This is a genomic window from Paenibacillus sp. A14 (assembly GCF_036864815.1).
Taxonomy (GTDB): domain Bacteria; phylum Bacillota; class Bacilli; order Paenibacillales; family Paenibacillaceae; genus Fontibacillus; species Fontibacillus sanfengchensis.
Map to the genome: position 1 here is coordinate 688454 of NZ_JBAGJD010000001.1, position 55548 is coordinate 744001.

63 protein-coding genes, 4 tRNA genes and 1 pseudogene (2 of these 68 only partly in view) are annotated in these 55548 nt (G+C 51.5%); 24 read left to right on the top strand and 44 right to left on the bottom strand.

Annotated elements, in window-relative coordinates; genetic code table 11:
* The 5 genes from V4U88_RS03355 to V4U88_RS03375 all read right to left on the bottom strand — a co-directional run.
* Positions 1–272, bottom strand: partial view of a CoA-binding protein gene (locus tag V4U88_RS03355; RefSeq protein WP_334071807.1) — the 5' portion only. Its footprint begins 154 nt before the window's first position; 272 of the gene's 426 nt are visible here — the first part of the coding sequence; its start codon is at positions 270–272; the stop codon falls past the left edge of the window.
* Positions 273–295: 23 nt separating this feature from the next.
* Positions 296–1588 carry a 3-phosphoshikimate 1-carboxyvinyltransferase gene (gene aroA / locus V4U88_RS03360; RefSeq protein ID WP_334071808.1) on the bottom strand — a complete coding sequence of 431 codons (1293 nt, stop codon included), beginning with the start codon at positions 1586–1588 and terminating at the stop codon, positions 296–298.
* A gap of 30 nt (positions 1589–1618) precedes the next feature.
* Complete coding sequence (locus V4U88_RS03365) at positions 1619–2131, bottom strand: shikimate kinase (protein WP_334071809.1); 513 nt, start codon at positions 2129–2131, stop codon at positions 1619–1621.
* Positions 2132–2329: 198 nt separating this feature from the next.
* Positions 2330–3739, bottom strand: coding sequence for an NADP-dependent phosphogluconate dehydrogenase (gene gndA, locus V4U88_RS03370; protein ID WP_334071810.1), 1410 nt, complete (start codon positions 3737–3739; stop codon positions 2330–2332).
* Between the two features lie 160 nt (positions 3740–3899).
* Complete coding sequence (locus V4U88_RS03375; RefSeq protein ID WP_334071811.1) at positions 3900–4496, bottom strand: hypothetical protein; 597 nt, start codon at positions 4494–4496, stop codon at positions 3900–3902.
* 289 nt (positions 4497–4785) lie between these two features.
* On the opposite strand from V4U88_RS03375, the gene V4U88_RS03380 reads away from it, so the two are divergent.
* Positions 4786–5409, top strand: coding sequence for a YktB family protein (locus V4U88_RS03380; RefSeq protein WP_334071812.1), 624 nt, complete (start codon positions 4786–4788; stop codon positions 5407–5409).
* 27 nt (positions 5410–5436) lie between these two features.
* Here V4U88_RS03380 and V4U88_RS03385 read toward each other — a convergent pair whose 3' ends face one another.
* Positions 5437–6705 carry an MFS transporter gene (locus tag V4U88_RS03385; protein ID WP_334071813.1) on the bottom strand — a complete coding sequence of 423 codons (1269 nt, stop codon included), beginning with the start codon at positions 6703–6705 and terminating at the stop codon, positions 5437–5439.
* A 183-nt stretch (positions 6706–6888) separates the two neighbouring features.
* Here V4U88_RS03385 and V4U88_RS03390 point away from each other — a divergent pair, with 183 nt between their 5' ends.
* Positions 6889–8364, top strand: a complete 1476-nt coding sequence (locus tag V4U88_RS03390) for an aminotransferase class I/II-fold pyridoxal phosphate-dependent enzyme (RefSeq protein WP_334071814.1) — start codon at positions 6889–6891, stop codon at positions 8362–8364.
* Between the two features lie 76 nt (positions 8365–8440).
* On the opposite strand, the gene V4U88_RS03395 is transcribed toward V4U88_RS03390, so the two are convergent.
* Positions 8441–8764 (bottom strand): DUF1292 domain-containing protein, encoded by a 324-nt coding sequence (locus tag V4U88_RS03395; protein ID WP_334071815.1) that lies wholly within the window; start codon positions 8762–8764, stop codon positions 8441–8443.
* A gap of 115 nt (positions 8765–8879) precedes the next feature.
* A complete protein-coding gene (locus tag V4U88_RS03400) occupies positions 8880–9437 on the bottom strand; it encodes a copper amine oxidase (RefSeq protein WP_334071816.1) in 558 nt (185 codons plus the stop codon).
* 170 nt (positions 9438–9607) lie between these two features.
* On the opposite strand from V4U88_RS03400, the gene V4U88_RS03405 reads away from it, so the two are divergent.
* The gene (locus V4U88_RS03405; protein WP_334071817.1) at positions 9608–10342 is read left to right on the top strand and encodes an MBL fold metallo-hydrolase; all 735 of its coding nucleotides are present in this window, start codon (positions 9608–9610) and stop codon (positions 10340–10342) included.
* A gap of 75 nt (positions 10343–10417) precedes the next feature.
* Here V4U88_RS03405 and V4U88_RS03410 read toward each other — a convergent pair whose 3' ends face one another.
* The 3 genes from V4U88_RS03410 to V4U88_RS03420 all read right to left on the bottom strand — a co-directional run bounded on the left by V4U88_RS03410 (position 10418) and on the right by V4U88_RS03420 (position 11673).
* Positions 10418–10657: a DUF3892 domain-containing protein gene (locus tag V4U88_RS03410; protein ID WP_334071818.1), complete on the bottom strand. Its 240-nt coding sequence runs from the start codon at positions 10655–10657 to the stop codon at positions 10418–10420.
* 72 nt (positions 10658–10729) lie between these two features.
* Positions 10730–11176, bottom strand: coding sequence for a GNAT family N-acetyltransferase (locus V4U88_RS03415; RefSeq protein WP_334071819.1), 447 nt, complete (start codon positions 11174–11176; stop codon positions 10730–10732).
* Between the two features lie 254 nt (positions 11177–11430).
* The gene (locus V4U88_RS03420) at positions 11431–11673 is read right to left on the bottom strand and encodes a hypothetical protein (RefSeq protein ID WP_334071820.1); all 243 of its coding nucleotides are present in this window, start codon (positions 11671–11673) and stop codon (positions 11431–11433) included.
* Between the two features lie 138 nt (positions 11674–11811).
* Here V4U88_RS03420 and V4U88_RS03425 point away from each other — a divergent pair.
* Positions 11812–11884: transfer RNA gene (locus tag V4U88_RS03425), tRNA-Val, on the top strand.
* Positions 11885–11952: 68 nt separating this feature from the next.
* A pseudogene (locus V4U88_RS03430) lies at positions 11953–12075 on the top strand (ATP-binding protein); the annotation flags it as partial.
* A gap of 43 nt (positions 12076–12118) precedes the next feature.
* Here V4U88_RS03430 and V4U88_RS03435 read toward each other — a convergent pair.
* Positions 12119–12253 (bottom strand): hypothetical protein, encoded by a 135-nt coding sequence (locus V4U88_RS03435; protein ID WP_334071821.1) that lies wholly within the window; start codon positions 12251–12253, stop codon positions 12119–12121.
* Positions 12254–12403: 150 nt separating this feature from the next.
* Between V4U88_RS03435 and V4U88_RS03440 the strand changes: the two genes are divergently transcribed.
* Entirely contained in the window at positions 12404–12703 is a 300-nt protein-coding gene (locus V4U88_RS03440) for a hypothetical protein (protein ID WP_334071822.1), read from the top strand.
* Positions 12704–13406: 703 nt separating this feature from the next.
* On the opposite strand, the gene V4U88_RS03445 is transcribed toward V4U88_RS03440, so the two are convergent.
* Positions 13407–13574 carry a hypothetical protein gene (locus V4U88_RS03445; protein WP_334071823.1) on the bottom strand — a complete coding sequence of 56 codons (168 nt, stop codon included), beginning with the start codon at positions 13572–13574 and terminating at the stop codon, positions 13407–13409.
* 756 nt (positions 13575–14330) lie between these two features.
* A complete protein-coding gene (locus V4U88_RS03450) occupies positions 14331–14723 on the bottom strand; it encodes a hypothetical protein (RefSeq protein WP_334071825.1) in 393 nt (130 codons plus the stop codon).
* Between the two features lie 110 nt (positions 14724–14833).
* On the opposite strand from V4U88_RS03450, the gene V4U88_RS03455 reads away from it, so the two are divergent.
* From V4U88_RS03455 to V4U88_RS03475, 5 genes are all read left to right on the top strand, one after another.
* A complete protein-coding gene (locus tag V4U88_RS03455) occupies positions 14834–15010 on the top strand; it encodes a YjfB family protein (RefSeq protein ID WP_334071826.1) in 177 nt (58 codons plus the stop codon).
* Between the two features lie 121 nt (positions 15011–15131).
* Positions 15132–16079 (top strand): hypothetical protein, encoded by a 948-nt coding sequence (locus tag V4U88_RS03460; RefSeq protein WP_334071827.1) that lies wholly within the window; start codon positions 15132–15134, stop codon positions 16077–16079.
* Positions 16080–16156: 77 nt separating this feature from the next.
* Positions 16157–16924: a polysaccharide deacetylase family protein gene (locus V4U88_RS03465; RefSeq protein ID WP_334071828.1), complete on the top strand. Its 768-nt coding sequence runs from the start codon at positions 16157–16159 to the stop codon at positions 16922–16924.
* Between the two features lie 93 nt (positions 16925–17017).
* Positions 17018–17227: a hypothetical protein gene (locus V4U88_RS03470; RefSeq protein WP_334071829.1), complete on the top strand. Its 210-nt coding sequence runs from the start codon at positions 17018–17020 to the stop codon at positions 17225–17227.
* Positions 17228–17416: 189 nt separating this feature from the next.
* A complete protein-coding gene (locus tag V4U88_RS03475; protein ID WP_334071831.1) occupies positions 17417–17956 on the top strand; it encodes a DoxX family protein in 540 nt (179 codons plus the stop codon).
* A gap of 45 nt (positions 17957–18001) precedes the next feature.
* On the opposite strand, the gene V4U88_RS03480 is transcribed toward V4U88_RS03475, so the two are convergent.
* The gene (locus V4U88_RS03480; RefSeq protein WP_334072062.1) at positions 18002–18142 is read right to left on the bottom strand and encodes a phosphatase PAP2 family protein; all 141 of its coding nucleotides are present in this window, start codon (positions 18140–18142) and stop codon (positions 18002–18004) included.
* Between the two features lie 27 nt (positions 18143–18169).
* Complete coding sequence (locus V4U88_RS03485) at positions 18170–18871, bottom strand: PIG-L deacetylase family protein (protein ID WP_334071832.1); 702 nt, start codon at positions 18869–18871, stop codon at positions 18170–18172.
* A 119-nt stretch (positions 18872–18990) separates the two neighbouring features.
* Between V4U88_RS03485 and trhO the strand changes: the two genes are divergently transcribed.
* The gene (gene trhO / locus V4U88_RS03490) at positions 18991–19890 is read left to right on the top strand and encodes an oxygen-dependent tRNA uridine(34) hydroxylase TrhO (RefSeq protein ID WP_334071833.1); all 900 of its coding nucleotides are present in this window, start codon (positions 18991–18993) and stop codon (positions 19888–19890) included.
* Between the two features lie 32 nt (positions 19891–19922).
* Positions 19923–20549, top strand: coding sequence for a helix-turn-helix transcriptional regulator (locus V4U88_RS03495; protein ID WP_334072063.1), 627 nt, complete (start codon positions 19923–19925; stop codon positions 20547–20549).
* Positions 20550–20623: 74 nt separating this feature from the next.
* Here V4U88_RS03495 and V4U88_RS03500 read toward each other — a convergent pair whose 3' ends face one another.
* Positions 20624–20878, bottom strand: a complete 255-nt coding sequence (locus V4U88_RS03500) for a DUF1450 domain-containing protein (protein ID WP_334071834.1) — start codon at positions 20876–20878, stop codon at positions 20624–20626.
* Positions 20879–21069: 191 nt separating this feature from the next.
* Here V4U88_RS03500 and V4U88_RS03505 point away from each other — a divergent pair, with 191 nt between their 5' ends.
* On the top strand, positions 21070–21687 hold the full coding sequence (locus V4U88_RS03505; RefSeq protein ID WP_334071835.1) for a superoxide dismutase: 618 nt from the start codon (positions 21070–21072) through the stop codon (positions 21685–21687).
* Positions 21688–21777: 90 nt separating this feature from the next.
* On the opposite strand, the gene V4U88_RS03510 is transcribed toward V4U88_RS03505, so the two are convergent.
* Positions 21778–22806, bottom strand: a complete 1029-nt coding sequence (locus V4U88_RS03510; protein ID WP_334071836.1) for a LacI family DNA-binding transcriptional regulator — start codon at positions 22804–22806, stop codon at positions 21778–21780.
* A gap of 112 nt (positions 22807–22918) precedes the next feature.
* Here V4U88_RS03510 and V4U88_RS03515 point away from each other — a divergent pair, with 112 nt between their 5' ends.
* Together V4U88_RS03515 and manA are read left to right on the top strand one after the other, a co-directional pair.
* Positions 22919–23842, top strand: a complete 924-nt coding sequence (locus V4U88_RS03515; RefSeq protein WP_334071838.1) for an ROK family protein — start codon at positions 22919–22921, stop codon at positions 23840–23842.
* A 24-nt stretch (positions 23843–23866) separates the two neighbouring features.
* Positions 23867–24811, top strand: coding sequence for a mannose-6-phosphate isomerase, class I (gene manA, locus V4U88_RS03520; RefSeq protein WP_334071839.1), 945 nt, complete (start codon positions 23867–23869; stop codon positions 24809–24811).
* 103 nt (positions 24812–24914) lie between these two features.
* On the opposite strand, the gene V4U88_RS03525 is transcribed toward manA, so the two are convergent.
* From V4U88_RS03525 to V4U88_RS03555, 7 genes are all read right to left on the bottom strand, one after another.
* Positions 24915–25433: a DinB family protein gene (locus tag V4U88_RS03525; RefSeq protein ID WP_334071840.1), complete on the bottom strand. Its 519-nt coding sequence runs from the start codon at positions 25431–25433 to the stop codon at positions 24915–24917.
* A gap of 37 nt (positions 25434–25470) precedes the next feature.
* Positions 25471–25683 carry a DUF3006 domain-containing protein gene (locus V4U88_RS03530; protein ID WP_334071841.1) on the bottom strand — a complete coding sequence of 71 codons (213 nt, stop codon included), beginning with the start codon at positions 25681–25683 and terminating at the stop codon, positions 25471–25473.
* Positions 25684–25691: 8 nt separating this feature from the next.
* Positions 25692–26597 (bottom strand): ComEC/Rec2 family competence protein, encoded by a 906-nt coding sequence (locus V4U88_RS03535; RefSeq protein WP_334071842.1) that lies wholly within the window; start codon positions 26595–26597, stop codon positions 25692–25694.
* Positions 26598–26736: 139 nt separating this feature from the next.
* Positions 26737–28926, bottom strand: coding sequence for an Ig-like domain-containing protein (locus V4U88_RS03540; protein ID WP_334071843.1), 2190 nt, complete (start codon positions 28924–28926; stop codon positions 26737–26739).
* Positions 28927–29361: 435 nt separating this feature from the next.
* Positions 29362–30249 (bottom strand): carbohydrate ABC transporter permease, encoded by an 888-nt coding sequence (locus V4U88_RS03545; RefSeq protein ID WP_416367240.1) that lies wholly within the window; start codon positions 30247–30249, stop codon positions 29362–29364.
* Between the two features lie 8 nt (positions 30250–30257).
* On the bottom strand, positions 30258–31148 hold the full coding sequence (locus V4U88_RS03550; protein ID WP_334071844.1) for an ABC transporter permease: 891 nt from the start codon (positions 31146–31148) through the stop codon (positions 30258–30260).
* A 21-nt stretch (positions 31149–31169) separates the two neighbouring features.
* Complete coding sequence (locus V4U88_RS03555; protein WP_334071845.1) at positions 31170–32879, bottom strand: extracellular solute-binding protein; 1710 nt, start codon at positions 32877–32879, stop codon at positions 31170–31172.
* Positions 32880–33103: 224 nt separating this feature from the next.
* Here V4U88_RS03555 and V4U88_RS03560 point away from each other — a divergent pair, with 224 nt between their 5' ends.
* The 3 genes from V4U88_RS03560 (at position 33104) to V4U88_RS03570 (ending at position 36539) form a co-directional block, all read left to right on the top strand.
* Positions 33104–34624 (top strand): response regulator, encoded by a 1521-nt coding sequence (locus V4U88_RS03560; RefSeq protein WP_334071846.1) that lies wholly within the window; start codon positions 33104–33106, stop codon positions 34622–34624.
* A gap of 24 nt (positions 34625–34648) precedes the next feature.
* Positions 34649–36331 (top strand): sensor histidine kinase, encoded by a 1683-nt coding sequence (locus V4U88_RS03565; RefSeq protein WP_334071847.1) that lies wholly within the window; start codon positions 34649–34651, stop codon positions 36329–36331.
* Between the two features lie 122 nt (positions 36332–36453).
* A tRNA-Leu gene (locus tag V4U88_RS03570) sits at positions 36454–36539 on the top strand.
* Between the two features lie 104 nt (positions 36540–36643).
* Here the strand turns inward: V4U88_RS03570 and V4U88_RS03575 are convergent.
* Positions 36644–36937 (bottom strand): WGxxGxxG family protein, encoded by a 294-nt coding sequence (locus V4U88_RS03575; RefSeq protein ID WP_334071848.1) that lies wholly within the window; start codon positions 36935–36937, stop codon positions 36644–36646.
* A gap of 209 nt (positions 36938–37146) precedes the next feature.
* On the opposite strand from V4U88_RS03575, the gene V4U88_RS03580 reads away from it, so the two are divergent.
* The gene (locus tag V4U88_RS03580) at positions 37147–38001 is read left to right on the top strand and encodes a manganese catalase family protein (protein ID WP_334071849.1); all 855 of its coding nucleotides are present in this window, start codon (positions 37147–37149) and stop codon (positions 37999–38001) included.
* Positions 38002–38064: 63 nt separating this feature from the next.
* Here V4U88_RS03580 and V4U88_RS03585 read toward each other — a convergent pair whose 3' ends face one another.
* The 6 genes from V4U88_RS03585 to V4U88_RS03610 form a co-directional block, all read right to left on the bottom strand.
* Entirely contained in the window at positions 38065–38367 is a 303-nt protein-coding gene (locus V4U88_RS03585; protein ID WP_334071850.1) for a spore coat protein, read from the bottom strand.
* Between the two features lie 13 nt (positions 38368–38380).
* Positions 38381–38575, bottom strand: coding sequence for a hypothetical protein (locus tag V4U88_RS03590; protein WP_334071851.1), 195 nt, complete (start codon positions 38573–38575; stop codon positions 38381–38383).
* Positions 38576–38599: 24 nt separating this feature from the next.
* The gene (locus V4U88_RS03595; protein WP_334071852.1) at positions 38600–39736 is read right to left on the bottom strand and encodes a zinc-dependent alcohol dehydrogenase; all 1137 of its coding nucleotides are present in this window, start codon (positions 39734–39736) and stop codon (positions 38600–38602) included.
* On the bottom strand, positions 39733–40143 hold the full coding sequence (locus tag V4U88_RS03600; protein ID WP_334071853.1) for a spore coat protein: 411 nt from the start codon (positions 40141–40143) through the stop codon (positions 39733–39735). Before V4U88_RS03600 ends, V4U88_RS03595 begins: the two co-directional genes overlap by 4 nt.
* A complete protein-coding gene (locus V4U88_RS03605) occupies positions 40140–40400 on the bottom strand; it encodes a spore gernimation protein GerQ (protein WP_334072065.1) in 261 nt (86 codons plus the stop codon). Before V4U88_RS03605 ends, V4U88_RS03600 begins: the two co-directional genes overlap by 4 nt.
* Before the next feature lie 218 nt (positions 40401–40618).
* On the bottom strand, positions 40619–41071 hold the full coding sequence (locus V4U88_RS03610; RefSeq protein ID WP_442951865.1) for a GNAT family N-acetyltransferase: 453 nt from the start codon (positions 41069–41071) through the stop codon (positions 40619–40621).
* 95 nt (positions 41072–41166) lie between these two features.
* On the opposite strand from V4U88_RS03610, the gene V4U88_RS03615 reads away from it, so the two are divergent.
* The gene (locus V4U88_RS03615) at positions 41167–41505 is read left to right on the top strand and encodes a L,D-transpeptidase (protein ID WP_334071854.1); all 339 of its coding nucleotides are present in this window, start codon (positions 41167–41169) and stop codon (positions 41503–41505) included.
* 18 nt (positions 41506–41523) lie between these two features.
* Here the strand turns inward: V4U88_RS03615 and V4U88_RS03620 are convergent, their stop codons facing one another.
* Entirely contained in the window at positions 41524–41994 is a 471-nt protein-coding gene (locus V4U88_RS03620; protein WP_334071855.1) for a DinB family protein, read from the bottom strand.
* Between the two features lie 26 nt (positions 41995–42020).
* Positions 42021–42917, bottom strand: a complete 897-nt coding sequence (locus V4U88_RS03625) for a copper amine oxidase N-terminal domain-containing protein (protein ID WP_334071856.1) — start codon at positions 42915–42917, stop codon at positions 42021–42023.
* A gap of 194 nt (positions 42918–43111) precedes the next feature.
* Between V4U88_RS03625 and V4U88_RS03630 the strand changes: the two genes are divergently transcribed.
* Positions 43112–43351: a hypothetical protein gene (locus V4U88_RS03630; protein WP_334071857.1), complete on the top strand. Its 240-nt coding sequence runs from the start codon at positions 43112–43114 to the stop codon at positions 43349–43351.
* 22 nt (positions 43352–43373) lie between these two features.
* Positions 43374–44240: a YitT family protein gene (locus tag V4U88_RS03635; protein WP_334071858.1), complete on the top strand. Its 867-nt coding sequence runs from the start codon at positions 43374–43376 to the stop codon at positions 44238–44240.
* A gap of 103 nt (positions 44241–44343) precedes the next feature.
* On the opposite strand, the gene V4U88_RS03640 is transcribed toward V4U88_RS03635, so the two are convergent.
* The 7 genes from V4U88_RS03640 to V4U88_RS03670 form a co-directional block, all read right to left on the bottom strand.
* A tRNA-Ile gene (locus tag V4U88_RS03640) sits at positions 44344–44417 on the bottom strand.
* A gap of 23 nt (positions 44418–44440) precedes the next feature.
* Positions 44441–44514: transfer RNA gene (locus V4U88_RS03645), tRNA-Met, on the bottom strand.
* Between the two features lie 332 nt (positions 44515–44846).
* Positions 44847–46337, bottom strand: coding sequence for an ABC transporter substrate-binding protein (locus V4U88_RS03650; RefSeq protein ID WP_334071860.1), 1491 nt, complete (start codon positions 46335–46337; stop codon positions 44847–44849).
* Positions 46330–47226 (bottom strand): ABC transporter ATP-binding protein, encoded by an 897-nt coding sequence (locus tag V4U88_RS03655; RefSeq protein WP_334072067.1) that lies wholly within the window; start codon positions 47224–47226, stop codon positions 46330–46332. The genes V4U88_RS03650 and V4U88_RS03655 overlap by 8 nt, the downstream gene beginning before the upstream one ends.
* 7 nt (positions 47227–47233) lie before the next feature.
* Positions 47234–50134 carry an ABC transporter permease gene (locus tag V4U88_RS03660; protein ID WP_334071862.1) on the bottom strand — a complete coding sequence of 967 codons (2901 nt, stop codon included), beginning with the start codon at positions 50132–50134 and terminating at the stop codon, positions 47234–47236.
* Positions 50134–51234, bottom strand: a complete 1101-nt coding sequence (locus V4U88_RS03665) for an efflux RND transporter periplasmic adaptor subunit (RefSeq protein ID WP_334071863.1) — start codon at positions 51232–51234, stop codon at positions 50134–50136. The genes V4U88_RS03660 and V4U88_RS03665 overlap by 1 nt, the downstream gene beginning before the upstream one ends.
* Positions 51197–52039, bottom strand: coding sequence for an ABC transporter ATP-binding protein (locus V4U88_RS03670; RefSeq protein WP_334071864.1), 843 nt, complete (start codon positions 52037–52039; stop codon positions 51197–51199). The genes V4U88_RS03665 and V4U88_RS03670 overlap by 38 nt, the downstream gene beginning before the upstream one ends.
* Before the next feature lie 240 nt (positions 52040–52279).
* Between V4U88_RS03670 and V4U88_RS03675 the strand changes: the two genes are divergently transcribed.
* Positions 52280–53896 (top strand): S-layer homology domain-containing protein, encoded by a 1617-nt coding sequence (locus V4U88_RS03675; RefSeq protein ID WP_334071865.1) that lies wholly within the window; start codon positions 52280–52282, stop codon positions 53894–53896.
* Between the two features lie 76 nt (positions 53897–53972).
* Here the strand turns inward: V4U88_RS03675 and pyrE are convergent, their stop codons facing one another.
* The 3 genes from pyrE to carB form a co-directional block, all read right to left on the bottom strand.
* Positions 53973–54614 carry an orotate phosphoribosyltransferase gene (gene pyrE, locus V4U88_RS03680; protein ID WP_334071866.1) on the bottom strand — a complete coding sequence of 214 codons (642 nt, stop codon included), beginning with the start codon at positions 54612–54614 and terminating at the stop codon, positions 53973–53975.
* On the bottom strand, positions 54611–55348 hold the full coding sequence (gene pyrF, locus V4U88_RS03685) for an orotidine-5'-phosphate decarboxylase (RefSeq protein ID WP_334071867.1): 738 nt from the start codon (positions 55346–55348) through the stop codon (positions 54611–54613). Before pyrF ends, pyrE begins: the two co-directional genes overlap by 4 nt.
* An 87-nt stretch (positions 55349–55435) precedes the next feature.
* Positions 55436–55548, bottom strand: the end of a protein-coding gene (gene carB, locus V4U88_RS03690; RefSeq protein ID WP_334071869.1) for a carbamoyl-phosphate synthase large subunit. Its footprint extends 3100 nt past the window's final position; only the last 113 of its 3213 coding nucleotides appear in the window; the start codon falls outside the window, past its right edge; it ends in the stop codon at positions 55436–55438.

Here is a 55548-nt window from a genome sequence, read left to right on the forward strand (position 1 = left end):
GCCACTTCCGGCGTATATTCGCTGCGGCGGAATACGTTAACGATATCCACCGGCTCGGGAATATCCTTCAGGGAAGCGTACACTTTCTCGCCGAGAATTTCCCCGCTGACGGACGGATTTACCGGAATAATCCGGTAACCGTTATTTTGCAGGGCCTGTGAGACCATGTAAGAGGTCCGGTCCGTCTTGTCGGACAAGCCGACGACAGCGATGTTTCCGGCGTTCTCCAAAATCTTCTTGATTTCATCCCGACTTGGATTTTCAAATGCCATGTTGCATCACACCTTTCTTGACCTTATTTTACCCACTCTACCGATGCGCCAAGCGCCTTAAGATGATCGAAAAATTGCGGATATGATTTCGCCACATGGTGCGCATCCTTAATCAATAGCGGTTCCTTGCACCGCAAACCTACGACCGTGAGCGCCATGATCACCCGGTGATCATAATGCGCGTCGATCGTCGCGCCGCCTTCCAATCCCGTAGGCCGCCCGTGCACGATGATCTCGGATTGCCGTTCCTCCACTTTGGCCCCTGCTTTTCTCAGTTCATTCAGGTAGTCTGTAATCCGGTCGCATTCCTTATACCGTAAGTTCTCCACGTTATAGAAGCGGGACGTTCCTTCCGCAAACACCGCCGCGGCCACCATCGCCAGCACGGCATCGGTGGCGGCATCGCCGTCGAATTCCACCGGACGCAGCCGGCCGTTGCCGAGCACGTGCACCGTATCGTCACGATGGCTGAGCGGGACGTCCATCATTTGCAGCACATCGACGATCGCCCGTTCACCTTGCTTGCTGCCCTCCATCAGCCGGTGTATTTTCACATCGGATTTGGTGACCGCCGCCGCCGCCAGAATCGCCGCCGACCCGGGGTAATCGCCTTGGACCGTATAATTTTTCGCCTGGTAGCTTTGGCGCCCTTGAACGCGGAAGAACCTGTAGTCGCTTGAAGCGTCCACGATAATCCCCGCTTGCTCCAGCACCTCCAAAGTCTGTCCGATCACGACTTTCGATTTCAGGTCACCCAGCACTTCGATCTCGCTGTCTTCCTCCAGCAGCGGGGCTAAGAAGAGCAGAGCGCTCAAATACTGGGAGCTGACTTCGCCCGATACGCGGATTTTCCCGCCCATCGGACGTCCTCCGCGAATCGTAATCGGAAGGCGGCCTTCCTGGTGCTCAATTTCCACACCCATGCTTTCCAGCGCTTCGATCAAGTCGGTGTGCGGGCGCTTGCCCAGGGAATCCGGATAGGTGTTCACAAAAGTGACTTCCGGGCAAAGCGAAGCGATCGCCATCAAAAACCGCAGCACCGCTCCGGCGTTGCCGACGTTGAGCTCCTTCACATCCCGCGGGTGCTTGCCGAAACCGGTGATCACGATCTTCTCGTCGTCCTCCTCCAGCACCGCCCCGAGATCTTGAATGCAACGGCGCATTGCGTCGCTGTCCTCGCTATGGGCGGGGTAATAAATCGTACTTGTCCCTTCCGCCAAAGCGGCGACGAGCAAATACCGGGTTGTATAATTTTTCGAGGAAAGCGCTCCAAACTCTCCCTTCAGTTCTGCCGTAGGCCTTACGATCATGTCCATATGTAAATTCCCCTTTGCAAATATTGTCGATTAGCCGCGGTAATGCATTAAAATCTCGGCGGACACTTCCCCCGCACTCTTGCCGGTTGTATTGATCGTGACGTCGGCAAAATCATAGGCATGCTTACGCTCCTCCAACAGCGCCGCGATTCTTGCTTTGGCTCCGCCGGCGAGAAGCGGCCTGTTCGGATCTTCCCCGACACGGGCCAGAATTTCTTCCGCCGTAGCCTGAAGCGCTACGACCCAGCCACGTGCAAGCATTTCCCGGCAATTCTCCGGCCGAAGCACCGCTCCGCCGCCGGTCGCCAGCACCGCCCCGCGCTCTTTCAGCGTTTCGCACAGCACCCGGGTTTCCAAGTCGCGAAAATAAAGCTCCCCCTTCTCCTCAAACAACCGGGGAATACTTAAGCCCGCTTCGGCAGCGACTAGAGCATCCAGGTCCAGCAGGCGATAGCCTGTTTCCGCGGCGAGATAAGCGCCTACCGTCGATTTGCCGGTCCCCATCATTCCGACCAGCACAATGACATCCTTCTTGCTCTCCATGACTCCACCCTTTTCATATCATACGCTAAAAAGGCCAAAAATAACTTTTTCATATCATAACACAGGCCCGGTCACTTTGGCACCCTTCTTCAATCAAGGCATTCTCTTCCAGCCGCCATTAAAAAAGCGCCGCGGCAAACGGATCATTCCGCGGCCGTGGCGCTGATTTGTACTTAGTTCTCTGTTATGCGGCGTTTCTTAGAACCATTGGTGATGGAAGACGCCTTCCTTGTCCACTCGTTTGAACGTGTGGGCACCGAAGTAGTCGCGCTGCGCTTGCAGCAGGTTGGCCGGGAGGCGCTCCGTCCGGTAGCTGTCGTAGTAGGACAATGCGCTGGCAAAGCCCGGTACCGGAATGCCGTTCTCCACGGCGACGGATACGACTTTGCGCCATGCGTCCTGGTAGCTTTCCACCACGTTTTTGAAGTAGGAATCCAGCAGCAAATTTTTGAGGGCCGGATCGCGGTCGTAAGCTTCCTTGATATTGTGCAGGAATTGCGAGCGGATAATGCAGCCGCCGCGGAAAATCATCGCGATATTGCCGTATTTCAGATCCCAGCCGTATTCGTCGGAAGCGGCGCGCATTTGCGCGAAGCCTTGGGCATAGGAAACGATTTTGCTGGCGAACAGCGCTTTGCGCACATTCTCGATAAATTCCGCTTTGTCGCCGCTGAACGGCTTCTTGGCCGGACCGTTAAGCACTTTGCTTGCCGCTACCCGCTCTTCCTTCATCGCGGACAGGAAGCGGGAGAAGACGGACTCCGTGATCATGGACAAAGGTACGCCGAGATCGAGCGCGCTTTGGCTTGTCCATTTGCCGGTGCCTTTTTGTCCGGCTGCGTCGAGAATCACATCAACCATCGGCTTGCCGGTTTCTTCGTCATACTGCGAGAAAATGTCGGCCGTAATCTCGATCAGATAGCTGTCGAGCTCGCCTTTGTTCCATTCCGAGAAGATTTCATGCAATTCCTTGGCATCCACGCCAAGAACATCCTTGAGCAAGTGATAAGCTTCGCCGATCAATTGCATGTCGCCGTACTCGATGCCGTTATGGACCATTTTGACATAGTGTCCTGCACCGTCCGGCCCGATATATGTACAGCAAGGATCGCCGTTCACTTTTGCGGAAATCGCCGTCAAGATCGGCTCTACAAGCTTATAGGCGCTTTCCTGTCCGCCAGGCATGATCGCCGGCCCTTTCAAGGCGCCTTCCTCACCGCCGGACACCCCGGTTCCGATGAAGCGGAAGCCCTTGGCTTCAAGCTCTTTGCTGCGGCGCTGCGTATCCGGGAAGAAGGCGTTGCCTCCGTCGATAATGATGTCGCCTTGATCCAGATAAGGAAGCAGGCTCTCAATGGTAGCGTCGGTTGCGGAACCGGCTTGTACCATGATCAAAATTTTGCGAGGCGTTTCCAGGGACTGCACAAATTCCTCGACCGAGAACGTGCCGACCAGGTTCTTCCCTTTGCCTTCGTTCTCCAGGAGGTCATGCGTCTTTTGCGGGGAACGGTTAAATACCGAAACGGTAAAGCCCCTGCTTTCAATATTGAGGGCCAGGTTTTTGCCCATAACGGCCAGGCCGATAACGCCAATCTGTTGTTTTGACATGGTCTCCATCCTTTGCACACTATTTTTTTATCAATAATATCATTTTAACTCTTTTGCGTACAGAAGTGAACCCCTTGAGGTCACGCGCCCAGAAAACAACCCCCATCGATCAGGGGGCCGGCAATGAGTTTTTTAATCCTAGTTTACCTTAAACATAGGGCTACCATTCAAGGGAGATCAGTTTGATCCGGAGTTTGCGCAGTCTTTCCTTGCAGGCTTCGGCCAATTCGTCGTCCCCTTTTTGCAGCGCTTCGTACAATCTTTCCAGCTCCCGGTCCAGCTCTTGCTGAAGCGTTTCCAACTGCTGCTCCGCCGATTGGGAGGCGTAAATTTCCGACATCTTCTCCAGATCCAATACCGGGCCCTTCTGATAGATGACGCGGTGCTCCATGCCGTTGATTTCCACTAAGCGAATCACTTCGCCGAACAGGATGTTCTCGATGAAAATTTGACGGTCCTTGAACCGTTTGACCACCGCATGCCCCCGCAGATCGCCGATCAGCTTCTCCAGCCATTCGGCCAGCTTGGCGTCCTTGATCACGTAATCGCCCACGAGCTTGTATCCGTTCGCCAGGCGCTGAAAGCGCAGCTTTGTCAGCTTGCGTCCCGTGCGTACGGAAATGATAAAAATGGATTCATTCTCACTCCAATATAAAGAATATCCGTCTTGGATCAAATCGCGGATCAACTGCTGTATGTGCCGGCGGTCGAATCGGAGTTCCAGGTTGCAGTATTCCACTTCATAGCTTTTGTTCACGGCACTCCCTCCCTTTTTTCACCCCGCTTCCCTTGTCTTGAAGGGCTTCGGCGTCTTCGCTTTCCTCCCACTTTCGGCTTACCCTATCTTATACTTCATCTTATGTAAAAGAACTTGGATTATTGATTATTTTTACCCTTAACGGGCTGTTTCTGACGCAAAAGGGCGCGAGCTTTCCTTCAGCAGGGCCCTCTTGCCGGGCCCGAACTCGGGAATCCGGTCACGGCAAGTATGTTATACTTGGAACATAAGTCAAACAGTTTAGCGTTGTAATGGAGGTCAGAAGACGATGAGTTTTAACGGTTTTACCGAACAGGATTTCGATGCGTTGACCGTACCGGGGCTCGAGCCCCGAATGGAGGCCATTATCGGCCATATTCGCCCCAAACTGGAGGTTTTGGGAGCTTCGCTCGCACCTTACCTGTCCGCTTTGTGCGGGGAGGAAATGCACCCTCATGTGGCCAAGCATGCCCGGCGCAAGGTCAATCCGCCGATCGATACCTGGGTTGCATGGGCCGACAGCAAGCGCGGTTATAAGGCGTTGCCCCACTTTGAGGTCGGGATGTTCTCCACCCATTTATTTATCATCTTTGCGGTAATCTACGAGAGTCCGAATAAGTCGGTTTTCGCCGACTACATGATGAACCATGCCGACGAATTGAAAGCCGCCGTCCCCGGCCCGTTCTACTGGTCGATGGACCATATGAATCCGAACGGAATACCGCATCGTGAGACCGGTGTTTCCGAGCTCCGGAGCATGGGCGAGAAGCTGAAATCGGTCAAAAAAGCGGAAATCATGTGCGGCCTTCGCCTTGACCGCCAGGAACCGGTTCTTCGGGACGGGGACAGGCTCACCGCGAAAATCGAAGAAACGTTCCGGGCCCTGCTTCCGCTGTACAAGGCTTCTTTTTAAAGCGTACAGGCGTCCCTTGCCTGCTTCTCAACGGATTTGGTTTCCGGGGGGAGCGGGCTTTTTGCGCGACAGATGCAAGTGAAGAAAGAACAGCAGCGCCATCGAGACGGCACTGGCGACAAAGGGAGCCGGCGCTCCCCAGCCGTCCCACATCTTCCCCGATACGACCGGACCCATGGCCATGCCGAACCCCTGAATGGTCAGAAAAAGTCCCCAAACGGTGCCTTTTTCCCCTTTCGGCAAAATTCGTGAAATCATCGTATCCCACGTTGGCAAAATGCAGGCGTAACTCAACCCGATCACCATGACGAGCGCCCAGACAGCCGGTAGATTTCGCGTAAAAGCGAACAATCCGACCGCAACGGCGGAGAGCGAAAAGCCGATATTCAAAAAGAGAGCGGTGCCGTACTTGTCGACCAATTTGCCGACGGGAATCAGTCCGAGTACGGTAATTCCTCCTCCCGCAATCAGCATCAGGCTGAATGCCTCCGGTGAGAGATTCAGCTCCGTCCGTACGAACAGGGTGATCACGGGAGTCAGCAGGCCAATGGCAAAAGACTGCAAAAACAGCGCCGGGTAAAGAAGCGGGCTGACCTTCAGATTCGTGCGGATCTGCCGGTGCGTCTGCTTGATATTTTCCCAAAGCCCCCCCTTCCACAACGAAGCCTTGTCATCGATCCCGGCCGTTGAGGCCGATTTCGACTTCCCGCTATTATTCCCCGGCAAGAGCAGGGAAACGAGGATGACAATACCGATGCAGCCGAGCAGGATCCAGAAAACGAGTGTATACGACACTCCGACAAGGAAATTGATAATGACCGGTCCCAGCCCGGTTCCGCCCAAACTCGAAATCTGAATGACGCCCATGGCGGTCGCGAAATTTTTGCTCTCCTCCGTGACGGAGGTAATTCCCATCAGCACACAGGGCCAAAGCGGTGCCGTGCCGACCCCCAGCAGGGCGCAACCCAGCACGATGAATCCCATCGTCTTCATCACCGTAATAAGGAAGACACCGCCAAACGTGATGCAAAGTCCGATCGTCATCGTCATCCGAAAGCCGATCCGTTCGATCAGCCAGCCCGCCGGGCTGCGAAACAGATTGTCCCCAATATATTGGCACGAAAAAGACAATCCGATGGCAAACGCGCTCAGCTTCAACACATCTCCTATGTAAACGGGAAGTATTGAGACGATTAAGGCCCCCTTTACGAATTCAACCAAAAACATAATAATCCACAGGCAGATAAAGGTGGGGGTAAGCAGTTTTCGGGATACAAGTTTGGTAGCTAGTTCCATAATCTACCTCTCCTTTCTGTCGGCCTTACTTTTTAATCGATGTTATCCAGTCTATCCTTTTTCGCAAGCAACTTAACCTGTGCAATACATTGCCAACCCTTGGCCGCAAACTTCGCTTGCATTCCGGTCCCAGTTTGCTATACTCAACCTTGTTAAAATTTTACGAAAGGCAGGGACGGCCCTATGGATCACCAAAAAACGCCGCTATTCTCCGCACTTAAGAAGCATGCGGCCGCCAACCCCGTTCAATTTCACATTCCCGGGCATAAAAAAGGGCTCGGAACCGATAAAGAATTCCGCGAATTTATTGGCGATAATGCCCTGTCCATCGACTTGATCAACATCGCTCCGCTGGACGATCTTCACCAGCCGACGGGGGTGATCGAGGAGGCTCAGAAACTGGCCGCCGACGCGTTCGGCGCGGACTATACCTTTTTCTCGGTACAAGGCACCAGCGGAGCCATTATGACAATGGTAATGTCCGTTTGTTCTCCCGGTGATAAAATTATCGTTCCGCGAAATGTTCACAAATCGGTGATGTCCGCGATTATCTTTGCCGGGGCCAAACCGGTGTTTGTATCCCCCGCACAGGACGCAAACCTCGGGATCGACCACGGGATTACCTCTTCCTCCGTGCGGCGGGCTCTTCAGCGACATCCGGATGCGAAAGCCGTCCTGGTCATTAACCCGACCTATTTCGGCGTTTGCGCCCATCTCAAGGAAATCGTCGATCTGGCGCACAGCTACAATGTGCCCGTGCTTGTGGATGAAGCGCACGGGGTTCACATTCATTTCCATGAGGACCTTCCGATGTCGGCCATGCAGGCCGGAGCGGACATGGCGGCCACGAGCGTGCATAAGCTCGGCGGTTCCATGACGCAAAGCTCCGTGCTCAACATCAATATCAAAAACAGTCTCGTGAACCCGCAGCGCGTCCAGACGATCATCAGCATGCTGACGACGACTTCGACCTCTTACCTGCTGCTGGCTTCGCTCGATACCGCCCGCAGAAATCTTGCCCTGAACGGGCGCGAGATGGTCCAGCAGTCGCTGGAGATGGCCCACTACCTTCGCCGGGAAATCAACGAAATCCCCGGGCTGTACAGTTTCGGCAAGGAGATTCTCGGCAGCGAGGCGGCGTACGATCTGGATCCGACCAAAGTGACGATTCATGTACGCCATTTGGGGATTACCGGCTATGAAACGGAGAACTGGCTCCGCGAGCATTATAATGTGGAAGTGGAGCTCAGCGACATGTACAACATTCTCTGTATCATTACCCCCGGCGACACAAAGGAATCGATCGAAACCTTGCTGACGGCCTTGCGCCGCTTGTCCGAGTGCTATTACAAGGAAAACAACGCGAACGAATTGATCGTCAAAATCCCGGAAATTCCGCAGCTCTCCTTGATTCCAAGGGATGCGTTCTACGCGGATACGGAGGTCATTCCGTTCCGGGAGTCGGCGGGACGCATCATCGCCGAGTTCATCTACGTTTACCCGCCGGGGATTCCGATTCTGCTGCCGGGCGAAGTCATCTCGCAGAGCAATATCGACTATATCGTCGATCATGTGGAAGTCGGTTTGCCCGTAAAGGGACCCGAAGACCGGTATATTAACGAGGTCAAGGTGATCGTCGAGGCCGATCCGATTTTCTGATGCTTGACGACGAAAGGGCTGTCCCAAAAGCGTACTCGCTTGGGACAGCCCTATTTATGATCGAACGATTAAGCTTCTAGGCTTCATCCTGTTGGGAGACCAGCTCGTTATAAGCTTCCTCCACTTTGCGCCACTCGTCCTCGTCCTCGATATTGTAAAGCACCATCTCCTCGTTCTCTTCTTCCATGCGCAGGATGATGCCGTCGGCTTCCGGATTATTCCGTTCCAACAAAAGGGCATATAATTTGTCGCCGACGTCAAACGTCTCGACAAGTACCATTTCTACGTCATTGCCATGCTCGTCCGTCAGCGTCAATACGAACTCTTCATGCTCATGGTCATGATCATGGTCGTGTCCGCAGCCGCAAGCTTCACCGTGTTCGTGCTTGTGATCGCTCATTGAAATACCTCGCTTCGGTTAATTTGATGGGTTGCCAAAACCTGTCGGTTTCCCTCGTATCGTATCATTTTAGAGGGGGCAGGTCAATTTTGGAAAAGACCGCGGCCTCCCCCGGTTATTTCTCGGCGGTGACTGTCTTCTCCGAAACCAGCGTATAGTCGCCTCCGACAGGCTTCATATAGAAGCCTATGATATATTTCCCTTCGGATTTGAAATCATACGTATAATCATTTGTTCGGAACCAGAAATTATCCCTTTGTTCCTTAATTTCGTCGGACTGAATCACTTTGGAGTCGCCGTCGGGCGCCGTGATGGAAATACGAACCGAGGAAATATCCGTCCGTAAATCGTCGATTTGAGCGAACACATTGAACTTGAGCTTACCGGTCTTCTTAATATTGATATTTCCGATCGCCGTATCCCCCGTAAACAAAAACATATGGACATTCGGTTTATAGTATTTGACCGTTTTCGTTGCGTCATCATATTCGACAAGGCCTTCCAATTCACGAACCGGGACATAGGTTTTTCCTTCGACTATATAGCCTCCGTCTGTGACCTCTTGTCCGTTCAGAAGCAACTTCACCTTTTGAGTGGCCGAATCGGCAAATAACATCGAACCTCCCATCAGGGAGAAAGCAACGACCAGTATAGCAACTCTTCTCCATTTCATCTAAATAACCCTCCATTACATTCATGTTGATGTACATTTATACTCCGTGGCTAGCCTCAAGTTGCGGTTATCGGCCGAAAGAATCCGTTTTTTTGACGGACCCGCCCTTTCGTTAGGATTCGAAATCGTGTACATTAATGGAAGCAGCTTAAAATCAAGGAGGGGTAACATTGCCACTGCAGCTTCAAATGCTGGGTACGGGCGGCGCATTCGCCAAGAAGTACTACAACAACAACGCCCTTTTGTACGCGGAAGATTACACACTGCTGATTGATTGCGGAATTACGGCCCCGCTTTCCCTGCATCAACTGGACAAGTCCCTGGATGAAATCGACGGGATTTTGATCACTCACATCCATGGGGACCATGTTGGCGGGCTGGAAGAATTCGCGTTTCGCATGAAATTTATATGGGGCCGCAAGCCCGTTTTGTATATCGCCGACAAGCTCGTTCACCCGCTCTGGGAACATACGTTGAAGGGAGGCCTTACCCAGGAAGGCATCGCTTCGCTGGAGGATGCATTCGAGGTGAAGGTGCTGTCGGAAGGTACCCCGTACAGCCTCTCTCCCGGCCTGACCGTCGAGTTGATTCAAACGCCGCACATCCCAGGCAAAGACAGCTACTCCCTTTATATCAACGGTGAAATTTTCTACAGCGCGGATATGATCTTTCAAAGGGGTCTGTTAACCCGTCTGATCGAGGAAAGAAACTGCCGCAAAATTTTGCATGAGGTTCAGCTTCAAGGCCCCGGCCAAGTACATACCGAGCTTGGACAGCTCCTGTCCCTTCCGGCGGAAATCCGCCGAAATATTATGCTGATGCATTACGGGGACGAAATGGAAAACTTTATCGGACAGACCGAAGAAATGGAGTTTTTGCGTCAGCATCAAATTTACACATTGTAAGTAACAAACGAAACAGCAGCCCGTCCGGATAAGCGCCGGCCGGGCTGCTGTTTCGTTTGTCGCCAAAAAGCGGGATTACTCAAAATGGGGCAGCGCGTCCAAATTGTTGGTCGGATCGCCGTCCGCATCGCTGCGGATGTACATCTCTCCGTCTCTGCCCTTAAACAGGTTGGCTCCGGCGATCGCCCCGGCCTGTACCTCCCGCTTGGCCTGCTCGTAATCCAAAACACGGCCGCTCGAGGTCTTAAAGGCGGTCAAATCTCCGTCGCCGTTTTTTTGCACCGCAATAAACCTTTCCCTTGTATCCATAGCCATCTGCCCTCACATCTCCTCTGCACTAGTTTGGGTGATGGGTATAGCATGTCCCGTTTCCCGCGGGTTATGAAGCTACTTGAGCGTTTTGACCATGCGCACATGCGGAATCCCCGCGTCATCGAACGGTTCTGTGGAAATCGTGTCGTAGCCGAGCTTGCGGTAAAAGCCCTCAGCCTGGCATTGCGCATCCAATACCGATTGCGAAAAGGCAAGTTCTCTCGCCAGTTCCTCCAAGGCGATAAGCAGAATCTTTCCGACCCCGTGGGAGCGGAACGCTTTGCGCACGGCGATCCGCTGCATTTTGGCCGAATTGTCCTTATAGTACGTCAATCTCCCGGTTGCCGCGTAGGTCCCGTCCACTTCCACGAGAACATGGTGCACATCCGGGCTAAGCTTGTCGAATTCATCGATTTCCAGGTCGAGCGGGACATTTTGTTCCTGGACGAACACTTCCTTGCGAATTTCAAGACAATGCTCCAATTGCTCCTGCGTCTCCACATGTATAATCACTGCAGCCATTTTCATGCCTCCCCTAGATGGTGTTACATCAATAAACATTGAACTGCAACATTATACAAAAAAAACCGTTTTCGTGTATAGTTGGTTGCAGAAGCGATTTATTTGGGAGAGGAGTCGATCCGGCTATGGCTATGGGCATTACGATCGCGGCGGCCGTACTCATCGCGGTTTTGTTGATTGCCTCCATGTTTTACGTCACCAAAAAAGGCTACTCCCGGAAATGGGACGAGGAGTAACCGAAACGGGACTTATTCCTAGGGGTGGATCATCGTCTCCGTGGAATAGACATCTTCCTCTACGGTCGGCGAATAGACGTTGTCGGTGACGAAGGGTCCGAACCACCAAGGTGAAGCGGCCGCCTGTCTGCCCAGTGTGGCCTGGCTCGGAGCCAACATGCACCCGCCGATCAAAGCCATGAGCGCTAAAGCGGCGGTTATTCCCAGGAAAGCGCTGCGAACGGCGCGCTGCGGGAAGCCCAAAAGTTTGTGTTTGAACATAAGGTCCTGCCCCCTTCGTATAAAAGTGTCCTTTTTCTATTTTCCATTGTTGCCCGGATCACCGCCCCTATACCGAAAAAAAGAATTGACATCCCCTTATGTGCATGCTAATATAAATTTTGTCTTCACTATAATTTTGATCTGTTAGCTCAGCTGGGAGAGCACCATCTTGACAGGGTGGGGGTCAGTGGTTCGAGCCCACTACAGATCATCTCCGGGAAGCCTTGTGTATCAAGGCTTCTTTTATTTTTGTCTTGCGATTAGGAAGGGGTCAAAACCTATATTGGGGACACCAAGCTTACGTCCGCTCTGGTGGACCGCCTGGTGCACCATGCTCATATTCTTTCTTTCGCAGGTGAAAGCTTCCGGCTCAAGCAGGCCATGGAACGAATCCCACAGTAACATTTTTGCTGGCAAGTGACCTCGGCACTTTTCGCAGCAAAACTCAGCATTTCATTTTGCTTGGTGAAACCCCTAGTTGACTTCCATCTCCATTAACCCCCATCTGTCGTTTTTGAGAATCTTTCTTTTCTTTTTGCATAGCTTCTTCCACCATCCCTGGGAACACTTTAGAAGCCATTTATGCCGTCGTACAAATGTTCTCATCTTTTATAAGCCTGAGTTGTTTATCCATTACTCTCTTACCTCCTCAACTCGAATTGATTGGAAAATTTTACAGGAAATTAACGTATAAAATACATTAATAACTAAATACTGGATTAAAATATAAATGCAGCCATTTAGTGTGGAACTTTCAGATGAAAACGGACAGATCGATACAGAAATTCAAAAAATAGATATAGTTGCTCCTAAAAGAGATGGTTCTTTTACGATTCAAGATACCTATAACGGAGAGCCAGTAACGCCATGGAGATATGGTGATTGGTGGAACGCCAGCACCAAAATTGAAAGATATACTGTCACTGCTGTAACGGCCTTAATTTTTTCAATAGCTACTGCAGCAGCGCCAGGAGCTGCTATCGTAAATAGGTACAATAGGGGCAATAGCTACTACGATAGTAACAGATGAAATTCCGTTATTATACTACAAACGGAGGTACGCAGAAAAAAAATCCGCGGTTGCTACAACTTTAATTGTTGGGTCTAAATGGGAAACTATTTTTTATAGCGATTCAAGCCGTACCAAAGAATTAGAACGTACCACAGCTACAGTATTTTTAGACGGATATGAGGCTGATTAAGTGAAATTTTGGTTTACTTTTTTTAAATACTTTCTTGGATCATTTTTTTTCTACGGTTTAGTATTAATTGCATTCAATATTTTAATACAACAGAAAACATTGAATGAAATTGATTATATTCTAAACTTATTTATTGTTACTCTATTTAGTGCAATAGTTGGATTTTCTAAGGCTAGAAAGTAAATATCGATTTATTTTTATTCATCTCCCCTGAGTGGCTGCGAGTCAGCACCATTCGTTTTACGTTTGGTGCTGACTAAAAATTATTACGAACATTCATTACCTGCATCCTTAATGCTAAATTTGAACATTTCAAAAATATGCACTTCATATCCGTATAGGGGCTAACCATTCATTCTCTTCATAGGAACCCATTTCATATATAAGGGTGTTCTTCCCGCATGACGGACATTTCTTGGCTTTTTCAATTTCAGAAGCAAGCTTTAATTGGTTGTCACACCATATTTTCGCCATGCGTTCAGTAATACGGACTTTGCGGGCGTAGGCGGCATGATCGATCGGCGTATATGCTCACTTCCTATCACCTTCTCCTAAAGCAACGTTGATTTCTTTTATCGCTGCATTACTGTTGCTTGTAACCAAACCAGGATCTTCGCCATATTCATCAATCAGTCTGATGTTTATTTTTGCTTTTTCTAATGAATTACGTAGGCTAACCTTATCGTCATGAGCTGCCAAATACATAGAGCGTGCTTTCTCAGCTTCTCGGTTAGATGCATGACTAATTTGGTATACCGCAACTTAATAACATTTAGTGCATGAGTTGTTATTGACGCGAATCCTGTTTTCTGAGACTCATCAATATATCCGTTTATCATGAGTAGAGTCTTTTGTTCTTCCGACAACTGCTCTTCTTTCATCCTTTTACTCCCCCCTTAAAACAGCGTTAATTGCTCTAATTCATGCTCGACAGCAACACCTATTGAAAACTTTTCGTTCAACCACTCGTTAAACATCCGCTGTTCCGATTTATTCTTCCAAACCCAATCCATCCATTGCACATACCTCGGCGATCCTTCGGGAGGCTTAGTCTGCCACCAATGCCCTCTATTGTTAAGTTGATATTCTCTCTCCATGCAATCAACAACAATCCTCGATAGATCCTTTTCGAATGTACCTATATGGTATGGATTTTTGCCGCTCTTTTTCTTCGTGATGCAGTTATACAACTTACGTCATGCGGTTTAAAATAGGATTTAACTACTTGGTATGCGATTAATTCCACATCAACGAGTTTTCTCTGTATTACTAGCAACCTTTTATCCGCATTAGACCAATCCATCTTATTCACCCTCTAAGCAATTTGTATTCCCACATTCGGGGCAAGCCGGTTCCTTCCAACTCATCCCCAGGAACTTCTTTTATAGCAAATTCTATTTCGCATGTTTCGCTCTTTAGGGGATCCACATGTGTATTCATCCTTTCAGGCATCAGTCACATTCCGCAAAGGCCGCTAAGCGCTATTTGTCTTGCTTGATCTAATGTACCGTCATTTAAGCTTAGGTTTACGATCTCACTTAATGCCCTGCGCATTATAGCCAACTCCCTATTTTGCTTGTGAAATCTGGTTTCTTCGCCGTAGTATTTACAAGCCCAATGGGCAGCGCGATCATTTGCCTGACGAAGCTGTTTTTGTAGAGATTCCTTTTCGTCAAGCAGTTCTATGATTGTCTGCTTTGTAGCCGAATTTAGAATTTCTTTTGACGACGATATAACCGGGATCAAACGATCAGATACCAAGAGATAGTAAAATCCCGGAAATCGGAACGTGTCATGAAGGCGCTGCTGCAAACCAAGAACAAGAACGATATCGCCGCGCTGAACCATGCATTTGAAGGCGTGGAACAGGGGTGAGAGTTTCCGCTTTCCTTCAAGATTCCCCCCTGATGACCGATAATAACGGTGTATACCCATACCATTGGCGAGGAGGAGAAATCATGGACATTGGAGCCTTATCCACCGCATTGTCCCAAAGCAGCCTCAAGCAGGCCGTAGGGATCTCGGTGCTGAAGATGGTGAAGGAGCAGGCTGCCACGGAAGGACAAGCCCTGGTAAAAATGATGGAGCAAAGCGTTCACCCGAACCTGGGCGGCACCATCGACATCAAAGTTTAAACATGCTTTCGCGACATTTGGAAGAGGCCTTTTAGGGCCCCTTCCTTTTTTTGCCCTCAATCGCCCAATTTCAGCTCTCGAATACACTGTTAGCAGTTCTAATTCGGAAGGTGGAATTCGCATGAGTTTATCGGCATATCGGGAAAAGATTCTGTTTACGGCGGGCATGGGGGCGGGAGCTTATGACATCTGGGCATATGTTCCCGTGACCCGCCGAATCTTACGGCTTACCCACGGACTTGCCGAGGCTTCCTCTATGCCCTATCCCTCCCGGGATGGTCAACGTCTTGCTTTTATCGGCAGGAACGGTATCCTTTACGCCCTTGATCTGCGCAGCGGATCGCTAGCCCAACTGGATCGGATCGAGCCTTACACACTGTTGGACTGGTCTCCGAACGGCCAGTATCTGAGTTATGTCAAAGAAGGACGTATCGTTATTTATCACTTGGATTCCCATCGACATACCGTTATTGCCACAGCCGGGGCCACGGATGCTCAATGGTTTCCGTCCGGAACCTCCCTGCTTTATGCCGCCCCCGATCCAACCGGAAACGTGCAGCTTTACCGGATCCGTCCCGATGGGACGAACCGGCAGCCGCTGACTCGGAATACGGAAGGTCCGCTGCACAACGTTCGCCTCTCCCCTGACGGAAGATTCGCCCTGTATACCTCTCCGGGGGCCAGCATTTCCCTGATCAGCGTAGTCAATCTTGCGACCGGTCAAACGACCCGTCTTGAAGGAGGACCGCAGGCGAAAAACTATAATCCCGCCTGGTCTCCGGATTCCTCGCGCATCGCGTACAGCGCCACTGCTCTGATTCAAAACCAATACATCTCCTATATTCAAACGGACCACAGAGAAGGCGGGCAGATCACGACCTGGGCGGTATCCCCCTGCTTCTCCACCCCGGTCAGCTGGTCTCCGGACGGCCGGCGCATCGCCTATTTGTCAGGCTGTGAGGAACAGGAATCGGCGAAGGAGCTCTGGGTTGCCGATACGGGCGCGCTCCGCTCCCCGGTCAAAGTCCTTGAAGCCGGCTCCATAACCGCGATCGCATGGATAAAATAGGCGGCTTGAAGCAAAATAAAGTAATATGGACGTCCGCATACGAACTCAGTGAACTGTAAAGGAGGTTAACCGATACTATGTTCGCATCTGCCAAACTTACGGCTACAATTGCCCTTGCCTTGGCCGCGTCCATTTTCCCTCATCCGGCCGCCGCCTCTCCCGCGGCTCAACTCAAAGACCGCAGTTTTTATGAGGAACGCGGGGACATCGTCTGGGAGGTACCCATGGACGAAAAATTCATAGCGTTAACCTTTGACGACGGCCCCGATGCCCGCCAAACTCCGGAAATTTTAAAGGTTTTGAAGCAATATGATGCGAAAGCCACCTTTTTTCTCGTCGGTGAACGGGTGCAACGCTACCCTGAAATCGTGCGGCGGGAACTGGAGGAAGGGCATGAAATCGCCAACCATTCCTTCCACCATCCCTCTTTCCGTGGAATTTCAGCCGATTCGCTAACGTCGGAATTGACTGAAACGCAAGAAGCGATATTAGCGGCCACGGGCTCTACGCCCGTTCTCTTTCGCCCGCCGGGAGGATACTACAATGAGAAGATTATCCGCCTCTCCAAGCAGGAGCGCTTGCAGATGATTTTGTGGTCCTGGCATCAGGATACAAAAGACTGGACGTCTCCCGGAATTCACAAGATCGCCGAACGGGTGCTGAAGAACGCACGCAATGGGGACATCGTTCTGATGCATGATTTTGTGCATAACAGTCTGCAAACCCCGGAAGCTTTAAAATTGATTCTCCCCGAGTTGAAAAAGCAAGGCTACTCCTTTGTCACGGTTTCAGAACTGCTCTCCCGCAAAGTGGCCCCGAAAAAGCATATCGAGGTCAGCCACTAAGCCCCCGCTTCTGTTTTGTCTCGAAAGAGAGATCGGACGACAGAACGGGTAATGATAAGTGGCGGAAGATTCGCGGAAAGGAAGGTGTTACGGATGAACCTCAAGAAGGAAGATCAAGAAGAACAATTCGAAGGTTTAGGCTATGGCCCCGGGGTTGATCCCATTCCCGAGGCCGATAACGGCACGGCATCAACGGACATGCTGGAGGGGATCGTCGACGAGATAATAAATGAACCGATTGAGAACAAACAAGGGGACGACAATTCTCAGTCGCAAAACAATACGCAAAGCACGGAAAAATAAGGAGGGCCTAACTGCCCTTCTTTTTTTATGTCCACTTGCTGCCATGAACGGTAAATAAAATTTGTATTATTAAAATTTAAATAATTGTGATTTAAATCACATATTATGTGAAATAAATCACTTATAATAAAGACATCAAAGATGATCATCCAAAAAAAACAAAACACAAATCCTAAAGGAGTGGTTCATATGTTTAACAATTTCCTCAGAACGAACAAAGTTGCAATGTGGTTCCTCACCGTGATCCGCATTTACCTTGGCTATCAATGGATGACGGCCGGCTGGCACAAGATTACGGGCGGTTTCGATGCCGCCGGCTTCTTGAACGGTGCGATCGCCAACAGCGCCGGCGACCATCCCGCCGTTCAAGGCTGGTGGGCCGCTTTCCTGGAAAACTTCGCCCTGCCTAATGTCGACCTGTTCAACTTCCTCGTTCCTTACGGTGAATTTCTCGTCGGTCTCGGTCTGATTCTCGGTACCTTCACTACTTTCGCCGCCTTGATGGGGCTGGTCATGAACGCGGCCTTCCTCTTCTCGGGAACCGTAAGCACGAACGCGCAAATGCTGCTGCTTGAAGTGCTGGTCATCGTAGCTGCCGCCAACGCCGGCAAGATCGGCCTCGACCGCTTCGTTCTTCCTTACCTTCGCGGCTTGTTCCGCAAGACGGGCGAAACCGGACCTGCCGCAACGGCACCTAAACATCCCGCAAAAATGAAACATACGGCATAAACGCAGGGTAAGGCAAAAGACGCCGGGGAGCATTCCCCGGCATTTTTACATTCCTGCTTTTTTCGCTCCCGCTTTCCATCCCAGGTAGGCCAGCAGAGCGATGCCGCCCCCCGCCAAAAAGCCCCCGGCAATATCACTGGCATAGTGGACGCCAAGGTACAAGCGGCTTATTCCGATGATGACGATAAGTTTTGGGTATTTTTAATAGCAGGTTTATAGCAGGTTATCCCAAATGGTTTGCTCTGATTTATGGGGAAAATGAACGCCCCGCTCCCACGCCAGCTCAAACGCCTCAAACCGATGATGGGGCGGCACTTCAGGCCCCAGCTCGCCGAATACCCGCTCGATGCTGAGTATCTGCGATTCGTGCGCTTGCAAAGCGAGGCGTTTCGCTTCCCAGAGACTTCCCGCCTCCACCTTGACCACGCTGGAGCTTTCGGATTGATAGCTGCCCAGTTGATTATAATACAGTTTTTGTACCGACGGAGTTCGGCCCGAGAAAATAACCGCATTGACCGCATGGTGAATCACAATATGATCCCTGTGCCCGGAAATGCCGTCCTCCGGAAACGTAACGACCACCTCGGCGTTGTGGCGGACGATAAATTCCTCGATGTGTTTCTGCAGCTCTTCCGCCGGGACGTCCTTGAGCTTCCCGTCCCCCATTCCGAGCTGCCGCACCTCCGCAATCCCCAGGATCCGGGCGGCCTGCTCCAGCTCCCGCTCTCTTCTCGCCGCCAATTCCCGCGGCGTCATGCTCCCCAATCGTCCCGTTTTTCCGGCATCACCCCGCGTCGCCGTAAGCAATACGGGCAAGTGTCCTTCTCTGGCGGACTTACGGATCAAATAAGAAGAGGTAAAAGTTTCGTCATCGGGATGCGCGTAAATAAAAGCTATCGTTCGGCTATTTTTCATCGATACTCCTCCAAACCCAAATGTTTAATCTTTACTATACTTACTATACTTTAATATTGACTAAGTACATAGAATTCAACTACAATGCAGTAGAATCTAATATAGACAGGTGATCTAACATGAGTCAACAGCATGTATACCGCATTTTGCTATTTTATAAATTTACGAAAATCGCTTCCCCCGAAACATTTACGGCGGAGCATTTGCAATATTGCAAAGACCTTGGCCTCAAAGGCCGTATCCTTATCGCTGCCGAAGGAATTAACGGCACAGTATCGGGAACCGTGGAGCAAACGGATCGCTACATGGCCGACTTGCGGGCGATGCCCGGGTTTGCGGATATCGTCTTCAAAATCGACGAAGCCGACGGCCACGCGTTCAAGAAAATGTTCGTACGCCACAAGCAGGAGTTGGTTACCTTCCGTTACGACGAGCATGAGCTTGACCCCAACACATTGAGCGGCAAACGCTTGTCGCCGGTGGAATTTTACGAGCAGTTGCAGCAAGACGACGTTATTGTCATTGACGGACGTAACGACTACGAGTACGATATCGGCCATTTCCGCGGCGCTATCCGCCCCAAAGTCGAATCGTTCCGTGAATTTCCGGAATGGATCCGCGAGAACTTGAGCGAACACAAGGACAAGAAGGTGCTGACCTACTGTACCGGCGGTATCCGCTGCGAGAAGCTGACCGGCTTTTTGCTTAAGGAAGGATTTCAGGATGTGGCCCAATTGGAGGGCGGTATTGTGACTTACGGCAAAGACCCGGAAGTCCGGGGCAAACTGTTCGACGGCAAATGCTATGTTTTCGATGAACGGATTTCCGTCCCGATCAACCGGACCGAAGAAGATGTCGTGATCGCTCACTGCCATCACTGCGGCATTTCCCATGACCGTTATATCAACTGTCCCGTATGCAACCTGCAATATGTCTGCTGCGAAGATTGTGAAGATGAGCATCAGGGCTTCTGCTCCGACGCCTGCATGGAAACTGTCCATGCCGTAAAGCGGGCCTGATCTCACGTTCCGAAGGAGTGCCCTACATGAATTTGAATCAACCTAAAGAATCGTCGACGCGTGAACGAATTTTGCAAATGATGAAAACGTCCGGTCCCCTCAGCACCAAGGAGATCACTTTGGAGCTCGGCATTACGGAAATGGCGGTCCGCCGTCACCTCGGCACGATGGAGCGCGACGGGCTGATCGAATCGAAGATGATCCGGCAAACTTTAGGTCGGCCCACTTCCGTTTACGGCCTGACCGAGCTGGCCGAAAACCTGTTTCCGAAAAAATATCACACTCTAACGTTGGATTTACTGGGCGAACTGGAACAGGAATATGGTGCGGAATCGATCGACCGCTTATTCGAGCGCCGGAAAGAAAAGCTGAACCGGCTGTATGAAGCCGACATGCAGGGGAAGGATCTGGCCCAAAAGGTGCAGAGGCTGGCGGAGATTCAAAACGACAACGGGTATATGACCGAGTGCAAACAGCATGGGGATAATCATTTTGTGCTCATGGAGCACAATTGTCCGATTTCGCAAATCGCGAACCGCTACAACCATGCCTGCGAGTGCGAGCTGCGCCTGTTCGAATCGCTGTTGGACGCCCGGGTGGAACGAACCGAATGCCTCGCCCGGGAAGGCCGGAAATGCGTGTATGTGATCAAGCGATAATTCCATATATGGATAAAATAATAACCTCCGGCAGCTTCAAACCGCTTGTCCGGAGGTTATTAATATATAGGCCTTCAGATTTCGTGGAACGCTTCCAGCTCCCGGCGGATCGTTTCCTTGATCAGGGAGAGGCATTCCTCGGTCGTCTTGGCGAAGACCTTCTGCCCGTTGACCATCGCATAAGGTCTGAGTTTACAAAGGCCGCACAAGTTCAAGCAATCCAGCCGGAGCACAGCGATCTCGGGAAATTCCTCCTCCAGCTGCTCCAGGTCCAGCGCACTTAACAGATTGCTGTCGCAAACTTCCACAACAACTATACCCATACCCATGTTTCATTCACCCCAAACCTGAATTCATTCATTATTCGATCCCTCATTATGATAAACACCGGCGGTTTTGTCAATTGTAAACGCCCATTTAACATACTTAATATACATTTAAGTTGACTAAGGGGGATGGGATAATTATAATAAATAGTGTTCAAAATAGTATTACATAATTTAAGGAGAGGATGATAAAAATGGCACATCAATTACCAGCACTTCCTTACGCCAACAACGCTTTGGAGCCGCATATCGATGAGCAAACCATGATGATCCACCATGACCGTCACCATAATACTTATGTTACGAACCTGAACGCAGCTTTGGAATCCGCGCCTGAACTGGCCTCGAAATCCGTTGAAGAACTGATTTCCGACCTGGACAGCGTACCTGAAAGCATCCGTACGGCAGTTCGCAACAACGGCGGCGGACATGCGAACCATTCCCTCTTCTGGGAAACGATCGGCCCGAACGGCGGCGGCCAACCCTCCGGCAAGCTGGCTGACGCGATCAGCAGCGAGCTCGGCGGCTTTGACAAATTCAAAGAGGACTTCGCCAAAGCGGCTACGACTCGTTTCGGCAGCGGCTGGGCTTTCCTCGCGGTAGACGCAAGCGGCAAATTGTCCGTATACAGCTTGCCGAACCAGGATTCCCCGCTGATGGAAGGCAAAACGCCAATCCTTGGCTTGGACGTATGGGAGCATGCTTACTACCTGAAATACCAGAACAAACGTCCGGATTACATCGCGGCCTTCTTCAACGTGATCAACTGGTCTGAAGTAGAGAAACGTTACGAAGCTGTAGTTAGCAAGTAATAAAGACGGTACTTATAAAAAAATGGCTGGACCCGCCTGATTCGGCGGTCCGGCCATTTTTTTCGATTATTTGCAGCCACGGCTCCCGACCTACGGTTCGATAACACGGACCGAATCGCGCTGAACCAGGGTAGCCGGGATTTCCACACGCACAGCCTCCCGGCAGCCCCCCGGCAAGGACAACAGGAGCTGGGCGGCGGCATCGCACATCCTTTCTTTTTCCACGCGCATGGTTGTCAGTCTCCCCTTCAGTCCCCCCTCATAGTTCAGATCGTCAAACCCCACGATGGATACGTCGGAAGGAACCCACAACCCCCGGTTTTGAAGCTGTTGGGCCAACAGGTAGGCAATTCGGTCGTTTCCGCAAAAAAACGCGCTCGGCCAACATGACAACCCCTGCAAAAAACGGTCGATTTCCTGCTCCGTACAATCGAAGCTCCGCGATGTCGTCAAAATAAACCGCTCCTCGATCCGCAGACCTTGGTCCTGCATCGCTTTCCAATAGCCGAACCATCTCTCCTCGTGACTGGTGGTCAGGTTCGTCGGCCCGATAAACCCGATATCTCTGTGTCCCGCCCGAATCAGCACGGAAACCGCCTCCGCCGCCCCGGCGATATTGGCGGAACATACCACCGGACATGGAAGTTCACGGTGATACGAATCCAGCATGACGAGCGGCGCGTCAAGCTCCCATACCAGCCTGGCGTAAGCTTTGTCCACAATGCCGAAGAGAATGATGCCTTGATATGCGATATCCGTACAATGCTGCGGCAACTGAAGCCGCGATTCCATCTCCCGGCCGATCGGTGCGATGACGGCGTTCATCCCTTTGCTCCGGATACTCTTTTCCAACCCCCAAATAAGGTCATGGAAAAACTGAAAATGATCGTTATCCTGGTAGCTCATAATCCGCTCCGGCACTAATACAAGAATGTTGTTGCTGTCCGGCGGCTTTAGCGCAAACGGTCCGTACCCCAGCTCTTTCGCCGTCCGAAGTACCCTGCTGCGCATCTCCTCGCTAACCCCTTTCTTATTCAGTAAGGCGAGTGATACCGCATTTTTGGAAATTTGCAGCCGGTCCGCGATATCCTGCATAGACACCTTCTTTTTACGCCCCATGTCCTTTTCATTCCCTCCGAAACATGCTAAACTAAGCCTAACTATACTTTACATATTTTTGTATTGTCAAGTTTGTCAAGTTGTGAATCACGGAATAATGGAGGTAGAACACTTGAAATACGCTGTTGGTATAGATATCGGCGGGACCAAGACGGCCATCGGCCTCGTCGATGACGTGGGAAGCATTCTGCTGAAGCACTCGCTCCCCACGGACCATGCGGTCTCGCCATCGGAAATGGTCGATCGGATCGCCTCGGCGATTCGGGAGCTGACCGCGAAGGCAGGGATCGATCCGGCCGAGCTGCTCGGGATCGGTATCGGGGCGCCCGGTCCCCTGAACACCCGGCTTGGCCAGATCGTAGAACCGCCGAACATGCCGGGGTGGTGGGGCTTTCCCGTCGTCCAGTCGTTCCGGCGTCATTTTCCCGACCTGGATATCGCCTTTGAAAACGACGCGACGGCAGCCGCCCTGGCGGAAAAATGGCAGGGTGCCGCGAAACAGGCCGATCATTTCGTTTTCATCACGATCAGCACCGGCATTGGCGCCGGCATTTACAGCCACGGCAAGTTGTTAACCGGGGCTACCGGCAACGCGGGTGACGTCGGGCATTTCGTCATCGATCCCGCGGCCGGAACTTGCGTATGCGGCCAGCGGGGCTGCTGGGAGTATATCGCCTCCGGCACCGCCGTTGCCCGCCAGGCCAGCGAACTGCTCGGCCGCCCCGTCACCTCCAAGGAGGCTTTCGACCTGGCCGCGTCCGGTGCGGATGCCCGGGTGACGGCGCTGGTCAATCAAGTGTTCCGCTATATCGGGATCGGCTGCGTCACCCTGATCAACACGCTCGATCCCGAACTGCTCGTGATCGGCGGAGGCGTCTCCCAGGTCGGAGCACCTCTTTTCGACGCCGTTAAGGAATACGTATCGGGGCACGCGCTGAATCCATCGGGCCGACAAACCCCGATCGTTTCCGCCGCCTTGCATCAAGATGCCGGCCTGATCGGGGCGGCCGCGCTAGTACATGTAGCTTATAAGTAAAAATTCTAAGGAGGACCAGACAACATGAATCAACCTATTTTTTTGGAACCCGTATTTCAGGAACGCATTTGGGGAGGCACCAAGCTGAAGCAATTGTTCGGCTATGACATTCCGAGCGATCGCACCGGCGAATGCTGGGCGGTATCCGCGCACCCCAATGGCCAAAGCATTGTCAAAAACGGACCTTACCAAGGGATGAAACTTGGGGATCTGTGGAGCTCGCATACCGAACTTTTCCGCTCCAACTCCCCCGTGTTCCCGCTGCTTACCAAACTTCTCGACGCTTCCGACGATCTGTCCGTTCAGGTGCATCCGGATGACGCCTATGCCGGTGAGCACGAAAACGGCGAGCTGGGCAAGACCGAATGCTGGTATATCGTCGATGCCGAACCGGGCTCCGTCATTATTTACGGACACGAAGCGAAGAGCCGGGAACAATTGGTGCAAATGATCGAAGACGGCCGTTGGGACGATCTTTTAACCCGGGTGCCCGTGAAGCGCGGCGATTTCTTCTATGTCCCGAGCGGAACGATTCATGCGCTTGGCAAAGGCATCGTCGTTCTTGAAACCCAGCAAAGCTCCGATACGACATACCGGGTATATGATTATGACCGTAGGGACAAGGACGGCAACCTTCGGGAACTGCATTTGGAGAAAGCGATCGATGTCACCACCATTCCGCAAGCCTATGAACCGGTCTCGTACAGCAGCAAGGAAGAGGCCGGCATTACTGTGACCAGCTTTGTATCCAATTCCTTCTTTACCGTCGAAAAATGGGAGGTATCGGGCAAAGCGCAACTAGCCGCTCGGCAAAAATATACGCTTTGCAGTGTCATCGACGGAAGCGGCCTGCTGCGGACTCCGGATCAGGCGTATCCTCTCGCAAAAGGAGATCATTTTATTCTATCGGCCGGGTTCGGCCCGTTTGAGCTCGAGGGGAATCTGACGTTTATCATTTCGCACGAATAGCTTGGCTTGGATCCCCTATAAATCAAAAGCGCGAGTGACCGTGGAGTTCTTACCCTCCCGGCATTCGCGCTTTTTTTATGCGAAATTTAGTTCGTTCCGATATTTACAGCTTCAGATACCGCTCTTTCACGATATTCAGGTGATGAATGGCATGGCCCGCGATAATGTAGCCAAGAGCCCGTGCCGATCCCGGATGGTTGCTGAACACCCCGAGGCGCTGCCAGGCGGTGTCATCGAGTTGGCGCATCAGCGACACCGTGGCGATTCGTACGGCCGCGAAGTCTTGAAGCAGCTCATTCACGGACCGCGCGTCCGCATTGGCGTGGCTCGCGAACAGGGATTCGTCGAACCCCGGCAGCGGCGTCGTGTCTCCACGGGCAATCCGGAGCAGGCGATAGCTCATCACGCGTTCCGTATCCGCTACATGCCCCAGAACTTCCTTCAGGCTCCATTTCCCCTCGGCGTACCGGTAGTGGGCCTGCTCCTCTGTAATGGGACCTAGGAGGGCGATCACCTCCTCCACCTGTTTTTCCAACAGGGACAACAAATCTCCTTCCGGCACTAATTCAATATACGGCGTGAAATGATCGGCAAACTCCCCGGCCTGCGGTTTTCCCAGCATCTTCCCATCTCTCCCTTTCGTCCTCGAAGTCAATCTTTCAATCTTCCCATACTTCATTCATCAATTCCCGGATTTTGCGGGTACGCTCTTCCGTCAGGTTCCGGTCGGTCCTCCAACGTTCACCGTTCCAAAGGACAACATCCCCGGCCCGCACGTCCGGGTCCATGAGTTCCCGCGGGACCGCTGCCACTTTCCCGTCAATCTCCAACAGACAATCCCCTTCCTCAAACCCTTCCACGATTCCCGTCAACCTTTCACTCACCTCTCCGTCGTGATCCGGATCCCTTGACCGTCCGACACGGTTTCAATCGTGCCCTGCCGGTCATTTCGATAGACCTGGACGTTTTGCTTCCTTAGGCGATCCAGAATCTCTTTTTTGGGATGACCGTAGCTGTTCTCCCCAACCTGAATAACGGCATATTTCGGGGATACTTTCCGCAAAAAAGAAAGCGATGTGGACGAGGTGGAGCCATGGTGTCCGACGAGCAGGACATCAGCTTGTACATCTGCGCCCGAGGCCAGCATCGCCTTCTCGCTTTCACGCTCGGCATCGCCCGTCAACAAAAACGAAGTTTCGCCAAAGGTCACCTTCATCACCGCGCTCATGTTGTTGCTGTCGTCGCTTTGTTCCACCGGACCGATCAGACGGACATCCACCTGGTCGTCCCAGTCCAGCCGCAAGCCGGCTTTGGCCGTCTTGACTTTAAGCCCCCGCTCGCGAATCGACTCCAGCAGCGACTCGAAGGTTTTGGTATTGGCTTGAATTTTTGGCATATAGACGGCCCCGACTTTATGGTGACCGATGACGGCATCCAGCCCGCCGATATGATCCGCGTCCGGATGCGTTCCCACCACGATATCGATTCGTTCAACGCCGTATTCCCGCAAGTAATCCAACATCCGCTGCTCCTCGCTGTTGTCCCCGGCGTCGATCAGCATCGTCCGCCCCGACGGCCCGATCAGCAGCTGAGACGCGCCTTGGCCGACGTCGAGGAAGATGACACGCAGTTGTCCGTCCGTCTTCGTTGCCGCCGATGGCGGGGAAGTGGCCTTCCCTTGAACGGGTCCTTCACCTACTTGGATACTGCAGCCTGCAATAAGAAAACAGAGTAGCAGCCACCCGGTCCATACTTTTGAAATGTTCTCCAAATGGTGTCTGTTCATCGCTGATATATTCCTCTTCTTTATTTAATATAGCACAGGGCTGCCCTGTCTCCCAGAGCCAAGTAAAAAAGCAGCCCGCCTTCAAACCTTGAAGGCAAGCTGCCGGCATTGCTTGGTTTTTTCAAATTTGTTATGAGTCCTATTTGACCGAAACCCGGATCGAAACGGTTTTTCCGCCGTATACGCCTTTAATCGTAGCGCTGCCTTTGCCTACGGCTTCGATTTTGCCCGCCGTCACCTTGGCCACGGAAGGCTTGGAGCTCTTCCAGGTGGCGCTGCCGGTCACTACAGAACTGTTTCCGTTATCGTATTCCGCCGTCAATACTACCGTTTTACCGGATCCCGGAGCCAGCTTCAGGCTCTTCTCGTCTACCGTCAGCTTCAGCAGCTTAGGAATGACGCTAACCTTAACACTTACGTTAAAACCTTGATAAGAACCTTTTACAGTAGTGGTTCCTTCGGCGACCGTTTTAACGGAGGATCCGGAAACCATGGCTACTTTACTATTTTCCGATTCCCAGTCCATTTTGCTGGACAAGTTCACCTTTTTGCCGTCTTTATAAAAACCGGTTACTTTAATGGATTTCGACTTCTTGATATTCAGCTCGATATTTGTCGGCTCAACCAAGACTTTTACAATCTTCTGTTCCATCTTCACAGGAATGCTGATCGTTTTATTGGAGTACGTGCCTTTGAGGGTGGCGCTGCCTTTGGCCAATCCTTTAATGGATTTCCCTGCGGAACCCGATTTGATAACCGCGTTCGAACCGGTTACGCTCCATTCGATCGCGTCAGTGACTGCCGCCTCTTCTCCATCTTCCCACACCGCGCTTAAATGCGGCAGCGGGGTCTCTTCCCCGACGATAACATTAAGCGTTTCGACGTCCGATACCAAAGCGAGTACTTTTTCCTTTACTGTCAATGTAACCGTTACGGATGCGCTGCGAATCGGAGAAGCGGAGCCGTCACCCAGCTTAGGAAGCTCGGCTTTAAGCGTGGCGGTCCCTTTTCCTTTGGCAACCACTTTGCCGTCTTCGATTTTGGCTACATCTTCGTTGCTCGAAGTCCAGGTCAATTCCTGGCTGATGTCCAGCTCTTCGTCATCCAGCTTGAGGCCGGTTACTTTCGGCAGACTGGCGGACTCGCCTTTAAACAGCTCGAGCTCCGATTTCGCCGCCGTCATTTTTGTGATCGTCGGATAAACCTTAACCTTCAATGTTTTGTTGATGCCCAAATGGCTTACTTTAATGTTCGCGCTCCCTTGGGCTTTCGCGGTAATCAATCCGCCGGAAACGGTGGCGTTCATCAGATCGGAAGACGTCCAGGTCGCTTTGGAAGTCACATCTTCCGTCGTATTGGCGCTGCTTCTCATCTCGGCAATCGCCTGCAGCCTTTCGCCGATAAACAGGATTTGGTCCCCGGACGGCGTCAGCTTAATCGCTTCAAAAGGCGTACGAACGTATACGTTAGCCTGCGCCTTCATACCGAGATATTCCGCCGTAATGGTCGTTTTGCCGACGGAAACGACTTTCAATTTGCCGCCTTCCACGGTTGCCACCGACGTATCCGAAGACGTCCAGGTTACCTTGTCCGTCACGTCCGACGAGGACTGATCGCTGGCTACGGTCGTTTCGGCTTTCAATGCAACCTCGCTGTCCCCCACGACCATCTCAATGTCGTTTTGGCTCAGCTTCAATTGCGAGTAAAGCGATCCAACCTCGGCTTTGAAGTCGGCGGTAAGCCCGTTGTACTTCGCTGTGACGGTAGCCTTACCTTCACCGATCAGGGTGATTTTCCCTTTCTCGACCGTCAGGACTTGACTGTTCGAGGAAGACCAATCCGCTTCCTGCGTGACATCCTTGGTCGCTCCCCCGGAGCCTTCGATTTGCGCAAAGGCTTTCACGGCCAGATCGGCACCGTCGCCAAGCTTGAATTTGCCCTGGTTAGGGTACTCCAGCGCCAATTCTTTGTAAGAATCCTTCGCCTTCACTTCGATCGAAGAAGTTGCGGAGTTATAGTCGGCCCGAATCGTAACCGCACCGGATTTCAGCGCCGTAAGAAAACCGTTGGTTACTTTGATCGTCCCACTGTCGCTGGAGGTCCAGGTTACGGCATTCGTCAAATCCCGTTTTACGGAGGAGCCTTCGACAGTTCCCCATACCTTCAGTTGTTTCGTCTTGCCCACGGTCAACTCGACCGTCGTTCCCGAGCCTTCGATGTCGATGGCAACGACATCGCCGCTGGCTGCGATTGCGCTATTCGGAAACACCGTCGCAAAGAGCAGCGTCAGCATCAGAAGCCAACCTGTAAATTTCCTGTTTACAGTCATTCGTTTCTCTCCTTTAATTGCATCTTCATCTGGACCTTTCTATCCAGGCCTACACGTTTTATATCGGATAATAGGATAATTTTAGTAACCTTTTTTCCATAAAACGCGACCTTTGTCCTATTCAGAAATAACTTTCCTCGTCCATACGGTGGGCCATATTTCCGCTCCACGCCTGCATTCCTTAGGAAAAGTACTCCTTCGTCAGAACGCTTCCGAATAATCCTCCCTTCCAAATTACGACAAACTTCACATTCCTTCATCATTTTACCATTCTCCTCTCCCGCTGTCCGCAGAAAAAAATCGCAAGCTTGGCGGTAGCTCGCCAGCTTGCGATTTATATAAGTGTCAGCCCCCGTCATAATACCGGATAGTTGACGAAAGCATATCCGGTTGTGGCCATTAGTAGAAGAGATAGTGGTTTCGGGTGACTTTGATTTACTCTTTAAGAGAACCCACTATAATTCCCGTCACAAAATACTTTTGCATAAAAGGGTAAATTAAGAGCAGCGGTAATGTCGAGACAACGATTTTGGCAGCATTTAGAGTTCTGTTGGAAATTTTCGCGTATTCGATCAGCTTTTGCGGATCGGTTATATTTTGCGCTTCTACGCTGAGCTGCTGGATATACGTCTGCAACGGATAGTTTGACGTTTTATTGATATACACCAGAGCGCCGAAGTAATCATTCCAATGCCCGACAATCGTGAACAACGTGACTGTGGCAATGGTAGGCAGCACCACGGGAACGTATATGGTGGACAGAATTCTCCACTGCGAAGCCCCGTCGATGGTTGCGGCTTCCTCCAAAGATGAGGGCACCGCCCGGAACGCGTTCATCAATAGAATGACATTCCCGACCGCCACGGCCCCTGGCAGAATCAGTGACCAGATGGTATCCAGGAGGTAGAGCCCTTTGACTACCATAAAGGTTGGAATTAACCCCCCGGAGAACAGCATGGCGACAATCACAATATTCATGTACACCTTCTGTGTCCGGAATTGTCTTGAACTTTTGGATAACGGATACGCGGCCAGAATCATCAGGCTCATATTAACGATCAAACCGAGGACAACCCGCTCTACCGAAATCATAAAAGAGCGCCAAAACTGGCTGTCCGACAATAGTTTCTCATAGGAACTGAACGTTGGCTGAACCGGAAAAATACTAACCAGGTTGGCGGAAACCGCCGCATTGTCACTGAACGAAATGGCAACGAGGTTCAGTAAAGGGATCAGACAGGACAAAGTGAATGTTAACAGTACGATCCAAATCAGGATGTCCGACAGTCGGCTTTTTAGGGAATGCCCGTAAATGGAACACACCTCCCAGTTTAGAAAATTCGGTAATCTGTAAGTTTCTGAGCCAGTTTATTGGCGGATAGAATGAGAACGATACCGACAACGGAGCGCAAGAGCCCGATCGCTGTGCCCAAGCTGTATTGTCTCTCCACCAAGCCTACCCGGTATACATAAGTGTCGATGATGTCGGAAGTTTCGTAAACCAGGGGATTATAGAGATTGAAAATCTGGTCGAACCCGGCATTGAGTACATTGGGCAAATTTAAAGTCGTAACCAGCAATATGGTAGGCATCAAACCGGGTAAGGTCACATGCCACAGTTGTTGAAAACGATTGGCTCCGTCGATGGAGGATGCCTCATAAAGTCCTGGATCAATCGCCGTCAACGAGGCCAGATAGATGATGGACCCATATCCAAACCCTTTCCACACATCGGTAAGCACCAACATCGGCCTAAACCAGTGATTGCTGGCCATAAACAAAACCGGATCCAGCCCGAGCCATTCCAATACGGCGTTAACCGGCCCTTCATACGAAAAAATGTTCATCACTACGGTGGCCAATACGGCCCAGGAGAGAAAATTAGGCAAGTAAACCACGGTCTGCATAAACTTCTTGGCGAATCGCACCCGAATTTCATTTAGCAATAAGGCGAATACAATCGAAACCAGGGTGCCCACAACAATTTTCCAAACGGCGATGATTATGGTGTTGTTTAGGATTTGCTTGCTGTCGGGAATTTGAAACATAAACTTGAAATTATCGAGCCCCACCCAAGGTGAACCGCCGATCCCTTTAGCCGGGATATAATTCTGGAAAGCCATGACGATGCCGAACATCGGAAGGAAAGAGAAAATCAGCAAGAATACCATACTCGGTGCGAGCATAAGGTGAAATGCCGTTTGGTCTTTTTTGTTCCTCATCAATAATCATCTCTTTCAGCATCATTTGGAGGCGAGCGCTTCGTTGACTTCTTGGGTAATCGTATCCCCGCCGGTTTTTGCCCAACTGCTCACAAAACTATCGAATGCGTCAGGGGTCTGCTCCCCGGTAATAATCTTCAGGTACATTTCAAGCTCCATTTTCGTAAGTGTCGGCCACTTCAAGGCCATGGACGGGGTTGTTCCAAAAAAGACCGGGTTGATCTCCTTCACCTTTGAATTTTTGACCAGGTTGGCGGTGAGGATGCTCGAAGTATAGCCGGCCCAGGCAATCGGGTCCGGTTTCTCTCCGTTTTTCACACTGTCCAGATACTTTTTGTAAGAGCGATAGGCGTTCTGATCGAGGTTGCTGACTAATTTGCTGCTGTCCCCCGTCTTGAGCGCTTCCTCAAAAATTCCCACATTCCGGTAAAACGCATCATAGTAGTCGATGTTCATGGCTAGCGGTGAGCCTCCGATATTGTTGCTGCTGTAGTCCTCGAACTCCTCCAAAACAGCGGGGTCCTTCTCCAGATAACGCTGATAATCGAACTGAAGGCTGGCCATCTTCACCGCAGCTTCGGGATGCTTGAACCCCTTCCGAACCACGAGGTAACTGCTCGAAGGATTGCCGGTAAACATCGTAACCGAGCCATCTTCCGACTGGGGAGCCACATAGGAAACCCAATTCGCATCCGGGTTCAGTTTAAGCGTGTCGGCCACCGTCCAGCTTCCCCACCAGTTATCCAGGAACGAACCGCTTTTTCCGCTCGTTAGCAGCGCTTTTCGGTCGTCGGGTGTCCGTACGGCAAATTGCCGGTCAATCAAACCCCTTTTGTATAGCTCCGCCACTTTGGCCAGTGCCGGTTTCATTTCGGGCTGTACGGAACCGTATACCGCCTTGCCGCTGCCGTCCTCGATCCACTGTTTCGGATAGGCGTCATACAGCGCAAAAATATTGTTCAATTCATAGGGCCCACCGGAGATGCCGGCGACATTTTCGTTATCGACCACCAGGCCGACCGTCTTTCCGGCTCCATTACCGCCGGGGTCCTTTTCGAGAAACTGGGTAAGAATATGCTCGACATCCTCCATTGTTTTGGGCTCGGAGAGGCCCAATTTATCCATCCAGTCTTTACGCAACCACAGCACGCCCGGACCGTGTGAAATTTCGGTAGTCGGCAGGGCCATGAGTTTGCCGTCAAACTTGGCGCTCTCCAGCACACGGCCTCCATAGGAATCATAAATCTCCTTGATCCGGTCGCTGGCACAATTGTTATAGGCATCCGTCAAATCCGCAATCAGACCGTTCTCGTACAGCTGTTTCAAGGTGGCCTGGTCGGGTACCACCATAATGTCGGGAATCGTTCCCCCGGCAATGGCCATCGAAACCTTTTGAACGTAATCCGTCCCGTCATTCGCTTCAAAAGCAACCTCATTCTGCACGTTGAGTTTCTTTTTAAAATACCTCGTCCACACATTGTCGGTCGCGGTGTCCTTCTCATAGACGGTCCCCGCAAGCGACGTATAGCTGGTTGCTGTTTGTCCAACCGTGTAGAACACAGTTTCGGGATAGGGCTCATACGGTGTCATCATGGCTTTCTTCCATGCCGGATCATTCAAATTGGCCGCAGACTCTTTGGCCGTACCGGCGGAATTGGAGCTTTGACAGGCGGTGAGGGAAATGGATAAAAGCGCTGTCAACAAAATGGAAGCGGACTTCTTCGATCTCATTACTTAATACCCCCTTCAATTCAAAGAACAAATCCATGTAACTTGCTTGCCCTTATTGTAGAACTCCCGTCACAACACCGTAAACGCAAATAAATTGCGTTTTATGCAAATATATAACTCACTTTAAGCAACTTGCCGAATTGCCGCATGAAGTCGGTGCAAATCATGTTACAATCAAAATGAAATTCTGCGTGTGGAATCATGCGCCGGAAAGGACGGACGAAATGTTAAGCATCTTAGTGGTAGATGACCAGCGTGAAGAACGGGAAGGCATCGAATTTCTCATTCATGAATTGGGTTTTCCCCTCCAGGTCGAGACGGCGGAAAACGGACGAGCGGCGCTCGCCTATTTGGAGAAAAAGCCGGTGGATATCCTCTTTACGGACGTGAGAATGCCGCTAATGGACGGACTGCAGCTGACCAAACAGGCCTTAAGCCTGCAATCGGGTTTGAAAGTTATTCTGTTCAGCGGATTCGCCGAATTTGAGTATGCGAAAACGGCCATCTCCCTTGGCGTTTCCGAATATCTCCTCAAGCCGATTCATGTGGAAGCATTTCAAAGTTCCTTGCAAAAAGTAATCGACGAGTTAACGCACCGAGCACAGCTTCAGATCGCTTCGCAAACCAAGCAAAGCTACGTCAAGAAGCATATGCTGTTTAATCTGGTTAACGGCTTGGGAATGCCCTCCTCCATGAAGGGAGTTGCGCTCGATTTGCCCGCATATTATCAGGGAGCGATCTTGATGGAATTCGAGAAGAACTTCTTCGAAGATGCCGAGCCGAATTTCGAGCAATTTATCCTGACTTTATTAGAGGGAAGTAGCGATTACTTAAATCTGAATGATTGTCAAAGTTTGCTGCTGTTTTCCCGGCTCCCCTCCCGATCCTTCAATTCCTTGCTGGAATTGGGCATACATATCCGAGACAGCGTACAGAAGAAATATAAAGTGAGCTGCTATCTCGCTATTCATGACGAAGTCATCCATTTATCGGAGTTGTCGGCCTGTTTGATTCAGTTAGACCAACTGATGGAGTACCGCTTCTTCTCGCCGGATTATTTCGTGTTTGATGCCAAGACTGATTTCTATGTTTCCGATGATCGGCTGCCCGAACTCTCGGATCATGATTTATTGAACCAAATCCGCCGGGATTTGACGGACAGGGATTTTTTTGGTGTCAGAGCCAACACGGAATTACTTTACCAAAAATATGCGAAACAGCTCCAACTCTCGAAGTTGTATGTCAAGTACATGTTTAGCTCGCTGTATCAGGACATTATGACTTCTTCCGCGCCTATCCCCGAAACGGAGTTAAGCCGGGAAATCGAAAAACTGTACAAAGCGGACGAGTTAAAGGAGATCAAAGTGATCCTATTCGAGGCCATTGCTCGTCTTGAACAACAATACATCTGTTCGGAATTTTTACATCGAGATATTGCCTTTGTAAAGCAATACATCGAGGAGCACTATGGTGAGGATTTGAGTCTGGAACTTCTTGCGGCAAGAGTCCATCTGTCTCCCCATTATTTAAGTTCGATGTTTAAGAAACATACGGGATACGGATTAAACAAGTATATAAAACACGTGCGGATGAAAATAGCGAAAGACTTGCTGCTGCAGTCCCATCTAAAAGTATCGGACATCTGCTATCAAGTGGGATTCCAAAACGTCTCTTACTTTTGCCAAAATTTCAGGGATTTTTTCGGGCAAACCCCCGAGAAATTCCGCCAGTCGAATCATGGGTGATGTCAGGTCGGGGAGAGAAATAGCATGCGGATATGGCGGACTTTTAAACGAAGAATCGGCGATTTCCGATTTCAAACCAAAATATTGCTCTCTTTTTTACTAGTGAGTATGATTCCCGTCATCATGCTCGGAAGTTTCTGTTTCGCCGCAACCAGGTCACTCTTGGTCCAGCAATCCAAAGCCGATCTGAACGCCTCCTTAACGCAAATTGTGTCGGCCGTGAACAATCAATTGGATGTTTACAATAAACTAATGAACTTTTTAAGCTTCAATCAAGAGATTACAAATGCCGCCAACAACACTTATACCAGCGAATACGAAATGTATGATCAATTGACCCATGTCATCGATCAAAACTTCTATACCGCCCGTTACTTGAATCCCGGAGTGGAGCAAATCACGCTGTATACAGGGAGCAATTTGCCCCAACACGGAAACACCGTCATTCCGATTGAGGAAATTAGCCGGACATCCTGGTACCCGAAGGTGATAAAATCAGTGGATGTTCTCTGGTTTGCCCGGGAGAACAACCTGTACTGCGCCCGCAGAATCCTCAGCACGAAACATAGAAATCCCAAAAACAACATTCTGTTTGCCCGGGTTAACTACGATCAGCTATTTAAAAATTTCGAGCCCCTTCAAGCCCATGGCGCCGAAATTATCGTAACGGACTCCAGCGGAAACACCGTTTATTCCTCAAAAGGAGCGAATCCGAACATTCCGGTCGGCATGGCGTTGCCTCGGAATGAAGGGGACTACACCGTGTTGTCTTCCGCTGTCCCGCTTGCGGGATGGAACGTCTATTTATATAAGCCGACCCGTCTGATTACAAAGTCCGCATGGTGGATTGCCTTGATTGTTCTGTTCATGATTACGGCCTGTATCGCGGCCGTTGTTGTGGCGGGCACGCTCTTTTCCCGGAGGATTATGTTGCCGATTCACCGTCTGCACAAAAGCATGAAGCTGATCGGCGAAGGCAATTTGGACATTAAAGTCTTCTCCAGCGATTCCAAAGATGAGATTGGCGATTTGATCCGCGGATTTGGAAATATGGTAGATAATACCAAAAACCTGATCGATACCATGTATGTGGGGGAAATCGCTCGCAAGGAAGCCGAGATGAAGGCTCTACAGGCGCAGATCAACCCTCATTTCCTGTACAACTCCCTCTCGATCATCAATTGGAGGGCACTGCGGATCCACGCGACGGATATTAGTGAGATGGCACAGCTCTTATCGACTTTTTATCGGACCACCCTTAATAAAGGACAGAATCTGATCACGGTTTCGGACGAAATACGGAATGTGCAATCTTATATTCATATTCAGTTAATCATGCACAACCACAATTTCAAAGTGGAGTACCGGATTGAGGAGTCCCTGCTTTCTTGCCGTATGCCCAATTTGATGCTCCAGCCTTTAGTCGAAAATGCCATCATACACGGTATCGAAAATCGTGGAGACGGTGACGGGACGCTCTCTCTCTCGGTCAGTAAAGAAGAACAGAGCATTGTATTTCAGGTGACTGACAACGGGATTGGAGTGGAGTCCGAACGGCTGGTTCATTTACTTCAATCTCCATCCAAAGGTTACGGTCTTAAAAATGTCCATGATCGGGCGGTTCTCATGTACGGTGAACCGTACGGACTGACCATCCATAGTGTGGTCGGCGAAGGAACGCAAGTTACCCTGAAAATTCCGTTATGAAACATAGCGGAGAAAATTAAGCGGACCAGGAGGCCAGGCTCCACTACGAATAAAAAAAGGGGTTGAATCTCCAGGCAAAGGCGTATATAATCATATCTACGGGATTTTTCCCGCATTTCCCTGCCGGGGTGGCGGAATTGGCAGACGCACAGGACTTAAAATCCTGCGGTAGGTGACTACCGTACCGGTTCGAGCCCGGTCCTCGGCATTATTTGAAGTGACGAAGAGCTCCTCTTAATTGAGGTGCTCTTTTTTTGTGCCAGCAAAAAAAGGCCTCCAAGGAGACCTTTTCTGCCGGATGCTCCAAACGGATTAGCGGCGGTCGGTTTCTCTTCTGCGCATACCTGCCAAGCCAAGCAGGCCGAGCAGACCGAGCCAGCCCCAATCCACGCCATCGTTGTCATTGGCGGCATTGGCCCGGACATTATTCGTCGAGTAATTGCCTCTTGTCGAATAATTGCCCGTCGTATTGTCGGTCATATTGCCCCCGCCGGTTCCGGTCATACCGCCGGCACCGCTGCCTGTTGTACCGTAAGCCGAAGCAGGCAAAGCGAACGCGCTGGAAATCAACGCGGTTACGAGCAAGGTTTTCAAGCTCTTTTTCAAAAGGATGCACCTCCTGGGTTATAGTAGCTACGTTTCGTAAGTTTCCCGGAAACCGCCCCCTTTATGCAAAGATGGTAGGCATTGATGATAAAGAAACGATAGGCAGGGCAATATGGTCAAAAGTATTTTTCGCATAAGTCCTAGAGAAAGAAGCAAACTATGGAAGCTTCAGTTTCGCTGTCGACCCTGTAAATTTGAGGAGGTGCCGAATGTATTTCTATAAAGAGGATTTAATTAACATTATCGTACCGGACAAACCGGACCCGGAGGCGGCCAAGGTCATTCAGGAGACGCTTGGCGGGCGTTTCGGCGAAATGCGCACGATGATGCAGTTTTTCTTCCAAAGCAATAACTTCCGCGGGAACGCCACGCAATTTCGCGATTTGATCCGCGGGGTATTTCTGGAAGAGATCAGCCACGTCGAACTGGTCCAGCACACGATTAATCAACTGCTAACCGGCTCGGGCGAACCGATGCCCGGTAACGCGGGAGCCGATGGTGCTCCGCTGGATGAGGCGGTCAGGCATGCCAACCCGCATCATTTCATCATGGGGGCCCAAAGCTCGCTTCCGGTCGATGCCGCAGGCAATCCCTGGAACGGGAACTATGTTTACAGCCACGGGAACCTGATCAGCGATCTGCTGGATAACCTGGTGCTGGAATCGACCGGCGTGCTGCAAAAATCCCGGATCTACGAGATGAGCTCCAACAAAACGTTCCGCGAAACGCTGGCCTTTCTGATCGTCCGTGACAATGCGCACCAAAACGCGTTTGCCAAGGCGCTGGAGACGCTCGGCGTCAATTGGGGGAAGCTGTTCCCCGTGCCGAACTATGACATCAACAAGTATCCGGAGTGCCGCAAATACGTCGATATGGGTTTCCATAACGCCCAGTTCAACTTCCGGCTCGACCCGACCCGGATCGGCGAAATTTTCAGCGGCCAGACACCTAGCCGAAACGGTGGAACGTTGGAGGTCTCGAACCCGCCGGAGGGCTATCCGCTTCCGATTCTGCCCGAATTGCCGAACGAACACAGTCCGGGCCTGTATGACCTGAATGCCTAATCGATGGCAAAAACACCGCTTAAACCGGAGAAGTTCCGGTTAAGCCGGTGTTTTTTTACGAAATTAGCCCAGGCTGGGCACCTTCATAGCCGTTTCGATATTCTGCACATCGAGCCCGATTTGCTCGCCGACGTTCCAGGGATGGTACCAACCTCGTTCCATCAAGTACAACGAAATACGCTCATGCATATCGATGGCTTCCTCCAACTGCTTGCTCAGCATCTCCTTAACCTCCGGTGTCCCTGCTTCGGTCAGTGCCATCGCATAGTTTCTGACCCCGCTCTTGGCCGAGATCAGGAGGTCCATCGCGATGATTTGATCCGTCAGCGATTTCATTCCGGTGAAGTATTCCAACAAGATGTTCAATGCGCACTCCTCCTTAGTGTGCGGCCCGCTTAAGGACCGCTTCCAGCTCCTGCAGCTGCCTGGTCGAGACAGCGACATCTTCCTTAAGAATCCGCTTCAGTTCTTCATCCGACACCAGTCCTTGCATCGTTTTCGATTTCGTCATACAAACCGTTTTGAAAGCGGCCAGTTCATGAACCTCCAGTGTTTCGTGCAGCGCGTAACTCATTCTCTCGTGTCCCTCCATTCAAACTCAAGGCTTCAACATGACTTTGATGCAATCGTCCGTCTTCGTATCAAAAATCTCATAGCCCCTCTTGGCCTCGCTCAGCGGGATGACATGGGTGATGATATCGCCCGGATCTACTTTGCCCGTGTCGATCAACTCATACATATAGGGCATATAGTGGATAACCGGCGCTTGCCCTGTCCTTAGATTGATATTCCGTTGAAAAATATCCCCCAGCGGGAATGCGTTATACCGGCCGCCATAAACGCCGGTAATTTGAATCGTCCCGCCTTTTCTGACAGCTTGGGAAGCTATGATGATCCCCCCCATCGCACCGCCGTGGAGCTTCAATCCGGAAGCCAGGGACTCCATCGGGGTCATTTTTCCGCTCATTCCGGTACAATCGATGACCACGTCGGCGCCCCCCTTGGTAAGCTCCTTAAGATAGCCCCCGGGATTATCCTGTTCCCCGGCGTTGACGATCTCTACGTGATTATTCTTCTTGGCGTGACGAAGGCGGTAATCGATATAATCGACGGCAATCACCCGTTTTGCGCCTTTTAGCCAGCAGATTTTCTGGACCAGCAAACCTACCGGGCCGCAGCCCAGAACAATGACAGTGTCCCCATCCTTTACGCCGGCATTATCCACACTCCAATAAGCCGTTGTCATCACGTCCGCAATGAGGCAGAGCTTTTCATCCGGGTGCTCACAGCTTTCCGGAATTTTAAAATGCGTAAAGTTGGCGAACGGGACCCGCAGGTATTCCGCTTGTCCGCCCGGGTAGCCGCCGGTATTCCCGGAATAACCGAAATACGCGCCCACCTCCCCGTTCTCGTTGGAGTTGTCGCATTGGCTCTCCAATTGGTTTTTACAGTAAAAACATTCCCCACAGCTGATATTGAACGGGATCACGACCCTGTCGCCTTTTTTCAACTGAGTAACATCCGGGCCCACCTCTTCCACAATGCCCATCGGCTCATGTCCGATAATGTAATCTTCACCGAGATTGGGAATTATGCCATGGAGCAGATGAAGATCCGAGCCGCAGATTGCCGTAGTGGTCATCCGCACGATCATGTCGTCCGGCTTTTCGATCTTGGGGTCGGGCACTTCTTTTACAACCACATTTTTCAATCCTTGATACGTTACGGCTTTCATGCTTGACTCTCCTTCTTATGCTCATCCGGAGTACGATCAAACATGCCGATACGGCGTGTATCGTCCGGATACAGCTTCATTTGGGCGATTTGTACCGTTTTGTGAGCCGAAAGTTGATCCAGTTGATACTGCTCCTGAAGATCATGGGGATGGAACCACTTTTTTCGCACCATCAGTTCCGTGATTTCCTGGTGCATCTGAATCGCTTGATGCAGCTGACTCCGCAGCAAAACCCGCGTTTGCGGGACGACGGATTCCGTAAGGGCGGCCGCCGTGTTGCGAACCCCTTCCTTCGCCCGCATCAAAAAATCCATCGCCAGTGTCATATCTGATGTTTCCGGCATATTCAATGCATTGATAGGGTCCAGCGTGTCCATTGAGGGTAAATTCATCGGGTTTGTTTTCATCTTAAGTCACCTTTATCCAAAATGGGGGTGGGACGGAATTCCGGGATCGCCGTCTGAAAAGAAGCGTTTTGATACAGCATTTGCAGGTTGGAAATGTCCTGCAGCGATTGCTGCACGTCCTTTTCCATGAGATCCTTGAGCTCCTGGTCGAAAACAAGCCCTTGCAGCAGCTTCGATTTCGCCGCACAGAGTGTCTTGAAATTCAGCATCTCGTGAACCTCCAATGCTTCGTGAGCTCCAAGTCTTCCGGTTTCCATTGGCATCGCGATCATCTCCTATGGCTTAATAACAATCGATTACAGTCATCATTTGTACCTTTCCCCTTGATTATTCTTATATGCAAAAGAGCGGGTTGCCGGCTTAAATGCCTATGGCAACTCGCTCCCGAGATACGTTAGATGCTATATAAAACTTATATAACGAGTTTCAACTATAAAAAAACTGCCTTCTCGGCAGTTTCATTGGGCAATACTTGTTATCTTCTTAATTCCATATGGAGCAGCGGAAAAGGTCTGTCCGAACCATCCCGCTCGGAACGTCCGATTTGGACGAAGCCGTGCCTTTTATAAAATGTGCATGCTCCCGGATTCTGCTCATTCACATCCACCGTAAGCCGGCTGCCCTTCAAATTCTCGACATGCCGGATAAGCCGGGTCCCCCATCCCTTATTGTGATAGGAAGGATCGATAAACAGCATTTCAATATGAAGGCCATCCAGACCGATAAAGCCGACAGGCTGCTCGCGCTCGTCCAGGCCTACCCAAATCTCAACTTCGTTCAGCACTCCACCGCGGACAATATCATAGTAGAAAAAAATGTCTTCTTCCGTTAAAAATGTGTGCGTCTCACGCACCGCCCGCAGCCAAATTTCCGCCAAGCGATCATGATGATGATTCTGATACGGAATAATAGACCGACTCAATACCATATCTTTTCTTCTCCCCTTAAATAATGTAGTCGTCGGCCCAAACCCGCTCCGCCATCCTCCCATACACTGATTCAAAAAAGGGGGTGAGCAAAGGAATGCCGAATTACCGCATCATTGTGGATTTGTCCGATCGAATGTTGTATCTGCTTGATCAGAACAAGGTGGTTCGCGGCTTTCCGGTCGGGATCGGCACCATGCTGACGCAAACGCCCGAAGGCTACTATACGATCGTTAACAAGGCGCCAAACCCCGGCGGTCCCTTCGGAGCCTATTGGATGGGATTGTCGAGACCCCATTACGGCATCCATGGAACCAATAACCCTTCCTCCATCGGAAAGCAGGTTTCCCATGGCTGTATTCGTATGTACAATCAGGATGTCGTTGAATTAGCCGGTCTGGTGCCTATCGGTACGAGCGTACACATTCGCCAATAAAAGGGGGCTTATGCCCCATTAATCCCATACCCTTGGCCGCGCGATCCCCGCCGTCCTTAAGTAATCCAGCAGTTGACCGGTGTGAACCGCTTCGTGATAAGCGATGCGCATCAGCATATCGCCAAGAGAACGAACATAGCCGACATCGCTCCGGTCAATTTTCAAATTCGTCAAGTCTTCCGCCGCATAGGATTTCACGGTCGCCAAAAATTTCTCCCGATAAGGGGCCGCAACGGCTAGTTCTTCACGAACCGTCGTGAATTCCCGGTTGTCATAGGGAGAATCGTAGGACAGCAGGCTTCCCCCGTTCAGCAAGGCCAAATGATAGTAGTGCTCGCTGTCCAAAACATGACGGATCATCTCCTTGATACTCATGGCTTCCGGGTCCGGCTTCCATTCCAGCTTATCTGCCGGTACACTCTCCCAAACTTTAATGCTCCGACGTCTGATTTCTTCGAAATTTAGAATTATGGCTTCAACCGCATTCATCAAAATACTCCTTGTCTGTCATGTTGTTATTGTTTCGCATCGGTTCTTTCTTCTCCCTCGACCGGAACGATACGGGCGTGCTGATACGGCCCGGCTTCCCCCTGGTCAAGTCTCCCGGCTTCCTCGTAGACTCCCGCTTTGTCGACCGTTCCGTACATCAACAGTTCCGCCATAAAGTTTTCGCTGAAAAATACCGCTTCTTTAAATGGCTTGGGGGGAACACCCGCTTCTCTCTTGTCGCCAGAACTCTTCTGCCACTTCACCGTCAGCAAGCCTTCTTCATTCACTTCCGCATACCAGGTCATGTCTTTGTAGTCCCTCAGCAGACGCAGCGCTTCCCCTTTTGGGAACGTATGCGTCATTGTGAATCCTTCCCCGGTGACGGGCAGCTCCTTGTCGTTCTTATCGTACACGAGCTGCAGACCGACGACAATTTCACGGGCTTTCGTCAGATCCCCGCCCATAAGAGTCTCGTAATCACGTTGCCCTTCCGGCGTCCGAATCACCACGCGATTCTGCTCTTTATTGTAGCCGACATACGCGTTTAGTTCTTCCGAAACAAAGCGGAGCGGCAAGTAAGTGCGTCCGTCTTTCATGATCACGCCCTCTTCCAACGCCTTCGCTTTGCCGTTCACCTCGGCGCTCTTATTTCCCTGTTTTAACCGGATCGTCTTTTTTTGCACCGGACTTGAGATAACCACCGTTTTCGTTTTAGCTTCATAGCGGATGCTCCAGGCCGGATCTTTCAGAACCGCAAGCGGGACATAGGTCCGGTTTTGCTGCTGAATGGCCTCCCATTCCGGATTTCCGTTGATATAAACACTTGTTACGTTTGTCGCCGATTGCGCATATGCCGAAAGGTTCCCCGCAAGCAGCGAACAAGCCGTAATCCCGATAACCAGTCCTTTTTTCCAATAATTCATCTTAACCGCTCCCACCTTTTCTACTTATAAACAACCCATTACTTTTAACGCATCGGAGCACCAAAAAGTTACTCTCCCCCGAAGCTAAGCAGTTTTGATGCAGAAAGGTCATCCATCACCTGGCTTCACCCGATGCAATGAGGTATAATGTATACATATGTATACAATTATTAACGAAAGGGTGGGTTTGACACATGGCCGAGACGTTCCGCAAATCAAAAATCGAACATTTTGTGGAAAGATTACGACAACGTAAAGAAACACTAAAGTCCCAACTGGACGAAAGCGACTATAAAGAAATATCGGATTTTCTGCGGGGACAGATGTCGGCCACGGATATGATCTTGAAGGAACTGCAGGCCGAATTTGAGATCTCCTCCGAACCGGAAAGAGTCAACCCGGCCTCGAAAATGAGACATCTCTCAGAACGTTAAACTTAGAAAGAGGAGTGGTAACATGCCCAAAGAACACCGCAAATTGACCATCGCCACGATATTGAAACGATTTTTCTTCATCTCCATCGGCGCCATTCTCATGGCCGTGGCCCTTGAAATGTTTCTCGTACCGAACGAAATTATCGACGGCGGCATCACCGGGATTTCCATCGTTCTGTCCAAAATAACGCCGATTCCCCTGGGGATATTTATTTTCCTGATTAACCTTCCCTTTCTGATTTTCGGTTATAAGCAAATTGGCAAAACCTTCGTGATCTCCACACTTTACGGGATTACCCTGCTGTCGTTGACTACCGCTTATTTGCACGATGTCGATTCTTTTACGGAAGAGAAAATTCTCGCCGTTCTGTTTGGCGGTCTGATTTTGGGCGCCGGGGTAGGCCTCGTAATCCGCTTTGGAGGCGCACTGGACGGTTCGGAAATCGTAGCGATTCTGCTGTCCAAGAAATTACGTCTTCCGGTTGGCCAGATTATCATGATTATCAATATTTTTATCTTTACGATCGCCGGGTTTGTATTTGGCGCCGATTCCGCAATGTACTCCATCTTTGCCTTCTATATTGCGGCCAAAGTGATGGACGTTGTGGTGCAGGGTCTCGATGAGTCCAAATCCGTCACCATCATATCGGGTCAGTTTGAGGAAATATCCGAAGCCATACTGGCCCGCCTGGGCCGCGCAACCACACTGCTGTACGCCAAAGGAGGATTCTCTAAGGAAGACACCCAAATGATCTATTGCGTGATCACACGGCTGGAAGTGGCCAAGCTCAAAGCCGTCGTCCAGGAAATCGACCCGAAGGCGTTTATCTCGATTCAAAATGTAGCTGATGTGCTGGGCGGAAGCATGGAAAAGAAGAGCATACACTAACATACAAGCCGCTCCCCGAGCGATGTAAATTCGATCCGCATTGCCCGGGGCTATCATTCTCTAAAATAGCAAAAACCCCTTGCTAGGCAAGGGGTTTCACATATGGGCCCTACAGGACTCGAACCTGTGACCAATCGGTTATGAGCCGACCGCTCTAACCAACTGAGCTAAGGGCCCGCATTCCAAACAAACAAATTAGATTGCGGGGGCAGGATTTGAACCTGCGGCCTTCGGGTTATGAGCCCGACGAGCTACCGGGCTGCTCCACCCCGCGTCAGTAAATAGCGACAATCAATAGTATACACGATTAACTCACTCCAAGTCAAGGGTTACGGAATAAATCTTACCCCATATTTTCCTTTTCGCGACCTGAAAATTTCAATGGCCCGCATTTCATCGAATCCGTAAATCCAACCGTCATGTTCCAATCTTCGGGCAAGGCAGCCCGCTTGAAATTTTGTTCTGTACAGCTTGTTAAAATACACCCAGCGCATTCCCGTTTGACTCCTTTCCTTGTATGATGATCCTTCCTGTCTTACCTATAGATTACCCAATTTCGGACAAAAAAAGCCGCCCTTTTTAAGGGCGGCCATGAGCTTGAAAAGGTCAGCCTTGCGGAGCTTCCTCCGGAACGAATGGCGTACCGTCTTCCTGGAACTGCGTCTTAGGATTGAGCTTGATTTCCTGGAGCATCTTGTTCCCCTTCTCCGCCCATTCCTTGAGCGCCTCCTCCGGTGTTTTCTTGTTTTCCATAACTTGCTGGAAGTAGGTTCTTCCAATGGATGTCACATTGTAAAGTCCCGGTTTCTCCATCATCAATTTATCGGTTTTTGCATTGATAGGCGGGACCGGTTTAAGCAAATAGAACGCCTGAATATTATAGGATAATCCCTGTCTAGGCTGGATATAAGATTTGCGGGCCACCATCTCGGACGTATTGCTCCGGGATTTCAGCTTCGCGAATTCTTCCCCGTTAATGAACCTGAGAAAGTCCCAGGCGGCTTCCGCATTCGGAGCATTCGTGTTGATCGAGAACGTATTGGTCAGATTAATGTTGCCCCCTACGTCCGGCTTTTCGGGATGAACAGGGATCGTGACCACATCCCAGTCCACCGGCTTGAAGTTTTTGATTTTGGCGGCATTATTGTTCGCATCAGCCAATTCGTCGATATAATAATTGCCCTCGATGGTCATCGCCACTTTTCCGGATAAGAACAGGTCGTCGCTGAGCGGAGTCCAAGGCTCGTTCGGGTCGTAACTGGAACTGTCCGGCATGATTTTTTCCTTGGCCAGTTTGCTGATCGTCTCCCATACCTTGGCCCACTGCGGAGAGTTGACGGTCATCGTTTCCGCTTTGTCATCAAAAGTTTTCAGTTGAAGACCGCTCATGTAGGTATACTGCATATCCCAGAACGGATCTTGGCCTCTATAGCGATTGAAGGAGAAGCCGTATACGCGATCCTTTCCCTCGCCTTTCGCAACCCGACTGGCTTTATTAAAGATATCCTCCCAGGTCGATTTGTCCGTAGGAGGCTCTACCCCGGCATCGGCAAACAACTTTTTGTTGTAAAAAAGAGCCGACGAACTGAACGATGGGGTTAACGCGTAAAGAGTGCCGCCACCGATGTCCTTGATGCCGTCAATGACGGCTGGGACGAAATCGCTCGTATCGAATTTATCCTCTTGAATCATCGGCTCCAGTGACTTTACCAAATTTTCATCAATCAACTGTTTCAGGGTTCCCGTGTCCGTAACGACGACATCCACCGGGTTGCTGCCGGTCATGATCTTCTTCATGCTCTCTAATGGATCCGGCTGCTGCTCCTGCTCCGTGCCGTTGCCATAACGGCTGTTACTGTTCGCAGTCACGATCTCGATTTTTATATTCGGATTGGTATATTCGAAAATATCCGTGTATTGCTGACGGAACCAGGAATCGTCCGAGCTTCCGTACAGCATGCCGATACGCAGCACTTTTTCTTCTTTCTTCGTCGCTGCCTTGCCCCCGTTGCAGCCGGCCAAAAGCCCCAATGCCAATGTCGCAACCAGTGCAACCGAAAGAGTCTTTCTCAACTTTCCGAATTTGCTCTTATTCATGACTGTCCCCCTCCAGTGGTTTCGGCGCCGTGATTACGATCTTCTCGCCGTCAAACTCCATACTTGCGCGTCCGCCGATGCCTACGGCTTCCAAATACTCCTTAGGCACCTGCAGCCGGCCGACCCTGTCGACGACCACAAACGCTTCATGAACTTCCTGTAAGCCTCCGCCCCCGAATCCGGCTTCCCCGGCTGCCAGATCCAGATTCGGATTCCGCTTCACAAATTCCGTACTCGTCAACCCGTCGCGGATCGCAACAACCCGGTCTACTTTTCCGGCGAGGGTCAAGTCGTGGGTTACGATAACAATCGTAATGCCCAGTTCTTTATTGACTTTTCGAAAAATGTCCATGATCTTATCCGAAGTCGCCGTGTCGACTGAACCCGTAGGTTCGTCGGCAAGCAGCATCTTCGGACGGTTGGAAAGCGAGATCGCGATCGCCACGCGCTGCTGTTCCCCGCCGGAAAGCTGGTGGAGCTTGTTGTGCATCCGATCTTTCAACCCCACCCATTCCAATAGCTGTTTGGCATAAGCCCGATCCAGCTTTCCGGTCAGCAGCATCGGCATTTCTACATTTTCCAGAGCCGTCAAGTAAGGCAGCAAGTTTCTGGCGTTGTTCTGCCAAACGAAACCTACCGTCTTTCGTTTGTATTCTACCAATTGATCGTCCGAGATCTTTAACAGATCCCATCCCCCGACATGAACCTGGCCCGCGGACGGACGGTCGAGGCCGCCGAGCATATTGAGCAGCGTCGATTTCCCGCTGCCGCTATTTCCGATAATCGCCATCATCTCGCCTTCCTCGACCGTTAAATTCAGGCCCTGGAGTGCGACGACCTCGATGTCTTCGGATTTAAAAATTTTAACCAAGCCCTCGCAATGGATCATACTCATCTTACCGCTCCTCTCCCATCTTCACGGCCTGATGAACACGCAGCCGCCGGATTTGCCAGAACAACAGCCCGGCTCCCATAATCAGCATCACCAGGACAACCACATAAAGTTTCAGCGTATCCGAGGAATTGAAGATGATGCGGAAAGGCGGCACCTGCGTCGTGACATTATCCGTCGTTTGCAAGAACGGAAGATACAGTTGACCGGCGACTTTCCCGATCACAATCCCAAGCACGATGGATAGACCCGCGGTCAAAATTTGTTCGGTCAGCAGCATAAAGGTGAGCTGCTTGCGCGACAACCCCATCGCGCGCAAAATTCCAAATTGTACGACCCGGCCCGACAAATTGAAGAACCAGTACAATACATAACCGATCAGCGAAACGATGACCGATACCATAAAGCCCAAACTCAGAATCCCGAACACCCCGCCCCGGGTCGGATGCTTGCTCTGCGCAGCGAGCTCGCTCCGCACATCCTTTACGGAGTAAAGGTCAACATTTTTCTCCGCCAGTTTGGTAATGAGCGGAGCGACCTTTGCGCCGGGTTTCATCTTCAGCCACACTTCATACGGAATAAGCGGCGACTGATCATAAATGTAATCCAGATTGGCGATAACAAACGGCTTTTCATCCGGATACTGACTCGGCCAGTACGGAAGGATCCCGTAAACCGCAAATTCGATGGTAGCTTCTCCCATGGATACCGTGAAAACATCGCCGACCTTCAGTTTGAATTTCTCCGCCAGATTGGACGGAATCAGAGCGGCGCTCTCGTTCATTCCCAATAAATTCAAATATTGATAAGGATGTGCCGGAAACAAGTCGTTTCGGAACCAGGCGACCTTGGCAAAATCAACGTTGTCGATCCCCATGATATTTCCCTGCCCGGCCGAGCGGCCGGAAATAATGATATTTCCTTTCGTTTGCAGCACGCGCGCGGCATGCTCCACGCCCTCAAGCTGGCGGAACACTTCAAACGGAGGCTCCGAGGAATAAACCATTTTGGCCGGAGGTTGCTGTCCTCCGCCAGAACCGCCACCGGGACCCCCCTGGCCTCCGCCTTGACCTCCACCGCCCACGCCTCCGGAACCGCCTTGACCCTGTCCGGATTTGCTCGGCGGTTTCTTCGACAGCTCGGGCGTCGCTTCCCAGACGGTCTGCATGACTACGTCGGCACCGTATTTGTAAAGGGTACGCTCCGTAGAATTGAGATCGATCGTCCGCGCGGCCGAGGCATTATAAACCCCGAGCCCGAGCGTCAGGACGAGCAAAATCATCAGCGGATAGTAAGAAGAAGCGGAACGAGACAACTGCGTCAAACTCAAATAATACGGCACGGGCAGCCATTTCTTGCCGAGCCAGCCAATCAGTTTAAGAATCCACGGGAAGACCCGCAGGAAGAACAGGCCGATCGAGAAGATCGCCAGCGCCGGGACAAAGAACAGGAACGGCTGCACCTGCAGCTCATCCGTGGTCATTCCGGTCTGGAATGTGAGCATCTGCCGTTCATAGAACAGATAATAGCCGTACGCGGCCACGCCCATAAGCAAGATATCGATGAACCAACGCTGCCATCCCGGACGTCGGTCGGAGCGAGCCTGTTTCCGCTTCGCATTGACGATTGAAGCCCGGGCATAAGAAATCGCCGGTAAAAGCGTTGCCAGGATCGCAATAATGACAGCGGCTGCCCCCAATGCGAGCGCGTCAAAATTGAAACCGACCGGAATCGATTTCCGGTTGACGAAAGCCAAAAAGCCGTCGGCGGAGCCGATACTCTTGGACATAAACCACCCCAGCAACGGGCCGGCAACCAGCGAAATCACTCCAAGGAGAATTCCTTCCAGCAGATAGATAAATACAATCTGCCTTGTTGAAGCCCCCCGGCTTCGCAGCACGGCGATGTCGCTCTGCTGCTTATCCAGGGACTGGCGGGCGTTCATCACGATAAAATAAAAGACCATGGCGATCATCGGCGCCGCCAGCGTGAACAATAGCGTCTGCATTTGCAAGCTTTGCTTGCGGAAATCATCCAGCAGGTTGCCGAATGAGATGTCCACTTTGGTATCCTTCAGCTTCTGGTACAACTCGATATTCAGACGATCCAGCGTACTGGACAAGGGTCCGATTTGACCGGTCTTGATCTCCCGCAAATCAAAAGCGTAATACCAACTGGAACTGTAAATCGGAATGTTCAACTGCTTCAGAAGACCATCATTGAACGCCTTCTCGCTGACATAGAACGTATTCATCATCCCGTCCATACCTTGATACCAATAGGCATCGGTATCGTTAAGCGGCTGGAAAACCCCGACGATCTTCACCTTCAGAGTCACATTGGCTCCGCTGGTGACGGGATATTCCATCACATCGCCCACATGCAAGTCCTGACGGTACATCCCCTCTTCCAGCATCATCGCCTCTATGACATTGCCGTTCGTTTGATCCGAAAACATCTGACCGCTCGTCACCGAGATATGGTCCTTTAAACCGCTCATCGAAGAGAGACCCATCGTTCTCGTCCGGCTGGCATCGACTTTGGTCGGATCCTCGGGATAGACCTCGGTCCCCCGGATGGACCGGTTATTGACATAACTTTGGTGCGGGAAGCCGATGGCCTTCGGAATATCCTCGACAATATACTTGGTTACCGCTTCAAGCCCGGCCAAATCCGTTTTGGCGCCACCCGCAGCTTGATAGCTCATAACCAGGGAACCCGCAGGCAATCCCTCGCTCTCCGCTTTCAACGTGCTGGAGACGACCCGCTTCAGCGAGCCGTCCGAGTACATCGGAATGCTCACCGTAAACGAGACCGCAACAACCAGACCGAGCAGGGTGCTGAGGGTAAGCCATTTGGTGTTCCACATTTTGCGGAACAGCAGACGCAGTAAAGGAAGACCCATTAGCGACCCACTACTTTCTGCCCCGGCGTAAGCCCTTTAAGAATTTCGTAGTCCGTCGGGGTTTGCATCCCAACTTGCACATCGGCTTCACGCTTCGTTCCATCCTTCTCGATGACCTGAACATACGTACGGGAACCGATAGAGCGAAGGGCGGAAATCGGAATCAGAACCGCGTTTTCCTTCCGCTGCGTTACGATTGTTACGCTGAGCTGGCGGCCGCGCTCAACGTCCTTCGGCCATTTATCGAGCTGGACGATCAAATACTTGTCGATCGAATCCTTCTCCGGTGGCGAGTTGCCGTCGTTATTGCCGTTGTTTCCGTTATTCTCGGAACCCGTATTCACCGGCATCACTTTGACTCTGCCGTCAAAGACGCCGGCCGAGTTGATATCCACCTTGGCTTTCATGCCGACGGAGATCTTCTCCAAATCTTCTTTGGAGAAAGAAGCGGCCACGACTAACGAAGAGGTGTCCGAAATAATCCCGAGGGATTCATATTCCTTTGTCGTGGCGCCCTTCTTCGCGCTGATCGAGACGATCGTTCCCGTAAACGGGGCTCTCAGGGTACCGTCGGCGATTTTTTTCTCGAGATCGGCAAGCTCCTGCCGCTGTTCCTCAAAGACGATGGCCGCCTTTTCAAAGTCAACTTCAGTCATTTCATCCTTTGTCCGCAGCGTCTCCTTCATGGTCAGTTCCTGCTGGCGGAAATCGAGGCGCTTCTTGCGCAGATCCCTCTGCAATTGCTCCACGTCCAATTGGATGAGCACATCGCCTTTCTTCACCTTGTCGCCGGGTTTGACCTTAACCTCTTTGATGTGCAGCCCGTCCTCCGTGAAATAAAGCGGCTCTTCCCGCTGGCTCATCAACTTGCCGACGGCGCTCACCGTAAGCTCGATCGGTTCGGTACGCACGACGTATTCCGGTTTCTTCGAAATTGTCGGAGGCGTAATGACCTGTAGTACCTCTTCCTCTTCTTCGTTAGGAAGCAGGCCGCAGCCCGTAGAAACGACAAAACCGACACAGAGCGCCATAATTCCCAGCGTGCGGCCGATCCTTCTCTTCCTAGTTGATAAATCTTCCATCCACCATTTCGTAAACATGGTCCGCTACCTCCAAGATTGTAGGATCGTGAGTAGTCATACAAATCGTCATTTGCTCCGTATGTATAATGTTCTTAAATACGGACATGACCTGGGCTCCCATTTGCGAGTCCAGATTCGCTGTCGGTTCATCCGCCAACAGCAATTGAGGTCGGTGCGCAATCGCCTTGGCGATCGCCACGCGCTGCTGTTCCCCCCCGGAAAGCTCAAACGGCCGGTGGAACATCCGCTTGCCCAAGCCTACAAGCTCCAGGCAATGCGTTACGCGCTTCTTCCATTCGGACTGGGGGACGCCGGCCATCCGCAGCGAGAGTTCGACATTCTCCCAGGCTGACAAAAGCGGCAGCAAAGCGTATGCCTGAAAAATAAAGCCGATCTGGTTGCGCCTTAGCAGCGTGCGCTTGTCGTCGTTCAGCAGATGAAGCTGTTGACCCCTGAACAGAATCTCGCCGGTGGACGGCTGATCGAGACCGCCCAGCATATTCAGCAGCGTTGTTTTCCCCGAACCCGATCTTCCTTTCAGCATGACGAGCTGTCCGGGACGCACCTCCATGTTAATTCCTTTCAGGACATGAATCTCTCCGCCTCCCACCGGAAAAGAACGGTGGACTTCCCTGACGATCAAAACCGGGCCCTCATCCTTCGGGTTCCGGGCTGGCGGTTTCGCCTCGGTAACCTGCGGCGCATGTCTAGCGGATTCATCGATTATCGGTTGCGCTGGAGCTTCCGTCTCCCCCGACGCTTGGGCATCGGACGGCGCTTCAGCTTCTTTGGAATGAACTGGTTTGCGAAGCCATCGCATCATTGTGTATCGGTCTCCTAGCATCGTTTAATATTGGCTGCCCTAGACGCTCCGGGCGGGATCCTTGCGGTCTATGTATCCTTCACGTCTGCATTATAAACGAAAATTCATGCCAAAAAGTTACAAGAATTTTTACGATATTGATATTTTTGTTTCCAAATTTTTCGCGCTGATCGATAGATTAGTTTTTGCTAGTATTACAGTATTAAGAGAATTCCTACTAGATTTGGAAAAGAGGCCACTATGATAAAAATCGCAACAACCGCCCTTCTCCTGCTCGCCCTGATGACCACCAGCTTGCAGCCGCCTCGCGTTTACGGCAAGGATTTGCCTTTCGGCGACATCGGGTCCAGTTATGCCAGAGAAGCGATCATCCGCTTGTACGAAAAAGGATTGATGAACGGCACCACCTCCACCCGGTTTTCACCGACCGAGCCGATCTCCCGGGCGGAGTTTGCCGTGATCCTCCAGCGCCTGCTGGGTCTGGAACCCGTCGACTCCCCGATTCCGGCCTACGAAGACGTCCCTGGCGGCGCCTGGTACTATGAAGGCGTCCAAGCTTCCACCGAAGTGGGTCTGACCGCAGGCAAGGGGCCTCGGCGGTTTGCGCCCGCGGAGCCGGTGAGCCGGCAGGAGACGGCCGTTTGGCTGAGCCGGATTTTGAATACCGCCATCGCCATCGACAGCGTCTCGCCAACCGCCGGGAAATACAAAGACGATGCCGCCATTGCGGTCTGGGCCCGTCCTCAAGTTTATGCCGTTTCGAAGCTCGGTCTAATGAACGGAAACGGCGGAAATTTTTTCCCGGAACAGGCCCTGACACGTCAGGAAATCGCTGCCGTCATGGATCGCCTCCTGCAAAATCCGGCCTGGGCAGCGAAGTTGTCCTCCCCGGCGTGGCCTACCGTTCAGATCGGGTGGCAATACGGACAAACCGATGCGCAGTTCAAACAGTCCGTCCTTAATTCCAACATTAATGTGCTTTCGCCCCGGTGGTTCTTGTTGGCCGAGGACGGCAGCGTCTCGATCCAGAGTCAGCCTTCTCTCGTTGCGTGGGCCAAGCAGCAGGGCAAGCAGGTGTGGCCTCTCTTCGGCAATCGCTTTGACCAGGCAACGACGCATGCTCTGTTGACTTCCACGACCAAGTCCTCGGAGGTTATCACCCGGATCACAAATACGGCGGTTCAGACCGGGGTTCAGGGGATCAACCTCGACTTTGAAAATGTCGCCCCCAAAGACCGGGAGGCTTTTACGTCCTTTGTCGCCGAGCTTGCCCGCCGGTTGCACGTGAGCAACATCGTCTTGTCCCTAGACTTGTCGCCGGATTTTCAGACCGACTGGACCGAAGCCTACGATTACGCAGCATTGGGCAAAATCGCCGACTACATTGTGATGATGGGTTACGACGAGCATTGGAGCGGAGGAAGCGCGGGGTCCGTCGCTTCGCTGCCCTGGCTGGAGAAAGGTCTGGACAACCTGCTTCAGGAGGTTCCCTCCTCCAAGGTAATCCTGGCGCTGCCGCTATTTACCCGGGACTGGATGATGGACGGGGGCGCAGGGACGTCGGCTCCATCCGAAGACTTGAATCTGCCCCAGCAGTTCCAAAGAATCAAGCGATTTGGGGCAAAACCCGTCTGGAACGACAAACTCGGCCAATATGTGGCCGACTACCGCTCCTCGGGCGCCCAGCGCCGGATTTGGCTGGAAGAGACCCGCTCGCTCACGAGCAAATACAGCCTGGCGATGTCCAAGGACATCGCGGGCTTCGCCTTCTGGCATATCGGCGGCGAAACGCCTGAGATCTGGCCGGCCCTTCGCAATGCGGCGAAATACGACGCCATCGTAGGTCCCGGGAATTAAGCGCATAATCAAAAGAGGTTGTCCCCCACCATGAACGAATGACGGTTCGGAACAACCTCTTTTGTATTGCGGTTTTTTATTTCCCGAATGAGCCGGGATCTTCTCTCCAGGACTTCAGCAGCGCCAAGTCCTCGGATTTGATTTCGCCGCGTTGGACAGCCACCTCGATCAGCGCGCCGTAGTTGGATAGCGTTTGAAGCGGAATGCCCGCGTCGGCAAAAGCCTGAACCGCTTTGTCCAACTGATAGCTGAAGATCGCCAGTACTCCGAGCGCATCCGCACCCGCTTCACGCACGGCCTGAGCCGCTTTAATGGAACTGCCGCCCGTGGAGATCAAATCTTCGATGACGATGACCTTCTGCCCTGTCCGAATCAGGCCTTCGATCTGGTTCTCCTTGCCGTGTCCTTTAGCCTTATCGCGGATATAGGCCATAGGCAGGCCGAGCTTCTGGGCCACGAACGCCGCATGCGGAATCCCCGCCGTGGCGGTGCCCGCGATGACCTCGGTTTCCGGGTGGGATTCCCGGATGATCGCCGCAAAAGATTCCGCGATCATATCGCGGATTTCGGGATAGGACATCGTCAGCCGGTTATCGCAATAGATCGGCGATTTAATACCCGAAGTCCAAGTAAACGGTTGATGCGGACGCAGCGCCACCGCTCCGATATCCAGCAGGCGTCCCGCAATTTCATTCGCTATTTGCTCGGTATTGATCATGCTTGCATCATCTCCTCAATAATTTGTTCCGCCGCTTTGCGCGGGTCACTCGCCGCCGTAATCGGGCGGCCTACCACGATATAGTCCGTTCCCTGGCGGATGGCCTGCCCCGGGGTCAGGGTTCGGGACTGGTCGCCGGACTCGCTTCCGGCCGGTCTGATCCCCGGCGTAACGGTCATAAACGCCCCGCCGCATTGTCCTTTTATGGCTTGTACTTCAAGAGGGGAAGCGACGACGCCGTCCAATCCCGCCTTTTGGGTTAACGCCGCGTAGGCGAGAACCGACCGCTCGACCGTTCCCGGGATACCGATCTCCCGGTTCAGGGTCTCCTGATTTGTGCTGGTTAATTGGGTAACGGCGATCAACAGCGGTTTTTTTAGCGATGCATCCTGTTCCAACGCAGCTTGCATCCCTTCCCGCGCCGCAGCCATCATGTTTACCCCTCCCGCCGCATGGACATTAAACATATCCACACCCAGCCGGGTGATGCTTTGGGCACCGCCTTTTACCGTGTTCGGAATATCGTGCATTTTCAAATCGAGAAAGACGGAATATCCCCTGGACTTCAGCTCTTTAACGAAATCCGGCCCGGACGCGTAAAATAGCTGCATCCCCACCTTCATATAACACGGGATGCCTTCCAGGGTTTGAATCAACCCTTTGGCCTGCTCCGCCGCGGGAAAGTCCAACGCGACCATCAGTTTATTCGCGGCTTGTTCGAATGACAACGACATGATTTCTCCTCCTGTCATACTTGCGGCTCCGAGGGGCTTAAGCCGCTTCGGAGCCGCGTTATTCGCTGTCTTGCTGATGTTCTTCTCTTACAAGCTAGGCATGGCTTGGGAGGAGAAATTGATCGTCTCCAGCATATTCAGCAACGCCCGAACGGTATCGAGCGAGGTCATGCAGACGATGCCGTTCTCCACCGCTTCCC

Bases quoted from the DNA above. Each gene is read 5' to 3' on its own strand.
- aroA (WP_334071808.1), bottom strand. From the start codon at position 1,588: ATGGACATGATCGTAAGGCCTACGGCAGAACTGAAGGGAGAGTTTGGA.
- V4U88_RS03365 (WP_334071809.1), bottom strand. From the start codon at position 2,131: ATGGAGAGCAAGAAGGATGTCATTGTGCTGGTCGGAATGATGGGGACC.
- gndA (WP_334071810.1), bottom strand. From the start codon at position 3,739: ATGTCAAAACAACAGATTGGCGTTATCGGCCTGGCCGTTATGGGCAAA.
- V4U88_RS03380 (WP_334071812.1), top strand. From the start codon at position 4,786: ATGAGTTTTAACGGTTTTACCGAACAGGATTTCGATGCGTTGACCGTA.
- V4U88_RS03385 (WP_334071813.1), bottom strand. From the start codon at position 6,705: ATGGAACTAGCTACCAAACTTGTATCCCGAAAACTGCTTACCCCCACC.
- V4U88_RS03390 (WP_334071814.1), top strand. From the start codon at position 6,889: ATGGATCACCAAAAAACGCCGCTATTCTCCGCACTTAAGAAGCATGCG.
- V4U88_RS03395 (WP_334071815.1), bottom strand. From the start codon at position 8,764: ATGAGCGATCACAAGCACGAACACGGTGAAGCTTGCGGCTGCGGACAC.
- V4U88_RS03400 (WP_334071816.1), bottom strand. From the start codon at position 9,437: ATGAAATGGAGAAGAGTTGCTATACTGGTCGTTGCTTTCTCCCTGATG.
- V4U88_RS03410 (WP_334071818.1), bottom strand. From the start codon at position 10,657: ATGGCTATGGATACAAGGGAAAGGTTTATTGCGGTGCAAAAAAACGGC.
- V4U88_RS03415 (WP_334071819.1), bottom strand. From the start codon at position 11,176: ATGGCTGCAGTGATTATACATGTGGAGACGCAGGAGCAATTGGAGCAT.
- V4U88_RS03420 (WP_334071820.1), bottom strand. From the start codon at position 11,673: ATGTTCAAACACAAACTTTTGGGCTTCCCGCAGCGCGCCGTTCGCAGC.
- V4U88_RS03435 (WP_334071821.1), bottom strand. From the start codon at position 12,253: ATGGCTTCTAAAGTGTTCCCAGGGATGGTGGAAGAAGCTATGCAAAAA.
- V4U88_RS03440 (WP_334071822.1), top strand. From the start codon at position 12,404: ATGCAGCCATTTAGTGTGGAACTTTCAGATGAAAACGGACAGATCGAT.
- V4U88_RS03450 (WP_334071825.1), bottom strand. From the start codon at position 14,723: ATGGTTCAGCGCGGCGATATCGTTCTTGTTCTTGGTTTGCAGCAGCGC.
- V4U88_RS03455 (WP_334071826.1), top strand. From the start codon at position 14,834: ATGGACATTGGAGCCTTATCCACCGCATTGTCCCAAAGCAGCCTCAAG.
- V4U88_RS03460 (WP_334071827.1), top strand. From the start codon at position 15,132: ATGAGTTTATCGGCATATCGGGAAAAGATTCTGTTTACGGCGGGCATG.
- V4U88_RS03465 (WP_334071828.1), top strand. From the start codon at position 16,157: ATGTTCGCATCTGCCAAACTTACGGCTACAATTGCCCTTGCCTTGGCC.
- V4U88_RS03470 (WP_334071829.1), top strand. From the start codon at position 17,018: ATGAACCTCAAGAAGGAAGATCAAGAAGAACAATTCGAAGGTTTAGGC.
- V4U88_RS03475 (WP_334071831.1), top strand. From the start codon at position 17,417: ATGTTTAACAATTTCCTCAGAACGAACAAAGTTGCAATGTGGTTCCTC.
- V4U88_RS03485 (WP_334071832.1), bottom strand. From the start codon at position 18,871: ATGAAAAATAGCCGAACGATAGCTTTTATTTACGCGCATCCCGATGAC.
- trhO (WP_334071833.1), top strand. From the start codon at position 18,991: ATGAGTCAACAGCATGTATACCGCATTTTGCTATTTTATAAATTTACG.
- V4U88_RS03500 (WP_334071834.1), bottom strand. From the start codon at position 20,878: ATGGGTATGGGTATAGTTGTTGTGGAAGTTTGCGACAGCAATCTGTTA.
- V4U88_RS03505 (WP_334071835.1), top strand. From the start codon at position 21,070: ATGGCACATCAATTACCAGCACTTCCTTACGCCAACAACGCTTTGGAG.
- V4U88_RS03510 (WP_334071836.1), bottom strand. From the start codon at position 22,806: ATGGGGCGTAAAAAGAAGGTGTCTATGCAGGATATCGCGGACCGGCTG.
- manA (WP_334071839.1), top strand. From the start codon at position 23,867: ATGAATCAACCTATTTTTTTGGAACCCGTATTTCAGGAACGCATTTGG.
- V4U88_RS03525 (WP_334071840.1), bottom strand. From the start codon at position 25,433: ATGCTGGGAAAACCGCAGGCCGGGGAGTTTGCCGATCATTTCACGCCG.
- V4U88_RS03535 (WP_334071842.1), bottom strand. From the start codon at position 26,597: ATGAACAGACACCATTTGGAGAACATTTCAAAAGTATGGACCGGGTGG.
- V4U88_RS03540 (WP_334071843.1), bottom strand. From the start codon at position 28,926: ATGACTGTAAACAGGAAATTTACAGGTTGGCTTCTGATGCTGACGCTG.
- V4U88_RS03550 (WP_334071844.1), bottom strand. From the start codon at position 31,148: ATGAGGAACAAAAAAGACCAAACGGCATTTCACCTTATGCTCGCACCG.
- V4U88_RS03555 (WP_334071845.1), bottom strand. From the start codon at position 32,879: ATGAGATCGAAGAAGTCCGCTTCCATTTTGTTGACAGCGCTTTTATCC.
- V4U88_RS03560 (WP_334071846.1), top strand. From the start codon at position 33,104: ATGTTAAGCATCTTAGTGGTAGATGACCAGCGTGAAGAACGGGAAGGC.
- V4U88_RS03565 (WP_334071847.1), top strand. From the start codon at position 34,649: ATGCGGATATGGCGGACTTTTAAACGAAGAATCGGCGATTTCCGATTT.
- V4U88_RS03580 (WP_334071849.1), top strand. From the start codon at position 37,147: ATGTATTTCTATAAAGAGGATTTAATTAACATTATCGTACCGGACAAA.
- V4U88_RS03590 (WP_334071851.1), bottom strand. From the start codon at position 38,575: ATGAGTTACGCGCTGCACGAAACACTGGAGGTTCATGAACTGGCCGCT.
- V4U88_RS03595 (WP_334071852.1), bottom strand. From the start codon at position 39,736: ATGAAAGCCGTAACGTATCAAGGATTGAAAAATGTGGTTGTAAAAGAA.
- V4U88_RS03600 (WP_334071853.1), bottom strand. From the start codon at position 40,143: ATGAAAACAAACCCGATGAATTTACCCTCAATGGACACGCTGGACCCT.
- V4U88_RS03605 (WP_334072065.1), bottom strand. From the start codon at position 40,400: ATGGAAACCGGAAGACTTGGAGCTCACGAAGCATTGGAGGTTCACGAG.
- V4U88_RS03610 (WP_442951865.1), bottom strand. From the start codon at position 41,071: ATGGTATTGAGTCGGTCTATTATTCCGTATCAGAATCATCATCATGAT.
- V4U88_RS03615 (WP_334071854.1), top strand. From the start codon at position 41,167: ATGCCGAATTACCGCATCATTGTGGATTTGTCCGATCGAATGTTGTAT.
- V4U88_RS03620 (WP_334071855.1), bottom strand. From the start codon at position 41,994: ATGAATGCGGTTGAAGCCATAATTCTAAATTTCGAAGAAATCAGACGT.
- V4U88_RS03625 (WP_334071856.1), bottom strand. From the start codon at position 42,917: ATGAATTATTGGAAAAAAGGACTGGTTATCGGGATTACGGCTTGTTCG.
- V4U88_RS03630 (WP_334071857.1), top strand. From the start codon at position 43,112: ATGGCCGAGACGTTCCGCAAATCAAAAATCGAACATTTTGTGGAAAGA.
- V4U88_RS03635 (WP_334071858.1), top strand. From the start codon at position 43,374: ATGCCCAAAGAACACCGCAAATTGACCATCGCCACGATATTGAAACGA.
- V4U88_RS03650 (WP_334071860.1), bottom strand. From the start codon at position 46,337: ATGAATAAGAGCAAATTCGGAAAGTTGAGAAAGACTCTTTCGGTTGCA.
- V4U88_RS03655 (WP_334072067.1), bottom strand. From the start codon at position 47,226: ATGATCCATTGCGAGGGCTTGGTTAAAATTTTTAAATCCGAAGACATC.
- V4U88_RS03660 (WP_334071862.1), bottom strand. From the start codon at position 50,134: ATGGGTCTTCCTTTACTGCGTCTGCTGTTCCGCAAAATGTGGAACACC.
- V4U88_RS03665 (WP_334071863.1), bottom strand. From the start codon at position 51,234: ATGTTTACGAAATGGTGGATGGAAGATTTATCAACTAGGAAGAGAAGG.
- V4U88_RS03670 (WP_334071864.1), bottom strand. From the start codon at position 52,039: ATGATGCGATGGCTTCGCAAACCAGTTCATTCCAAAGAAGCTGAAGCG.
- V4U88_RS03675 (WP_334071865.1), top strand. From the start codon at position 52,280: ATGATAAAAATCGCAACAACCGCCCTTCTCCTGCTCGCCCTGATGACC.
- pyrE (WP_334071866.1), bottom strand. From the start codon at position 54,614: ATGATCAATACCGAGCAAATAGCGAATGAAATTGCGGGACGCCTGCTG.
- pyrF (WP_334071867.1), bottom strand. From the start codon at position 55,348: ATGTCGTTGTCATTCGAACAAGCCGCGAATAAACTGATGGTCGCGTTG.